The sequence below is a fragment of the Pseudomonas sp. DC3200b2 genome (genome assembly GCF_049895785.1).
GTDB lineage: Bacteria > Pseudomonadota > Gammaproteobacteria > Pseudomonadales > Pseudomonadaceae > Aquipseudomonas > Aquipseudomonas massiliensis.
This window is the reverse complement of record NZ_JAFCTA010000007.1, coordinates 1-56,747: the sequence shown is the minus strand read 5'-3', so window position 1 is coordinate 56,747 and position 56,747 is coordinate 1. Positions and strand designations below refer to the sequence as shown.

52 protein-coding genes, 1 tRNA gene and 2 pseudogenes (1 of these 55 running past the window's edge) are annotated in these 56,747 nt (G+C 62.2%); 37 read left to right on the top strand and 18 right to left on the bottom strand.

The genetic code is table 11. From position 1 onward, the window contains the following. The 4 genes in view from ACP691_RS18840 to ACP691_RS18825 are tightly spaced (at most 13 nt apart) and all read left to right on the top strand, a layout consistent with a single transcriptional unit that may run on beyond the window. Positions 1 to 823: the 3' portion of an FAD-dependent oxidoreductase gene (locus ACP691_RS18840; protein WP_426153225.1), read on the top strand. The gene continues 416 nt to the left of window position 1, outside the view; 823 of the gene's 1,239 nt are visible here — the last part of the coding sequence; its start codon lies off the left edge, out of view; its stop codon occupies positions 821 to 823. A gap of 13 nt (positions 824 to 836) precedes the next feature. Next, entirely contained in the window at positions 837 to 1,139 is a 303-nt protein-coding gene (locus ACP691_RS18835; protein WP_426153227.1) for a sarcosine oxidase subunit delta, read from the top strand. Then, positions 1,136 to 4,033, top strand: coding sequence for a 2Fe-2S iron-sulfur cluster-binding protein (locus ACP691_RS18830; RefSeq protein ID WP_426153229.1), 2,898 nt, complete (start codon positions 1,136 to 1,138; stop codon positions 4,031 to 4,033). The genes ACP691_RS18835 and ACP691_RS18830 overlap by 4 nt, the downstream gene beginning before the upstream one ends. Before the next feature lie 2 nt (positions 4,034 to 4,035). Beyond that, on the top strand, positions 4,036 to 4,626 hold the full coding sequence (locus ACP691_RS18825) for a sarcosine oxidase (protein WP_426153231.1): 591 nt from the start codon (positions 4,036 to 4,038) through the stop codon (positions 4,624 to 4,626). Positions 4,627 to 4,952: 326 nt separating this feature from the next. On the opposite strand, the gene ACP691_RS18820 is transcribed toward ACP691_RS18825, so the two are convergent. Next, positions 4,953 to 5,040: transfer RNA gene (locus ACP691_RS18820), tRNA-Ser, on the bottom strand. A gap of 179 nt (positions 5,041 to 5,219) precedes the next feature. On the opposite strand from ACP691_RS18820, the gene ACP691_RS18815 reads away from it, so the two are divergent. From ACP691_RS18815 to ACP691_RS18790, 6 genes are all read left to right on the top strand, one after another. Next, positions 5,220 to 5,891, top strand: coding sequence for a Bax inhibitor-1/YccA family protein (locus ACP691_RS18815; RefSeq protein ID WP_040263759.1), 672 nt, complete (start codon positions 5,220 to 5,222; stop codon positions 5,889 to 5,891). 85 nt (positions 5,892 to 5,976) lie between these two features. After that, positions 5,977 to 6,369 carry a sulfurtransferase complex subunit TusD gene (tusD, locus tag ACP691_RS18810; protein WP_426153233.1) on the top strand — a complete coding sequence of 131 codons (393 nt, stop codon included), beginning with the start codon at positions 5,977 to 5,979 and terminating at the stop codon, positions 6,367 to 6,369. Position 6,370: 1 nt separating this feature from the next. Continuing rightward, positions 6,371 to 6,730: a sulfurtransferase complex subunit TusC gene (gene tusC / locus ACP691_RS18805; protein ID WP_426153235.1), complete on the top strand. Its 360-nt coding sequence runs from the start codon at positions 6,371 to 6,373 to the stop codon at positions 6,728 to 6,730. After that, positions 6,730 to 7,023: a sulfurtransferase complex subunit TusB gene (tusB, locus tag ACP691_RS18800; RefSeq protein WP_426153237.1), complete on the top strand. Its 294-nt coding sequence runs from the start codon at positions 6,730 to 6,732 to the stop codon at positions 7,021 to 7,023. Before tusC ends, tusB begins: the two co-directional genes overlap by 1 nt. Next, positions 7,014 to 7,355 carry a TusE/DsrC/DsvC family sulfur relay protein gene (locus tag ACP691_RS18795; protein WP_426153239.1) on the top strand — a complete coding sequence of 114 codons (342 nt, stop codon included), beginning with the start codon at positions 7,014 to 7,016 and terminating at the stop codon, positions 7,353 to 7,355. Before tusB ends, ACP691_RS18795 begins: the two co-directional genes overlap by 10 nt. Continuing rightward, on the top strand, positions 7,352 to 8,353 hold the full coding sequence (locus tag ACP691_RS18790) for a glycosyl transferase family protein (protein ID WP_426153240.1): 1,002 nt from the start codon (positions 7,352 to 7,354) through the stop codon (positions 8,351 to 8,353). Before ACP691_RS18795 ends, ACP691_RS18790 begins: the two co-directional genes overlap by 4 nt. An 11-nt stretch (positions 8,354 to 8,364) precedes the next feature. On the opposite strand, the gene cysG is transcribed toward ACP691_RS18790, so the two are convergent. From cysG to ACP691_RS18760, 6 genes are read right to left on the bottom strand one after another with little or no spacing between them, the layout of a single operon-like run. Then, on the bottom strand, positions 8,365 to 9,756 hold the full coding sequence (gene cysG / locus ACP691_RS18785; RefSeq protein WP_426153242.1) for a siroheme synthase CysG: 1,392 nt from the start codon (positions 9,754 to 9,756) through the stop codon (positions 8,365 to 8,367). Continuing rightward, complete coding sequence (serS, locus tag ACP691_RS18780) at positions 9,757 to 11,037, bottom strand: serine--tRNA ligase (RefSeq protein ID WP_426153244.1); 1,281 nt, start codon at positions 11,035 to 11,037, stop codon at positions 9,757 to 9,759. It abuts the gene before it with no gap. A 16-nt stretch (positions 11,038 to 11,053) separates the two neighbouring features. Next, the gene (gene crcB / locus ACP691_RS18775) at positions 11,054 to 11,428 is read right to left on the bottom strand and encodes a fluoride efflux transporter CrcB (RefSeq protein ID WP_426153246.1); all 375 of its coding nucleotides are present in this window, start codon (positions 11,426 to 11,428) and stop codon (positions 11,054 to 11,056) included. Beyond that, positions 11,425 to 12,750, bottom strand: coding sequence for a replication-associated recombination protein A (locus ACP691_RS18770; protein WP_426153248.1), 1,326 nt, complete (start codon positions 12,748 to 12,750; stop codon positions 11,425 to 11,427). Before ACP691_RS18770 ends, crcB begins: the two co-directional genes overlap by 4 nt. A gap of 15 nt (positions 12,751 to 12,765) precedes the next feature. Next, a complete protein-coding gene (lolA, locus tag ACP691_RS18765) occupies positions 12,766 to 13,389 on the bottom strand; it encodes an outer membrane lipoprotein chaperone LolA (protein ID WP_426153250.1) in 624 nt (207 codons plus the stop codon). A 48-nt stretch (positions 13,390 to 13,437) separates the two neighbouring features. Beyond that, positions 13,438 to 16,071 carry a DNA translocase FtsK gene (locus ACP691_RS18760; protein ID WP_426153252.1) on the bottom strand — a complete coding sequence of 878 codons (2,634 nt, stop codon included), beginning with the start codon at positions 16,069 to 16,071 and terminating at the stop codon, positions 13,438 to 13,440. Between the two features lie 365 nt (positions 16,072 to 16,436). Here ACP691_RS18760 and aat point away from each other — a divergent pair, with 365 nt between their 5' ends. The 3 genes from aat to infA all read left to right on the top strand — a co-directional run bounded on the left by aat (position 16,437) and on the right by infA (position 18,199). Beyond that, entirely contained in the window at positions 16,437 to 17,117 is a 681-nt protein-coding gene (aat, locus tag ACP691_RS18755; RefSeq protein ID WP_426153320.1) for a leucyl/phenylalanyl-tRNA--protein transferase, read from the top strand. Positions 17,118 to 17,174: 57 nt separating this feature from the next. Then, complete coding sequence (locus tag ACP691_RS18750; RefSeq protein WP_426153254.1) at positions 17,175 to 17,882, top strand: arginyltransferase; 708 nt, start codon at positions 17,175 to 17,177, stop codon at positions 17,880 to 17,882. Between the two features lie 98 nt (positions 17,883 to 17,980). Continuing rightward, positions 17,981 to 18,199: a translation initiation factor IF-1 gene (gene infA, locus ACP691_RS18745; protein WP_002553999.1), complete on the top strand. Its 219-nt coding sequence runs from the start codon at positions 17,981 to 17,983 to the stop codon at positions 18,197 to 18,199. A 94-nt stretch (positions 18,200 to 18,293) separates the two neighbouring features. Here the strand turns inward: infA and clpA are convergent, their stop codons facing one another. After that, complete coding sequence (clpA, locus tag ACP691_RS18740) at positions 18,294 to 20,564, bottom strand: ATP-dependent Clp protease ATP-binding subunit ClpA (protein WP_426153256.1); 2,271 nt, start codon at positions 20,562 to 20,564, stop codon at positions 18,294 to 18,296. A gap of 31 nt (positions 20,565 to 20,595) precedes the next feature. Beyond that, on the bottom strand, positions 20,596 to 20,973 hold the full coding sequence (gene clpS / locus ACP691_RS18735) for an ATP-dependent Clp protease adapter ClpS (RefSeq protein ID WP_040264457.1): 378 nt from the start codon (positions 20,971 to 20,973) through the stop codon (positions 20,596 to 20,598). Between the two features lie 223 nt (positions 20,974 to 21,196). Here clpS and cspD point away from each other — a divergent pair, with 223 nt between their 5' ends. The 23 genes from cspD (at position 21,197) to nuoN (ending at position 47,590) form a co-directional block, all read left to right on the top strand. Further along, positions 21,197 to 21,454, top strand: a complete 258-nt coding sequence (gene cspD / locus ACP691_RS18730) for a cold shock domain-containing protein CspD (RefSeq protein WP_040264459.1) — start codon at positions 21,197 to 21,199, stop codon at positions 21,452 to 21,454. A 363-nt stretch (positions 21,455 to 21,817) separates the two neighbouring features. After that, on the top strand, positions 21,818 to 24,043 hold the full coding sequence (locus ACP691_RS18725) for an NADP-dependent isocitrate dehydrogenase (RefSeq protein WP_426153258.1): 2,226 nt from the start codon (positions 21,818 to 21,820) through the stop codon (positions 24,041 to 24,043). 59 nt (positions 24,044 to 24,102) lie between these two features. Next, positions 24,103 to 24,540: an NUDIX hydrolase gene (locus tag ACP691_RS18720; RefSeq protein ID WP_426153260.1), complete on the top strand. Its 438-nt coding sequence runs from the start codon at positions 24,103 to 24,105 to the stop codon at positions 24,538 to 24,540. A 69-nt stretch (positions 24,541 to 24,609) separates the two neighbouring features. Beyond that, a complete protein-coding gene (gene mnmA / locus ACP691_RS18715; protein ID WP_426153262.1) occupies positions 24,610 to 25,758 on the top strand; it encodes a tRNA 2-thiouridine(34) synthase MnmA in 1,149 nt (382 codons plus the stop codon). Then, positions 25,755 to 26,378: a high frequency lysogenization protein HflD gene (hflD, locus tag ACP691_RS18710; RefSeq protein ID WP_426153264.1), complete on the top strand. Its 624-nt coding sequence runs from the start codon at positions 25,755 to 25,757 to the stop codon at positions 26,376 to 26,378. The genes mnmA and hflD overlap by 4 nt, the downstream gene beginning before the upstream one ends. Before the next feature lie 90 nt (positions 26,379 to 26,468). Further along, positions 26,469 to 27,839 (top strand): adenylosuccinate lyase, encoded by a 1,371-nt coding sequence (gene purB, locus ACP691_RS18705; protein WP_426153266.1) that lies wholly within the window; start codon positions 26,469 to 26,471, stop codon positions 27,837 to 27,839. A gap of 75 nt (positions 27,840 to 27,914) precedes the next feature. Next, positions 27,915 to 29,081, top strand: a complete 1,167-nt coding sequence (locus tag ACP691_RS18700; protein ID WP_426153268.1) for a JmjC domain-containing protein — start codon at positions 27,915 to 27,917, stop codon at positions 29,079 to 29,081. Beyond that, entirely contained in the window at positions 29,074 to 29,511 is a 438-nt protein-coding gene (locus tag ACP691_RS18695; protein ID WP_426153270.1) for a GNAT family N-acetyltransferase, read from the top strand. The genes ACP691_RS18700 and ACP691_RS18695 overlap by 8 nt, the downstream gene beginning before the upstream one ends. 143 nt (positions 29,512 to 29,654) lie before the next feature. After that, positions 29,655 to 30,395, top strand: coding sequence for a secretin N-terminal domain-containing protein (locus ACP691_RS18690; RefSeq protein WP_426153272.1), 741 nt, complete (start codon positions 29,655 to 29,657; stop codon positions 30,393 to 30,395). 475 nt (positions 30,396 to 30,870) lie between these two features. Continuing rightward, the gene (gene aceA / locus ACP691_RS18685) at positions 30,871 to 32,196 is read left to right on the top strand and encodes an isocitrate lyase (protein WP_426153274.1); all 1,326 of its coding nucleotides are present in this window, start codon (positions 30,871 to 30,873) and stop codon (positions 32,194 to 32,196) included. Positions 32,197 to 32,642: 446 nt separating this feature from the next. Next, positions 32,643 to 33,056 carry an NADH-quinone oxidoreductase subunit A gene (locus tag ACP691_RS18680; RefSeq protein WP_426153276.1) on the top strand — a complete coding sequence of 138 codons (414 nt, stop codon included), beginning with the start codon at positions 32,643 to 32,645 and terminating at the stop codon, positions 33,054 to 33,056. 10 nt (positions 33,057 to 33,066) lie between these two features. Continuing rightward, positions 33,067 to 33,753: an NADH-quinone oxidoreductase subunit B gene (locus tag ACP691_RS18675; protein WP_040263806.1), complete on the top strand. Its 687-nt coding sequence runs from the start codon at positions 33,067 to 33,069 to the stop codon at positions 33,751 to 33,753. Positions 33,754 to 33,833: 80 nt separating this feature from the next. Next, positions 33,834 to 35,618, top strand: coding sequence for an NADH-quinone oxidoreductase subunit C/D (gene nuoC, locus ACP691_RS18670; RefSeq protein WP_426153279.1), 1,785 nt, complete (start codon positions 33,834 to 33,836; stop codon positions 35,616 to 35,618). Between the two features lie 2 nt (positions 35,619 to 35,620). Then, positions 35,621 to 36,118 carry an NADH-quinone oxidoreductase subunit NuoE gene (nuoE, locus tag ACP691_RS18665; RefSeq protein WP_040263809.1) on the top strand — a complete coding sequence of 166 codons (498 nt, stop codon included), beginning with the start codon at positions 35,621 to 35,623 and terminating at the stop codon, positions 36,116 to 36,118. Next, positions 36,115 to 37,482: an NADH-quinone oxidoreductase subunit NuoF gene (gene nuoF / locus ACP691_RS18660; RefSeq protein ID WP_040263811.1), complete on the top strand. Its 1,368-nt coding sequence runs from the start codon at positions 36,115 to 36,117 to the stop codon at positions 37,480 to 37,482. Before nuoE ends, nuoF begins: the two co-directional genes overlap by 4 nt. A 116-nt stretch (positions 37,483 to 37,598) precedes the next feature. Then, entirely contained in the window at positions 37,599 to 40,316 is a 2,718-nt protein-coding gene (gene nuoG / locus ACP691_RS18655; protein ID WP_426153282.1) for an NADH-quinone oxidoreductase subunit NuoG, read from the top strand. Then, positions 40,313 to 41,314 (top strand): NADH-quinone oxidoreductase subunit NuoH, encoded by a 1,002-nt coding sequence (gene nuoH / locus ACP691_RS18650; RefSeq protein ID WP_426153284.1) that lies wholly within the window; start codon positions 40,313 to 40,315, stop codon positions 41,312 to 41,314. Before nuoG ends, nuoH begins: the two co-directional genes overlap by 4 nt. A 9-nt stretch (positions 41,315 to 41,323) precedes the next feature. Then, the gene (gene nuoI, locus ACP691_RS18645; RefSeq protein WP_426153285.1) at positions 41,324 to 41,872 is read left to right on the top strand and encodes an NADH-quinone oxidoreductase subunit NuoI; all 549 of its coding nucleotides are present in this window, start codon (positions 41,324 to 41,326) and stop codon (positions 41,870 to 41,872) included. A gap of 9 nt (positions 41,873 to 41,881) precedes the next feature. Next, positions 41,882 to 42,382 carry an NADH-quinone oxidoreductase subunit J gene (nuoJ, locus tag ACP691_RS18640; protein ID WP_426153287.1) on the top strand — a complete coding sequence of 167 codons (501 nt, stop codon included), beginning with the start codon at positions 41,882 to 41,884 and terminating at the stop codon, positions 42,380 to 42,382. A gap of 3 nt (positions 42,383 to 42,385) precedes the next feature. Beyond that, positions 42,386 to 42,694, top strand: coding sequence for an NADH-quinone oxidoreductase subunit NuoK (gene nuoK / locus ACP691_RS18635; RefSeq protein WP_040263822.1), 309 nt, complete (start codon positions 42,386 to 42,388; stop codon positions 42,692 to 42,694). Next, complete coding sequence (gene nuoL, locus ACP691_RS18630) at positions 42,691 to 44,541, top strand: NADH-quinone oxidoreductase subunit L (protein ID WP_426153290.1); 1,851 nt, start codon at positions 42,691 to 42,693, stop codon at positions 44,539 to 44,541. Before nuoK ends, nuoL begins: the two co-directional genes overlap by 4 nt. Positions 44,542 to 44,581: 40 nt before the next feature. After that, positions 44,582 to 46,114 (top strand): NADH-quinone oxidoreductase subunit M, encoded by a 1,533-nt coding sequence (gene nuoM, locus ACP691_RS18625; RefSeq protein WP_426153292.1) that lies wholly within the window; start codon positions 44,582 to 44,584, stop codon positions 46,112 to 46,114. Positions 46,115 to 46,120: 6 nt separating this feature from the next. Next, a complete protein-coding gene (gene nuoN, locus ACP691_RS18620; protein WP_426153294.1) occupies positions 46,121 to 47,590 on the top strand; it encodes an NADH-quinone oxidoreductase subunit NuoN in 1,470 nt (489 codons plus the stop codon). A 73-nt stretch (positions 47,591 to 47,663) separates the two neighbouring features. Here the strand turns inward: nuoN and ACP691_RS18615 are convergent, their stop codons facing one another. From ACP691_RS18615 to ACP691_RS18575, 9 genes and pseudogenes are all read right to left on the bottom strand, one after another. Then, complete coding sequence (locus ACP691_RS18615) at positions 47,664 to 48,062, bottom strand: VOC family protein (protein WP_426153296.1); 399 nt, start codon at positions 48,060 to 48,062, stop codon at positions 47,664 to 47,666. Between the two features lie 25 nt (positions 48,063 to 48,087). Then, positions 48,088 to 48,687, bottom strand: a complete 600-nt coding sequence (gene wrbA / locus ACP691_RS18610) for an NAD(P)H:quinone oxidoreductase (RefSeq protein WP_426153298.1) — start codon at positions 48,685 to 48,687, stop codon at positions 48,088 to 48,090. Positions 48,688 to 48,824: 137 nt separating this feature from the next. Further along, entirely contained in the window at positions 48,825 to 50,717 is a 1,893-nt protein-coding gene (gene mrdA / locus ACP691_RS18605) for a penicillin-binding protein 2 (protein ID WP_426153300.1), read from the bottom strand. A 69-nt stretch (positions 50,718 to 50,786) separates the two neighbouring features. Continuing rightward, positions 50,787 to 51,863: an AI-2E family transporter gene (locus tag ACP691_RS18600; protein WP_426153302.1), complete on the bottom strand. Its 1,077-nt coding sequence runs from the start codon at positions 51,861 to 51,863 to the stop codon at positions 50,787 to 50,789. Between the two features lie 90 nt (positions 51,864 to 51,953). Beyond that, a pseudogene (locus tag ACP691_RS18595) lies at positions 51,954 to 52,466 on the bottom strand (methyl-accepting chemotaxis protein); the annotation flags it as partial. A 345-nt stretch (positions 52,467 to 52,811) separates the two neighbouring features. Continuing rightward, a pseudogene (locus ACP691_RS18590) lies at positions 52,812 to 53,633 on the bottom strand (cache domain-containing protein); the annotation flags it as partial. Positions 53,634 to 53,684: 51 nt separating this feature from the next. Beyond that, complete coding sequence (locus ACP691_RS18585) at positions 53,685 to 55,007, bottom strand: sensor histidine kinase (protein WP_426153304.1); 1,323 nt, start codon at positions 55,005 to 55,007, stop codon at positions 53,685 to 53,687. Then, positions 55,004 to 55,672, bottom strand: coding sequence for a response regulator transcription factor (locus tag ACP691_RS18580; RefSeq protein ID WP_426153306.1), 669 nt, complete (start codon positions 55,670 to 55,672; stop codon positions 55,004 to 55,006). Before ACP691_RS18580 ends, ACP691_RS18585 begins: the two co-directional genes overlap by 4 nt. Continuing rightward, a complete protein-coding gene (locus ACP691_RS18575; RefSeq protein WP_426153308.1) occupies positions 55,673 to 55,978 on the bottom strand; it encodes a PepSY domain-containing protein in 306 nt (101 codons plus the stop codon). It abuts the gene before it with no gap. Positions 55,979 to 56,159: 181 nt separating this feature from the next. Here ACP691_RS18575 and queD point away from each other — a divergent pair, with 181 nt between their 5' ends. Further along, positions 56,160 to 56,516 (top strand): 6-carboxytetrahydropterin synthase QueD, encoded by a 357-nt coding sequence (queD, locus tag ACP691_RS18570; protein ID WP_040263840.1) that lies wholly within the window; start codon positions 56,160 to 56,162, stop codon positions 56,514 to 56,516. Positions 56,517 to 56,747 lie beyond the last annotated feature (231 nt).

Here is a 56,747-nt window from a genome sequence, read left to right as displayed (position 1 = left end):
TGGCCGTACCGAGATGATCGACCGCCAACAGATCCGTGAGCTGGTGCCCTCTCTCAACCTCGACCCCGGCCACCTACCGGTACTCGCAGGGCTATGGCACATGAGCGGCGGCACTGCTCGTCATGACGCGGTTGCCTGGGGTTACGCCAAGGAAGCAGCCAAGCGCGGGGTCGAGATTCACCAGCTGACCGAGGTGCAAGACCTGGTAATCGAGCACGGCGCTATCGTGGCGGTGAAGACCAACCGTGGCACCATCAAATGCGGTTGCGCGGTGCAAGCCATCGCCGGGGCCAGTTCGCTGATGCTGAAGAAAGCCGGTATTCGCGCGCCCATTCACACCTACCCCCTGCAGGCCATGGTAACGCAGCCGTTCAAGCCATTCCTGGACCCACTGGTGAGCTCTTCGGCGCTGCACTGCTACGTGCAGCAGACCAGCCGTGGCGAAGTCGTGTTCGGGGGCGGGTCAGACCCCTACCCGCTGTACAACACCCGCTCTACCCTGGAGCTCAAAGAAAGCCTGCTGGCCCACGCCATCGAGATGTTCCCGTTCCTGGCCAACGCCAAGTTGATGCGCCAGTGGGCTGGTATCACTGATATGACGCCGGACTATAGCCCGATCATGGGTCTTTCCCCGGTGAAGAACTATTACCTGGACGCAGGCTGGGGTACCTGGGGGTTCAAGGCCACCCCCATCGTGGCCAAGACCATGGCCGAGCTCGTCGCCACCGGCACCCCGCCCAGCTTGATTGCCCCCTTTGCCCTGGAACGCTTCTCGCGGTTCATTCAAGTGAATGAAATGGGCGCCACGGCAGCCAGCCACTGACTCGGAGCAGACCATGAAAATCCTCACCTGCCCGCTAAACGGGCCCCGCAATATCAGCGAATTCACCTATGGTGGCGAGCTCAAACACATGCCTGACCCGGCCACCTGTACGGATGCCGAATGGGCCGATTACGTGTTCAACAGTGACAACGAAGCCGGCGTCGTGACCGAGTGGTGGATGCACACGCCCTCTAGCTACTGGTTCCTGGCGCAACGCCATACCGTCACGGATGAAGTGATCCGTACGTTCGACCCCAAGGAAGTGTTCAGCCAGCGTGTCGACTTCGCCGCCGCCACTTTGGAGGTCACAGGATGAGCCGCCTGCCCGCCCCGATGGGGCTGCTGATCGATCGTGATCAGCCGTTGCAGTTCAGTTTCGAAGGCCAAGTTTACAAGGGCGTGCAGGGCGATACCCTCGCCAGCGCGCTCGTAGCCAATGGACAATTCCTGCTGTCTCGCTCGTTCAAGTACCACCGGCCGCGCGGCCCGCTGACCATGGCCGGGCAGGACGCGAACACCCTGGTGCAACTGCCTCACGAGCCTAACGTACTGGCCGACGTTTACCCCCTCAGTGCCGGCCTGGCGGCTACGGCGCAAAACGTGAATGGCTCGCTGGAGCATGACAAGGATGCCTACCTGGGCAAGTTCTCCCGCTTCATGCCCGTAGGCTTCTACTACCGGGCGTTCTACAAGCCCAAGGGCATGTGGAAGCGCTGGGAGCCGATCATCCGCAAGAAGGCCGGACTGGGCGTGCTTGACCTGGCATTCAAGCCCGAGTACTACGACAAGGCCTACCTGTTCACCGACTTGGCGGTGATCGGCGCCGGGCCTGCCGGGCTGCAGGCTGCGCTCACGGCGGCCACCTCAGGCGCCAGGGTACTGTTGATCGAAGAACAGCCGATCCTTGGTGGCTCGCTCACCTATGCGCGCTTCGACATTGCCGGCACCCGCGCTGACACCTTGCGCCGTGCGCTGGTGTCGGCCGTGGAAGGCCACCCGAACATCACCGTGCTCACTCGTGCCACCTGCAACGCCTGGTTCGCGGACAATTACCTGCCGGTGATCCAGGGCAAGCGGATGTACAAGGTGCGCGCGCGCCAGTGCCTTGTAGCCAGCGGTGCCTTCGACCAGCCGGTGGTGTTCCGCAACAATGATCTTCCTGGGGTGATGCTCACCAGCGCTGCGCAGCGGTTGATGAAACTCTACGCGGTTAAGCCCGGTAACCGTGCCGTGGTATTGACGGGCAACGATGACGGCTACCTTGCCGCGCTCGACCTGCTGGAGCAGGGTTTGAAGGTGATGGCGGTGGTGGACATGCGTCCGAAGGCGCACGACCCCGCCCTGCCCCGCTTGCTCGCCGAACGCCAGGTGCTGTGCTATAGCGGTTGCACAGTGTACGAGGCGCTGCACGGCAAGGGCATGAAACACCTCACCGGCGTAGACATCCGCGCCATTACCGGGCAAGGCCAGGTGGCCGAAGAGCGTCAGCAGATCGACTGCGATCTGCTCTGTATGTCTGCTGGATACATGCCGGTGTATCAGCTGCTGTGCCAGGCCGGCGGCACCTTGTCCTATGACGAGCCCAGCGCCGGATTCACCCTTGGGCGCCTACCGTCGGCGCTACATGTTGCGGGGTCGGTGAACGGCTGGCATCAACTGGATAACGTACTGACCGATGCCTGCAATGCAGCGCTCGGGTGTGTACGAGCATTGGATCTCGAAACACCACTGCAGCCATCTGCCATGACACCGGAACCGATCGTCAATACGCCCTGGCCGATCTTCCCCCACCCTAAAGGCAAGGACTTCGTGGACTTCGACGAAGATCTCCAGGTGCGTGACATCATCAACGCCACCCGCAGCGGCTACCGGGATATCCAGCTGGTGAAACGCTTTTCGACCGTCGGCATGGGGCCGTCCCAGGGCCGGCATTCGGCCTTGCCTACCGCACGTTTGGTCGCCGCCGCGACCGGCCGCAGTGTCAGCGAAACCGGCGTGACCACGGCGCGGCCGCCCTACACCGCTGAAAAGCTGGCTCATGTGGCCGGCCGTGCGTTCGACCCTTACCGGCAAACCCCTATACACAAGCGGCATGTGGAACTGGGGGCGAAGATGATGCCGGCCGGGGTCTGGCAGCGGCCCGCCTACTATGGCAAACCGAACGCGCGTGAAGCCTGCATGCAGGCCGAAGCGCTGCACGTACGTACCAAGGTGGGGCTGATCGATGTGTCCACCCTCGGTGGGCTGGACGTACGGGGACCGGACGCTGCAGAGTTGCTGAACCGGATTTATACCTTCGCATTCATCAAGCAACCGGTGGGCCGGTCGCGCTATGCCCTGATGACTAACGAGCAAGGCGTGGTGATCGACGACGGCGTGTGCGCGCGCTTCGCCGACGAGCATTTTTATGTGACCGCCACCACCAGCGGTGTAGATCGGATCTATCAACAGATGCTGAAGTGGAACGCCCAATGGCGGCTGAATGTGGACGTGACCAACGTGACCGCTGCCCTCGCTGCGGTAAATCTCGCAGGGCCGGATGCGCGCAAGGTGCTGGAAACGCTGTGCACCGACCTGGACTTGTCGCCAGAAGGCTTCCCTTACCTGGCGGTGCGCGAAGGCACCGTGGCGGGGATCAAGGCACGGCTGTTGAGGGTGGGCTTCGTAGGCGAACTGGGCTATGAAATTCACGTTCCGGCGCGCCACGCTCTGGCGCTCTGGGATGCGCTGATGACGGCCGGCAAGCCCTTCGACATCAAGCCATTTGGTGTGGAAACCCAGCGACTGCTCCGGCTGGAAAAAGGCCACGTGATCATCAGCCAGGACACCGACGGCATGACCCATCCCATCGAGGTAGACATGGATTGGGCAGTGAGCCGAGCCAAACCGTTCTTTGTGGGCCGCCGCTCGGTGGACATCCTCAAGGCGCAGCCGCTCAAACGCAAATTGGTGGGGTTCAGCCTGCCCAAGGGTAGCGCGCAGCCGCTGGAAGGCCATCTGGTTTTGAGAGGACCGGACATCAGTGGCAACGTGACCTCGTGTGAATACTCCACCACGCTGGGCCAGATCATCGGCCTTGCCTACGCCGGTCCGGATCAAGCCGAGCCCGGCCAGCAGATCCCCATCCGCGTGGACGGTGGCGCCCTGGTATACGCCACCGTAGTGAAACTGCCTTTCTATGACCCGGCCAACAGCCGTCAGGAGCTATGAACATGAGCAGCGCAAGCGCCGAAGCGCGGGTTCAGCCCCTTATCGATACAACACTGTCCCTGGCTGACTGTACCGATGTGTCGCGAGTCGGGTTTCGGGGCGCACAGGCCGCCAGCTGGCTGGAAGGTCTTGGGCTGACCCTGCCCCAGCGGCCGAACAAGGCGGTGAAGCAGCAGGACGGTAGTCTGGTGGCGAGGCTGTCTCAAACCGAATACCTCTGGCTCGGAGCAATTGCAGACCAGGGAGCACGGGTCGGCCGGGAAGAAGCACGGTGGGAGCAGAACCAGACGGCTAACTATCTATTGCCTCGCCAGGATAGCCACGCCTGGCTGCAACTGAGCGGAGATCGTATCAGCGAGGTAATGGCCAAATTGTGTGGCGTGAACCTGCATCCGTCGGCGTTTTGCGAGGGTGACGTAGCGCAGACTTCGGTAGCCCGGCTGAGTTGTATCGTGATCAATGCCACCCGAGGCAAAGCGCCCTGCTTTTACTTACTGTTTGATCGGCCGTCACTGGCTTATCTCAAGGAAGTACTCGTAGACGCGATGGACGAATTCCAACGCTACAGGGGTCAGGCAAAAGCAGATCGCTAGCGCTTGCCGAAATCGCCAATCGCTGTTAGGGAAACGCCCGTCGGGCTTTGGCTAGCTGAAACGTTCTGGCCCAAGCTTGTGCAACAGCCGCCGGGCGTCGGCAACCATACTGCATTTCACCGAGGGAACGCGATTCAGGATCGTACCCACTGATTATGTAGATCTGGTGTGAATTGCGAAACCGACGTTCTGGGGAGGGGTGAAACCGACTCTTTAGCCACAGGTTGCGGCGCACCTTCCGGAGTTGCGAGAAAAATTGCCCGCGAAGCGAAAGCTCTTTAGGTGTCCCAAAAGCAAAAACCCCTGATTGCTCAGGGGTTTGAAGATGGCGGAGGCGTAGAGATTCGAACTCTAGGATAGTTGCCCATCGGCGGTTTTCAAGACCGCTGCCTTAAACCACTCGGCCACACCTCCTCGTATTGCGGGCGCCATCATACCGGAATGAAACAAGCTGTCAAACACTGACGCTGGCCTTGTTGCCTGGCTTTGGTATGCTCATTTGCGACCAAAGCTTTCAGGGGCGGATATGGCGCTTGCCCCCGGGCCGAAAGGCCTGTTCAATCGCCTCATCAACGACCTAAAGGAGTTTCGCCATGCGCGAACAGGATTACACCCTCAGCCAGAGCGCGAAAAGCGCCGAGCTGGAAGTCAGCCGAGTGCTGCGCAACACCTATGGCCTGCTTGCCCTTACCCTCGCGTTCAGCGCCCTGATGGCGTTCGCGGCGCAGCAGATGAACGTCCGCTACCCGAACGTGTTCGTGGTGCTGATCGGCTTCTATGGTTTGTTCTTCCTCACCAGCAAGCTGCAGGATTCGGTGTGGGGCATCGTCTCCACCTTCGCCCTCACCGGCTTCATGGGCTTCATCCTCGGCCCTATCCTCAACCGCTACCTGGGCATGGCCGGTGGCGCCGAGGTGGTGAGTTCCGCTTTCGCCATGACCGCGCTGGTGTTCGGTGGCCTGTCGGCCTATGTGCTGATCACCCGCAAGGACATGTCCTTCCTGTCCGGCTTCATCACCGCCGGCTTCTTCGTGCTGCTGGGCGCCACCGTGGCGGGCCTGTTCTTCCAGATCAGCGGCTTGCAACTGGCTATCAGCGCGGGCTTCGTGCTGTTCTCGTCGGTGTGCATCCTGTTCCAGACCAGCGCCATCATTCATGGCGGTGAGCGCAACTACATCATGGCAACGGTCAGCTTGTACGTGTCCATCTACAACCTGTTCGTGAGCCTGCTGCAACTGTTCGGCCTGATGGGCCGGGACGACTGATACGTTGCTTGCCCCTAGCCCGCTTCGGCGGGCTTTTTTATGCCTGAAGGATTAGAATCAGGCCATTCTGTTACCCGGAAGCGTCATGAAATTCGCTATCGCTGTAATGTCTCCGCCCCATGCCCCGGCCACGCGGCGCGCGCTTCGCTTCACCGAAGCGGCGTTGGCGGCCGGCCATGAGGTAGTGCGTGTGTTCTTTTATGGCGAGGGCGTGCATACGGCCTCGGCCAGCCTGGTAGTGCCTCAGGATGAAGTGGACGTTGGCGCGCAATGGCGCTCGCTGATTGCCGAGCGACAGCTGGACGCCGTTGTCTGTATCGCTGCCGGCTTGCGGCGCGGCGTTCTGAATGCCGAAGAGGCAGCACGCTGGGAACGTCCCGCTGCCGCGGTGCTGCCGCCGATCGAGCTCTCCGGCTTGGGACAACTGCACGAAGCCGCTCAGCATGCTGACCGTTTGATCTGTTTTGGAGGAGACTGAGATGGCCAAATCCTTGCTGATCATCAGCCGCAGCGCGCCTGGGCATGGTCTCTTCGCCCGGGAAGCCCTTGACATAGCACTCGCCGGGGGCGCCTACGATTTACCCCTGGGCATGCTGTTCCTGGATGACGGCGTGTTTCAACTGGCCCCGCAACAGCGCCCGGAGCTCCTCCAGCAGAAAAGCCTGGCCGCCAATCTGCAAGCCCTGTCGTTGTTCGGCGTTGATGAGCTTTTCGCTTGCTCCTTCAGCCTTGCCGAGCGCGGCCTGGCCCAGGAGGACTTGGCACTGGCTGTGCAGGTATTGCCAGTCGAGGCGATTTCGCCCTTTCTCAACCGATTCGACGAGGTGATCACGCTCTGATGGCGACTCTCCATGTACTTTCGGCTTCGCCTTTCACTGACGGCCGGTTGGGCAGCTGCCTTCGCGTGCTTGGCCCTGGTGACGGTCTACTGCTTTGCGGCGAAGCGGTGCAAGCCTTACGACCAGGAACGGAAATTTTCACGCGCCTGGCCAGGCTTTCCTCAGCGAAACTGTACGCCCTGATGGAAGATTGCCAGGCGCGAAGCTTAAAGACGGAAGCAGCCCAACAGTTGGATTATCCCGCGTTCGTTGAGCTGAGCCTGGCCTATGACAGGGTAAACACATGGCTGTAAGCACAATCGACGTCGAAGGCCGTGACGTCCAGCTGGACAAGGACGGCTTCCTGGTAAACCTGGCCGACTGGTCGCCCGCCGTGGCGGCAGTGCTGGCCGAACGCGAAGGCATGGTTCTCACCTCAGCCCACGCTGAGGTATTGAATGCGCTGCGTCAGTTCCACGCGCAGTTCCAGCTGTCGCCAGCCACGCGGCCGTTGGTCAAGTACATCGCCACGACTCTGGGCACAGACAAAGGCAACAGCGCCTACCTCAATCAACTGTTCAAGGGCACTCCCGCCAAGCTTGCCGCCAAGCTGGCCGGCCTGCCCAAACCGGCCAATTGCATATGACCCTACCTGAACCGCTTCGCCTGGACACTCCTGCTGAACATCCTTTCGCGGAATTCGTCCGCATCCTTGGCAAGGGAAAGCGTGGCGCCCGCGCCCTGACTCGGGAGGAAGCGTTCCGCGCCATGGGCATGGTATTGGACGGCGATGTGGAAGACACCCAATTGGGCGCCTTTCTGATGCTGTTGCGTCACAAGGAAGAAAGCGCCGAGGAACTGGCCGGATTCACCGAGGCCGTGCGCGCTCGGGTCAAGGCGCCTGCGCTGAATGTAGACCTGGACTGGCCTTCCTATGCTGGAAAAAAACGCCACCTGCCCTGGTACCTGCTGGCGGTGAAATGCCTGGGCCAGAATGGCCTGCGGGTATTCATTCATGGTGGCGGCGCGCATACGGCGGGACGACTGTACACCGAGCACTTGCTCGATGCTCTTGAGCTGCCGTTGTGTCGCGATTGGCAAGCGGTCGGCGCCGCGCTGGATACTACAGGGGTGGCTTTCGCTCCGCTGTCGGATTGGGCACCGGCATTGCAGCGCATGATCGACCTGCGTAATACCCTCGGCCTGCGCTCACCCATTCATTCCCTCGCCCGGGTACTCAACCCTCTGGGTGCCCGCTGCGGCCTGCAAAGCATCTTCCACCCTGGCTACCAGCCCGTGCACCGGGAGGCGGCTCGTCTGCTGGGGGACACTTCCATCGTGATCAAGGGTGATGGTGGAGAGCTGGAAGTCAATCCGGATGCGGCCTGCCACCTCTATGGCACCGCCGGTGGCGAAGCCTGGGATGAGGAATGGCCCCAGATGTCAGCGCAACGCCACCTGAAACCGGGCTATCTGGACCCGGCTCAGCTGAACGCTGTCTGGCGTGGGGAAGCCGAGGACCGCTATGGCGAGCTGGCGACTATCGCCACCATGGCATTGGCCCTGCGCGGCCTGGGCAAGCCCCAGGAAGAAGCCTTCGCCACTGCGCGCGCCTGGTGGGCGGCACGGAACCCGGCCCACTGACACAGGAAGCGTCAGGCTGAAGCGGCTCCTTCGAACCAGGCCAGTTTCTCCCGCAGTTGCACCACTTCACCGACGATCACCAGCGTCGGCGCATGTACCTCGTGGCGGGCCACCAGATCCGGTAGGTCGGCCAGGGTGCCGGTGAAGACGCGCTGCTGCGCGGTCGTGCCCTGTTGCACCAAGGCCGCTGGAGTGTCGGGCGCGCGGCCATGGCGAATCATGCCCGCGCAGATGGCCGGCAGGCCCACCAGCCCCATGTAAAACACCACCGTTTGCGCCGGCGCCACTAGGTCGTCCCAGGGCAAGTCACTGCTCCCGTCCTTGAGGTGACCGGTGACGAAGCGCACCGACTGAGCATAATCCCGATGGGTCAACGGAATGCCGGCATAAGCCGCGCAGCCGCTGGCCGCGGTGATACCCGGCACTACCTGGAAGGGAATGCCGTGGGCGGCGAGCTCTTCGATTTCCTCGCCGCCGCGCCCGAAGATGAAGGGGTCGCCACCCTTCAGCCGCACTACCCGCTTGCCTTCCTGGGCCAGGCGCACCAGTTGCTGGTTGATCTGGTCCTGGGGCACGGCGTGATCCGCGCGACGCTTGCCCACGTAGATGCGTTCAGCGTCCCGCCGGCACAGTTCGATGATGGCTGGCGCAACCAGCCGGTCATAGAGCACCACGTCCGCTTGCTGCATGAGGCGCAACGCCTTGAATGTCAGCAGGTCAGGGTCGCCTGGCCCCGCCCCGACCAGATAGACCTCTCCGGGGGCGTGGGGCGGCGCCCCTTCGACCCGCTCGGCCAGCATGCTGGCCGCTTCGCTGCTGCGGCCCGCCAACTGGCGATCCGCGATGGGACCCTGGAAAACTTCTTCCCAGAAGGCGCGACGCTGATTGACGTTGGGGAAGCGCTGCTTGACCCGGTCACGGAACCCAGCCGCCAACTTGGCCAGCTCCCCGTAGGCCGCGGGTATCCACGCCTCCAGACGAGCGCGAATCAGCCTAGCCAAGACCGGGGCGTCCCCACCGCTGGATACCGCCACCACCAAGGGCGAGCGGTCGACGATCGCCGGGAAGATCACCGTGCACAGGGCGGGCGCATCCACTACGTTCACTGGAACGCACCGCGCTTGTGCGTCGGCAGATACCTGGGCGTTCAATGGTGCATCATCGGTAGCGGCGATCACCACCGCGCAGCCGTCCAGGTCTGCCGCGGTATATCCGCGCTCGAAGACTTCACCGCCGCCATGCTCCACCAGGGCCGCCAGCTGGGCGTCCACCTGCGGCGCCACCACGCGAAGGCGTGCGCCTGCGTCCGTAAGCAGGCGACTCTTGCGCAGCGCGATCTCTCCGCCGCCCACTACAAGCACAGGACGCCCGGTGAGCTTATGAAACAGCGGCAGGAAATTCATTCAACCGATTACCTCAAGGCCAGCCATATAGGGTTTGAGCACCTCGGGCACACGGATGGAGCCGTCGGCCTGCTGGTAGTTTTCCAGAATGGCCACCAAGGTACGTCCCACCGCTAGACCGGAACCATTGAGGGTATGCACCAGTTCCGGCTTGCCCGTTTCCGGGTTGCGCCAGCGGGCTTGCATACGCCGTGCCTGGAAGTCGCCAGTGTTCGAACACGAGGAAATTTCCCGGTACTTGTCCTGGCTAGGCACCCAGACTTCCAGGTCATAGGTTTTGGTTGCGCTGAATCCCATGTCGCCGGTGCAAAGAGCCAATACCCGGTACGGCAGTTCCAAGGCCTGAAGCACGCGCTCCGCGTTGGCCGTCAGGCTTTCCAGGGCTTCCATGGATTTGCTCGGCTCAACGACCTGTACCATCTCGACCTTGTCGAACTGGTGCTGGCGGATCATGCCGCGGGTATCGCGCCCGGAGGCGCCCGCCTCGCTACGGAAGCAGGGCGTATGGGCCACCAGCTTGATCGGCAGTGCCTTCGGATCGAGAATCTGATCGGCGACCAGGTTGGTAAGGGACACTTCCGCGGTAGGGATCAGATAAAGATCGGCCTCGCCCTCCCGGGTGATCTTGAACAGGTCTTCCTCGAACTTGGGCAATTGGCCGGTGCCCTGCAGCGCCGGCGCTTGCACCAGGTAAGGCGTGTAGGCCTCCTCGTAGCCATGCTCGCTGACGTGCAGGTTGATCATGAACTGCGCCAGCGCGCGGTGCAGCCGAGCGATAGGGCCGCGCAACACGGCGAAGCGGGCACCGGACAGACGTGCGGCGCTTTCGAAGTCAAGCCAGCCGAAGCGCTCGCCGAGGGCGACGTGATCCTTGACCTCGAAGTCGAAGGTAGTGGGCGTGCCCCAGCGGCGCACTTCCACGTTGTCGTCTTCATCCTTGCCTGTGGGCACCGAGGCGTCCGGCAGGTTGGGCAGGCCGAGGAGGATGCTGTCGAGCTGCGCCTGGATATCGTCCAGCTCAGCCTTGCCCTGGGCCAGTTCTCCAGCCATGCGCTCGACATCCGCCATCAAGGGTGCGATGTCCTCGCCCTTGGCCTTGGCCTGGCCAATGGATTTGGAACGACTGTTGCGCTCGGCCTGCAGTTGTTCGGTGCGGGTCTGCACCACCTTGCGCTGGGCCTCCAGGGCTTCGATGCGGGCGACGTCGAGCGTGAAGCCACGGGTGGCCAGGCGCTCGGCAACGTCTTGCAGTTGGCCGCGTAACAGTTTCGAATCGAGCATTGGGTTCTCTCGTTGTTCAGAGTTTGGTCAAGTACAGGCCCGCCCAGGTTGCGAGCAGGCCGCCTAGGACACTGGCAGCGGCATAGCCGAAGGCCAAGGGTGCCTGGCCGCTTTCCAGCAGCCGCAGGGTGTCCAGGGAAAAGGATGAAAAGGTTGTCAGCCCGCCGACGAAGCCGACGATCAGGCCAGCCTTGAGGTACAGCGGCGCGTCCGGACGCGCCAGAAAAGCCCCGTAAAGATAGCCAATGATCAGACAGCCTACGAGGTTCACCGCCAGGGTCGCCAGGTAATAATGTCGCGGGTAGTTCGCGGTTACCCAGGTGCCCGTGGCGAACCGGAGCAATCCGCCAAGAATGCCGAACATGGCCACCGATACCACTGTGGGAATCACGGTTTCCTCCGCTGCAAGGGGCTGGCCCGGTCCAGTTCCGCCAAGTGCTTGAGTTTTTCGCCGATCTTCAGTTCCAGACCGCGCGGCACGGGCTGATAATAATGCCGTGGTGCCATACCTTCGGGGAAGTAGTCTTCACCGGCGGCATAAGCGTCTGGCTCATCATGGGCATAGCGGTATTCGTCGCCATAGCCCAGGTTCTTCATCAGCTTGGTAGGCGCGTTGCGCAGGTGAAGCGGCACTTCCAGTGAACCCAGGCCCGCGGCATCGGCCTTGGCGGCCTTGAACGCGGTGTAGACGGCGTTGCTCTTGGGCGCGCAAGCCAGATAGACAAGTGCCTGGGCCACCGCCAATTCGCCCTCCGGGCTGCCGAGCCGTTCCTGTACATCCCAGGCGGAAAGGCAAAGCGCCAGGGCCCGAGGGTCCGCGTTGCCTATGTCTTCGCTGGCCATGCGTACCACGCGCCGCGCAATGTAAAGCGGGTCGCAACCGCCATCGAGCATCCGCGCGTACCAATAGAGCGCGCCGTCCGGGTTGGAGCCGCGCACGGATTTGTGCAAGGCGGAGATCTGATCGTAGAAAGCCTCCCCGCCCTTGTCGAATCGGCGGCGGGTGTCGCCGAGCAGGCTTTGCAGCAGCTCCACGGTGATAGCCTGTCCATCCTCGACCAGATCGGAGGCGTTCTCCAGCAGGTTCAACAAGCGACGGCCGTCACCGTCGGCGGCCGCCATGAGCATGGCGAAAGCGCCCTCCTCCAGACTCAGCCGACGCTCCCCCAGGCCACGGGGTTCATTCAGGGCACGCTGCACCAGTTGGCGCATGGCGGCTTCGTCGAGACTCTTGAGCACATACACTCGGGCCCGTGACAGCAGAGCATTATTGAGTTCAAAGGAGGGGTTTTCAGTGGTAGCGCCCACGAAGATCAGGGTGCCGTCTTCGACGAAGGGCAGGAAGGCATCCTGCTGAGATTTGTTGAATCGATGAACCTCATCCACGAACAGCAAGGTGCGCCGGCCGTATTGCGCGGCCTGCTGACGGGCGACCTCCACCGCCTGGCGGATCTCCTTCACCCCGGCCAGTACCGCGGAGACTGTGACGAAATGGGCATCGGAAACCTTGGCCAACAACTGGGCCAGGGTGGTCTTGCCCACCCCGGGCGGGCCCCAGAAGATCATTGAATGCAGCGCGCCCTGTTCCAGCGCCTCGCGCAGGGGCTTGCCGCGGGCCAGGAGGTGATCCTGGCCCACGTATTCATCAAGCGTGCTCGCGCGCAGCCTCGCCGCCAGGGGCTGCGCGGGCGGGACGGAACTGAACAGGTCCATCAGGGCGGCGAGGCCTTATTCCTGGATGACGTCGGCACCCTTGGGGATGGCGAACGTAAACTTGCTGGCCGATACCGGCTCGTTGGCCTTCACGCCCATGAACAGGATATTGGTGCGCTGGCCGACGCTGTCGATCAACTGCATGTCATTGATCAAGCCCCGCCGGAATGACAAGCGCAGGGAGTCGAAGAGCGTGTCCTTGGTTTTCGGCTTGAGCACGAAGTCCATCACATCGCCCGCCTGCTTGGCGGTAATGTCGAAGCTCTGGCTGATCTTGGACACGTCACCGGAGAGCAGCAAGGCAGGCGTCTGGGTCAGGCGCTGGTCCAGCTTCTTGACGGTCACCTGTTCCAGGTCCGGGTCCCAGAGGGATACCTTCTGGCCGTCGGACACCATCAACTGCTCCTGTGGCGCATCGGTGTGCCAGTTGAAGAGCCCAGGGCGCTGCAAGGTCATCTCGCCGCTGGTTTCCTGCAATTGAGTACCGCCTGCGTCCAGGGTGAGCTGGGAGAAGCGCCCGGTCAGGGTCTGCGACTTCTCCAGCAGCTGGGTCAGGGACTTCACCGCCTGCTCATCGGCCACCACGGAAGCGCTGGCCAAGGCCAGCGCGGACACCAACAACATGCGAATCAGGCGCATGATAATCCTCTAGTCAGAAAGCCAGCCGGCGCCATCGGACGCCAGCGTTTAGTCCCGCGCCGGGCCAGGCGCGATCACGTCGCGGCTGCCATTGCTGTTCATCGGCGTAACCACACCCGCCATTTCCATGGCCTCGATCATGCGCGCCGCTCGGTTGTAGCCAATCTTCAATTTTCTCTGCACCGAAGAGATGGAGGCCCTGCGGCTCTCCAATACGAAAGCCACGGCTTCGTCATAGAGCGCATCGCTTTCGCTGTCTTCGCCGTCGCCGCCACCGCCGCCTTCGTAGGTGCCGCCGCTGCCTTCCTCTACCCCGTTGAGAATATCGTCGTTGTAGTCAGGCGAGCCACGCATCTTCCAGGCTTCCACCACGCGGTGCACTTCGTCATCGGAAACGAACGCGCCGTGAACACGAATCGGCAGACTGGTACCGGGCGGCATGTACAGCATGTCACCGTGGCCTAGCAACTGCTCGGCGCCGCCCTGGTCGATGATGGTCCGCGAGTCGATCTTGCTGGACACCTGGAACGCCATGCGGGTGGGAATGTTCGCCTTGATCAGGCCGGTGATCACGTCCACCGACGGGCGCTGGGTGGCCAGGATCAGGTGAATGCCGGCGGCACGAGCCTTCTGGGCGATACGGGCGATAAGCTCTTCGACCTTCTTGCCCACGATCATCATCATGTCGGCGAATTCATCGACCACAACCACGATGGTGGGCAGGGTATTGAGCAGCGGCGCTTCGTCTTCCATGCTCTCGCGACGGTAGAGCGGGTCCCCAAGCGGATGGCCCGCTTCCTGCGCCTCCTTGACCTTGCGGTTGAAGCCGGCCAGGTTGCGCACGCCCATGGCCGCCATCAGCTTGTAGCGGCGCTCCATCTCCGCCACGCTCCAGCGCAGGGCGTTGGCCGCGTCCTTCATGTCCGTCACCACGGGGCACAGCAGGTGCGGGATGCCTTCGTAGATGGACAGCTCCAGCATCTTCGGGTCGATCATGATCAACCGCGCATCCTGTGGCGTGGACTTGAACAGGATCGACAGGATCATTGCGTTCACCCCCACGGACTTGCCGGAGCCGGTGGTACCGGCGACCAGCAGGTGAGGCATCTTGGCCAGGTCGGTGATCACCGGCTTGCCGCCGATGTCGTGACCAAGGGCAAGGGCCACCGGCGACTGCGCCTCTTCGTACTGCGGCGTGGATAGCACCTCGGAGAAACGGACGATCTGGCGGTCTTCGTTGGGAATCTCGATACCCACCGTGGTCTTGCCCGGAATCACTTCCACCACGCGAACGCTGGTGACAGCGAGCGAGCGCGCCAGGTCCTTGGCCAGATTGGAAATCCGGCTGACCTTGACCCCCGCGGCGGGCTGTATCTCATAGCGGGTAATGACAGGCCCTGGGTGGATGGAGTCTACCGTAACCTCGACGCCGAATTCCTTGAGCTTGATTTCGAGCAGCTGGCCGACACCCGCCAGGGATTCGGGCGAATACTGGACCTGCTTCTTTTGCACCGGATCGAGGATCGATAACGGGGGGATGGTGCCTTCCAGCGCCGCGTCCACCATGGGTGGCTCCGGCTTTTCCGGAAACAGGCGCCGCACGGGTTCAGCTTTCGGAGCCGGAACCGGCACAGCCGGAGCTTGCGCGGCAGGCGCGATGATAGGTGGCATCGCTGGCGCGGACACCTGGGCAACAGGGCGCACGGCCGCCAGTCGGGGCGCCTCGCTGGGCGCTTCCGCGTCCAGGGCGGAGAAGCTTTCCAGCTCCTCCTCGTCGTCCCATGGCATGCGCAGAGCCACCTCGGGCACCCTGGCCCGCGCGGTCGCCGGGGCGCCTGCCATGGCGACCGCCGGCGTGGACACCGCGGCCGCTGGCGCCACAACCTCACCGCCGAACACCGGTTCCTGCCGCACCGCTACCGGTTGCGGCCGGGCCTCGCTGCGAGGTTCCACACGGGTTTCCTTGCGGGGTGTGGGGGCTTCCACATGCACGGGTTCGTCGTCTCGCAGGCGCGCCACCAGGCGTCGCTGCTCGCTACGCGCCGCCCACCAGCGGCTGGCCGCGCCCGTGACCAGTTCGAAGAGGTCCAGAGTGATCTTGCCCGTGGTGTCCATGACCGCAAACCAGGAAAGATCCGTGAATACGGTGAGGCCGAACAGGAAAAGCGCGATGAACAGCAACGTACTGCCCTGGACGTTAAGGGCGTTGCGGGCCAGGTCCCCAAGGCTTTCGCCCAGGGCGCCGCCGGCGGAGGCCGGCAGGCTGGCGGCAGAATGGAAGTGCAGATGTGCCAGCGCCGCGCCGGATAGCACCAGGAACACCAGGCCGATCAGCCGCCAGGAGAACAGCCAGCCGCTCCACTGCCATGGCTGATGGCGCTCGCGGAAGATCTGCCAGGCCTTGACGCCCAGCAACAATGGGAAGATGTAGGCAAAGTACCCCAGTACCATGAACAGGATGTCCGCGGCGTAGGCACCGGCGCGCCCAGCGGCGTTCTGCACCTGGCCGACGCTGGTGCCCGTGTGGCTCCAGCCCGGATCGGCCTGGTCGTAGCTCAGCAAGGCCATCCAGAGGTAAAGGCACAGCGCCGCCATGGCAATGAGGGCGCCCTCCTTCAAGCGGTAGTGCAGCTGTTGCCGCCAGAGAGGGACGGGGACGGGTTTAGCGGTAGACTTCTTCAAAACGCGTTCTTTCCTGCGCGGTACGCGCGACCCAGGGACTGTATCGCGGCCGGTTCCGTTCATGGCTGACCATTGTACGGATTTACAGTACCGATGTCATAGGGTGGCGCTAGGCCAGTGTTCAGGCGAGCACGGGCGGACGACTGATAAAATGATTCCGATTTGACCATGGTTTTCTTGACCTGACAAAGGGTTAAAGCCTTTATTTGCTTATCTGCGTGAAGCTTCATGGACCAGCAGGCCGACAGGGGGTTCCGGGCCCCTTGGCTCGCTGGCCATCGGCCAAGCATGCGCATACGGACTCGACGACAGTGACCACCGAGGGCGATACTCTCCCCTCCCCTTTCGCTCGACCTGTCATTCCGATGCTGACCTGGCTGACCCGCAACGACCTGTGCTTCCCACCCCTGGAGCGAGCCCTGCGCAACCCTAACGGTCTGCTGGCCGCTGGCGGGGACCTGACCCCGGAACGCCTGATCGCGGCCTATAGACATGGCTGTTTTCCATGGTATGAACAAGGCCAGCCTGTAATGTGGTGGTCTCCCGACCCACGCATGGTAGTGGCGCCAACCGATGTCAGAGTATCGCGCAGCTTGCGCAAGACCCTACGCCAAGGCCACTTCCAGATCACTCTGGACAAGGCATTCACCCAGGTCATACAGGCCTGCGCCGCGCCTCGCGCCTATGCCCGGGGCACCTGGATCACCCCTGCCGTCGAACGGGCCTATACCGAGCTGCATCGGCGCGGCATCGCCCACAGTGTCGAGACCTGGCGAGACGGCCAACTCGTTGGCGGGCTCTACGGTATCGCCATGGGCCGGTTGTTCTTCGGTGAATCCATGTTCAGCCGAGCAACCGATGCATCCAAGGTCGCGTTCGCCTATCTGGCCGAGTACCTGAACAGTCATGGTTTCGTACTGATCGACTGCCAGATGCATACCCGTCATCTGGAAAGCTTCGGCGCAAGGGAAATCGCGCGCGCCGAATTCGTCCAATACCTTGAGCGCCACCTGGATGCGAGCAGCACGGCTACCTGGGGTCGCTAGGCGAGTCGCGCCACGCTGGCATACACTCATTGAGTAAGCTTCGATCGAGGGTTGATCATGACCGAGTTGGCGCGCCTGAAGTTCTATGCCACTCAACCCCATGCCTGCAGCTACCTGCCGGACGAGCAGGCCACCACGCTGTTCCTGGACCCAAGCCAGCCGATGGACCCGAGCGTTTACGCCGACCTTTCAGAGCTGGGCTTTCGTCGCAGTGGTGACCACCTTTACCGCCCTCATTGCCAGCGCTGCAATGCCTGCGTGCCGGCCCGCATCCCGGCGGCGCGCTTCCTGCCCAGCCGACAGCAAAAGCGTATCCTCAAGCGCAACGCCGATATCCAGGTACAAGCGACCCGTCCGCGCTTCACCGAAGAATATTTCGACCTTTACAGGCGCTATATCGAACAGCGCCACAATGATGGTGACATGTACCCGCCCAGTCGCGATCAGTTTTCAACTTTCCTGGTACGGGACCTGCCGTTTTCCCGCTTCTACGAGTTCCGCCTCGAGGGCCGGCTCGTAGCCGTAGCGGTCACAGACCTGCTGCCCAACGGCCTGTCTGCCGTTTACACGTTCTACGAACCCGAGGAAGAGCGACGCAGCCTGGGCCGCTTTGCCATTCTGTGGCAGATCAGGGAAAGCTTACGGCTGAACCTTGGGGCTGTGTATCTTGGCTACTGGATCAAGAACTGCAAGAAGATGAACTACAAGACCCAGTACCGCCCAATCGAATTGCTGATCAACCAGCGGTGGGTAACACTGAACTGAGCCCTTGGCGCGTGGTCCCTTTTTCGGGCACAATATGCGCCGCTTTTGCCTGGCGCAGTTGCACCGGGCCACTTTCTGGATACCGAGGGCTTTACTGCATGTCGAAAGAAGACAGCTTCGAAATGGAAGGCACTGTCGTCGACACCCTGCCCAACACCATGTTCCGCGTGGAGTTGGAAAACGGGCACGTCGTTACCGCGCATATTTCTGGAAAGATGCGCAAGAACTACATCCGAATCCTGACCGGCGACAAGGTCCGCGTCGAGCTGACCCCTTACGACCTCAGCAAGGGCCGCATCACCTACCGCGCTCGCTGATAGCTCGAAACGACAAAGCCCGGCTTCCAAGCCGGGCTTTTCGTATGCGTGTGACTGACAGGGCGCGGCGAGAGCGAACCCTCGCCACATGCCTTCAGGCCATTTCGGCGGCGGTTTCGAAGTCGAACGTAAGCTCGCCATCCTTGATATCGATGTGCACCACCCCGCCGTGTTCCGACAGCTCGCCGAACAGGATCTCTTCGGCCAGGGGCCGCTTGATCTTGTCCTGAATGAGTCGAGCCATGGGCCGGGCACCCATTTGCGCATCGTAGCCACTTGCCGCCAACCAGCTGCGGGCAGCATCGGTGACTTCGAGTTGCACACGCTTGTCTTCCAGTTGCGCCTGCAGTTCGGTAAGGAACTTGTCGACCACGCTCTTGATGACTTCATGGCTGAGGCGACCGAACTGGATGATGGTATCCAACCGATTGCGGAATTCCGGCGTGAAGCTCTTCTTGATCACTTCCATGGCATCGGAGGAATGATCCTGCTGAGTGAAGCCGATGGAGGCCCGCGCAGCGGTTTCCGCACCTGCGTTGGTGGTCATGATCAGGATCACGTTGCGGAAGTCGGCCTTGCGCCCGTTGTTATCGGTCAGGGTGCCGTGGTCCATGACCTGCAGCAGCAGGTTGAAGACTTCCGGATGCGCCTTTTCGATTTCGTCGAGCAACAGCACGCAATGTGGCTGCTTGGTGATCGCCTCGGTGAGCAGCCCGCCCTGGTCGAAGCCCACATACCCGGGAGGCGCGCCTATCAGCCGGGACACGGTATGCCGCTCCATGTACTCGGACATGTCGAAGCGTACCAGCTCGATACCCAGCGCCTTGGCCAGCTGGCGGGCGGCTTCGGTCTTGCCGACCCCGGTCGGGCCGGCGAAGAGGAAGGAACCCACAGGTTTGTCGGGCGCCTTGAGGCCGGCGCGTGAGAGCTTGATCGCCGTCGACAGCGAGTCGATGGCCGCGTCCTGACCGAACACCGTCAACTTCAGGTCGCGCTCCAGGTTACGCAGCAGTTCCTTGTCGGAGCTGTTGACGTGCTTCGGAGGGATGCGCGCGATCTTGGCGATGATGTCCTCGACCTGAGGCACCTCGATGCGCTTGACCCGAGCCTCGGCCGGCTGTAAGCGCTGGTAGGCGCCGGCTTCGTCGATCACGTCGATGGCCTTGTCCGGCATGTGGCGGTCGTTGATGTAGCGAGACGCCAGTTCAGCCGCGGCACGCAGGGCTTCGTCACTGTATTCGATGCTGTGATGCTGTTCGAAACGGTTCTTCAAGCCACGCAGGATGCCAATGGTGTCTTCGACCGATGGCTCGCTGACATCCACCTTCTGGAAGCGACGCGCCAGGGCACGGTCCTTCTCGAAGATGCCACGGAATTCCTGGAAGGTGGTGGACCCGATGCAGCGGATTTCACCAGAGGACAGCAACGGCTTGAGCAGATTGGACGCGTCCATCACCCCGCCGGACGCAGCGCCCGCACCGATGATGGTGTGAATCTCGTCGATGAAGAGAATCGCCTGGGGCCGCTTGCGCAGCTCGCCGAGCAGGGCCTTGAAGCGCTTCTCGAAGTCGCCCCGGTACTTGGTGCCGGCCAGCAGCGCGCCCAGGTCCAGGGAGTAGACGACACTGTTGGCGAGCAGGTCAGGCACCTGGCTGTCGACGATGCGCTTGGCCAGGCCCTCGGCGATGGCGGTCTTGCCGACGCCCGCCTCGCCCACCAGCAGTGGGTTGTTCTTGCGCCGGCGCGCCAGGATCTGCGCGACGCGCTCGACTTCGCTCTCGCGCCCGACCAGCGGGTCGATACGCCCTTGACGCGCCAGCTCGTTCAGGTTGCTGGCATAGGCATCCAGGGGGTTCCCGGAGGATGAAGACTCGCCGCCCTCGTCGTCCTGCATTTCCTGCTCACCCTCGGAGTGCTCGCCATGCCCCGGCACCTTGGAAATACCATGGGCGATGTAGTTGACCACGTCGATGCGCGCCACGCTCTGTTGCTTGAGGAGGAAAACAGCCTGGCTTTCCTGCTCGCTGAAGATGGCCACCAGTACGTTGGCACCGGTGACTTCGCGCTTGCCGGAGCTCTGCACATGGAAGACGGCGCGCTGCAGCACTCGCTGGAAACCGAGCGTGGGCTGGGTTTCGCGGTCTTCGTCGTGGACCGGAATCAGTGGGGTGGTGGAGTCGATGAACTCCTGGAGGTCGTGCTTGAGTTTGTCGAGGTTGGCACCGCACGCCCGTAGCACGGTAGCGGCTGCCTCGTTATCCAATAAGGCCAGCAAGAGATGCTCGACGGTCATGAATTCATGCCGTTTGGACCGAGCCTCCTTGAAGGCCAGATTGAGAGTGACTTCGAGCTCGCGGTTTAACATAGCTTCACCTCATAACCCAAGTGGCCGGATTTCAACCGTCCTTCTCGATTTCACAGAGTAGCGGATGCTGGCTTTCCCTGGCGTACTGATTCACCTGCATGGCTTTGGTTTCGGCGATGTCCCGGGTGTACAGCCCACAGACCGCACGCCCTTCCGTATGCACCGCCAGCATCACCTTGGTCGCCAGCTCGCGATTCAGGTTGAAGAACAGCTCCAGCACCTCTACCACGAAATCCATCGGGGTGTAGTCATCGTTGAACAGCACCACCTTGTACATCGGCGGCGCCTGTAGCGTCGGCTTGGACTCCTGCACCGCCACGCCGGCGGAATCGTCCTCGTGAGGCGCGGGGCTGTCCGGGCCGAGCCGGCCCTGTTGGAAGGTTAGACGAATATGGTTGGTTGAATGCATTTCGGAAGTGTTCATCGTTGAGCGATCGAAGGTTGTGGTGAGACGTGTGTCCAGATTGATACTCGGCCGCCGCATGACCTTGACTATCGGCAAAACGGTGTTACAAACAGTAGAACCCACATTGGGGAGGAAAGGTCCGCGCAGTCAAATAAATTTTTCGGCCGGCGCGCGGGCTTGGTGGATGATACTCCAGAGATGGGGTCCTTTGCAGAGGGATATGAGCATGCCAAGCGGTAAAGTCAAGTGGTTCAACAATGCCAAGGGCTACGGGTTCATCAACGAGGACGGAAAAAGCGAAGATCTGTTCGCGCATTTTTCGGCCATTGAAATGGAAGGTTACAAAACGCTCAAGGCAGGGCAACCCGTAAAATTCAACATTATCCAAGGCCCTAAAGGCATGCATGCCGTGGGGATTTCACCGGTAACCGACTCTGTCAACGTTGCCGTTTCACAGTACGCGTCTTCTACCGAACACGCCTGACGCAGCCCAACTCCCGATGGCTGGGCCCGCTTACCGAGGCGGCCCAGTCATATTTCGCCCTTCCCGCCTTTCCATCGCCATTGCCGCCACCTCCGGCGAACTTTCGTGCGCCCGGCCATGGGTTTGATATACTCCGCCCGGTGACCAGTGAGTCATAGTGGCGCACCCCCATGCAAGGTACGCCCAGCGGTAACCGTGAACCCGTCCAGGCCCGCACCTCGGCCCGGCCGTTTGACGCTCGACTGATGCACCCAACATCACCGCGAGGCCTCTCGACTTTCGACGCGCGCCGCTGCGCCGAAAGCGCCTACCCTGCGCAACGAGATGCTTAGCATGCTCAGCAAAACAGAGAGTTAACTCGACATGCCCACCCGATCCAAGATCATCTACACCTTCACCGACGAAGCCCCCGCCCTCGCCACCTACTCCCTCCTGCCCATCATCGAGGCGTTCACCAAGACCGCCGACATCGCCGTCGAAACCCGCGACATTTCCCTGGCCGGCCGCATCCTCGCCGCCTTCCCGGAACGTCTAGGCGAGCGTGCCGTATCCGATGACCTGGCGGAGCTGGGCGAACTGGCGACCACGCCCGAGGCCAACATCATCAAGCTGCCGAACATCAGCGCTTCGGTGCCGCAGCTGAAGGCAGCGATCAAGGAACTGCAGGCCAAGGGCTTCGACGTCCCGGACTACCCCGACACCGCTGACAGCGACGAGGCCAGGGACGTACGCGGCCGCTATGACAAGATCAAGGGCAGCGCCGTGAACCCGGTACTGCGCGAAGGCAATTCCGACCGCCGCGCGCCCCTGTCGGTCAAGAACTACGCGCGCAAGCACCCCCACAAGATGGGCGCCTGGGCAGCGGACTCCAAGGCCCACGTCGCGCACATGGACAACGGTGACTTCTACGGCAGCGAGAAAGCCGCCGTCATCGCCGCCGACGGCACCGTGCGCATCGAGCTCGCGGGCAAGGATGGCAACACCACCGTGCTCAAGGAAAAGACCAAGGTCCAGGCCGGCGAGATCATCGACAGTGCCGTGATGAGCCGCAAGGCCCTGCGCGCATTCGTCGCGGCGCAGATCGAAGACGCCAAGGCCCAGGGCGTGCTGTTCTCGGTACACCTGAAGGCGACCATGATGAAGGTCTCGGACCCGATCATGTTCGGCCAGTTCGTCGAAGAGTACTACAAGGACGCCCTGGCCAAGCATGAGGCCACCCTGGCCGAGGCTGGCTTCAACAGCAACAATGGCATCGGTGATCTCTACGCGCGCATCAAATCGCTGCCGGCCGACAAGCAGGCTGAAATCGAAGCGGACATACAGGCGGTGTACCAGGCTCGCGCCGCCGTGGCCATGGTCAACTCCGACAAGGGAATCACCAACCTGCACGTGCCCAGCGATGTGATCGTCGACGCCTCCATGCCGGCGATGATTCGTGATTCGGGCAAGATGTGGAACGCCAAGGGCGAACTGCAGGATGCCAAGGCAGTGATCCCTGACCGCTGCTACGCCACCATCTACCAGGCCGTGATCGACGACTGCAAGCGCAATGGTGCCTTCGACCCCACCACCATGGGCAGCGTGCCGAACGTTGGCCTGATGGCCCAGAAGGCCGAGGAATACGGCTCCCATGACAAGACCTTCCAGGTCAAGGCCGACGGCGTGGTCCGCGTGCTGGACGCCGACGGCAAGGTACTGATGGAGCAAGCCGTGGAAGCCGGCGACATCTTCCGCATGTGCCAGACCAAGGACGCGCCCATCCGTGACTGGGTCAAGCTGGCGGTCAACCGCGCCCGCGCCAGCAACACCCCGGCCATCTTCTGGCTGGACGCCAACCGCGCCCACGACGCCGCGCTGATCGAAAAGGTGCAGCGCTACCTGAAAGACCACGACACCGCAGGCCTGGACATCAGCGTCCGCTCGCCAGTGGAAGCCATGAAAGTGTCCCTGGAGCGCATTCGCGCCGGCAAGGACACCATCTCGGTCACCGGCAACGTACTGCGCGACTACCTGACCGACCTGTTCCCGATCATGGAACTGGGCACCAGCGCCAAGATGCTGTCCATTGTCCCTCTGATGAACGGCGGCGGCCTGTTCGAGACCGGTGCCGGCGGTTCCGCGCCCAAGCACGTTCAGCAATTCAACGAGGAAGGCTTCCTGCGCTGGGACTCCCTCGGCGAATTCCTCGCCCTGGCCGCTTCCCTGGAACACCTGGCGACCGCCTATGGCAACCCCAAGGCCCAGGTCCTGGCTGACACCCTCGACCAGGCCACCGGCAAGTTCCTGGACACGAACAAGTCCCCTTCCCGCAAGGTGGGCGGCATCGACAACCGCGGCAGCCACTACTACCTGGCCACCTACTGGGCTCAGGCGCTGGCCGAGCAAACCCAGGATACCGACCTGCAGGCGCGCTTCAAGCCGTTGGCCGAGGCCCTGACCAGCAAGGAAGACACCATCGTTTCCGAACTCAACGGCGCCCAGGGCAAGCCTGTGGACATTGGCGGTTACTACTTCGCCACTGCGGAACTGGCAAGCAAGGCCATGCGCCCCAGCGCAACCCTCAACGAAGCCATCGCTTCATTGCAGTAACGAGCGACACAGCCCCGGCCCAGGCCGGGGTTTTTTATTTTCTGGACTTGGACATTTGTATGAGCTGGCAACCCCATATCACTGTCGCCACCGTCATCGAAGATGATGGCCGCTTCCTGTTCGTCGAGGAGCACAAAGGCGGCCGCCTGGTGCTCAACCAGCCAGCGGGCCATCTTGAACAGGGCGAGACGCTGCGCCAGGCCGCCTTGCGTGAGACACGTGAAGAAACAGCCTGGGAGGTGGAGCTCACGGGCGTAGTCGGCATTTACCTTTACGTCGCGCCTTCCAACGGCGTCACCTACCAGCGGATCTGCTTCGCGGCTCGCCCTGTGCGTCGGCATGATCACCCACTGGACCAGGACATCACCGCGACTCACTGGCTTACCCGCGAGGAACTGCTCGCCGCCCCCCACCGCTGGCGCAGCGAGCTGGTGCCACGCTGTATCGAAGACTACCTCGCCGGCCCGACGCACAGTCTCGATGTCATCCGCGAGTGAGGCGGCTTTTCACTGTGGGCGTCTGGCCTGATAGAATGCTTCGTTTTCACCAGAGCCTTATCCAAGCCCATGCGTGAGCCTCTCTCTCACGATCCCTATCGGGATCCCCGTAATACGCGCGTGATCGTCGGCATGTCCGGCGGCGTCGACTCTTCCGTGTCTGCCCTCCTCCTGCTGCAGCAAGGCTTCCAGGTCGAAGGGCTGTTCATGAAGAACTGGGAGGAAGACGACGGCACCGAGTACTGCACCGCACGGGAAGACCTCGCCGACGCCCAGGCAGTGTGCGACCGCATCGGCATCAAGCTGCACACGGCCAATTTCGCCGCCGAGTACTGGGACAACGTGTTCGAGCATTTCCTTGACGAATACAAGGCCGGACGCACGCCGAACCCGGACATCCTCTGCAACCGCGAGATCAAGTTCAAGGCTTTCCTCGACTATGCCCTCGGCCTGGGCGCCGACCTGATCGCCACCGGGCACTACGTGCGCCGCCGGGACCGGGATGGCGTTACCGAGCTGCTCAAGGGCCTGGACCCGAACAAGGACCAGAGCTACTTCCTGCATGCGGTGGGCGGCGAACAGATCGCCCGCACCCTGTTCCCCGTGGGCGAGCTGGAAAAGCCCGAAGTGCGCGCCATCGCGGACCTGCATGGCCTGGCCACGGCCAAGAAAAAGGATTCCACGGGCATATGCTTCATCGGCGAGCGGCGCTTCAGCGACTTCCTCAAGCAATACCTGCCGGCCCAACCGGGTGAGATCAAGACCACCGAGGGCCTGGTCATCGGGCGCCATCATGGCCTGATGTACCACACCATCGGCCAGCGCCAGGGCCTGGGCATCGGCGGTCTCCAGGGTGCCGGCGATGAGCCCTGGTATGTACTGGCCAAGGACCTGACCCGCAACGAACTCATCGTCGGCCAGGGCAACGATCATCCATGGCTGTTCGCCAAGGCCTTGCTGGCGTCGGAAATCTTTTGGGTGAACCCCCTGGACCTTTCCAGCCCGCGCCGGCTGACCGCCAAGGTCCGCTACCGTCAGGCCGATCAGCCGTGCACCCTGGAGCGTACCGCGGAGGGCTACCGGGTCGTCTTCGACGAGCCCCAGCGCGCTGTGACTGCGGGGCAATCAGTGGTGTTCTACGATGGCGATGTCTGCCTTGGTGGTGGCGTGATCGAAAGCGCCGAGCCGGCGACACCACGCGAGGCAGCAACCGCATGAACCGGATGCAGGAACAATTGATCGCGCTCGGCGGCGTCTTCCAGGCTGCCGCGCTGGTGGACCGGATAGCCAAGACCGGGCAGATCACCGAAGTGGAACTGGAGACCATGCTGGGCACCCTGCTGGTGGTAGACCCGAAAGACACCCTGGAGGTCTTTGGCGGCAGCCACCAGTCGCTGCGCGAGGGCTTCCAGGCCCTGGCCGCCGCCCTTGAGCGCGACCCGGTCAGCCTGCAGCGCGAGCCCTTGCGCTATGCCTTGTCCATGGTCACGCTGGAGCGCCAGTTGGAAAAGCGCCCCGCCATGCTGGAAACCATTGGCAAGCGATTGCCGCAGATCCAGGCCCAGGTCGAACACTTCGGGCCGGCCCACGAGAACGTGATCGCCGCTTGCGGGGGCCTCTATCAGGACACCCTGAGCACCCTGCGCCAACGCATTCAGGTCCACGGCGACATGCGCTTCCTGCAGCAACCAAGCAATGCCTCGAAGATCCGCGCACTGTTGTTGGCCGGCATCCGCTGCGCCCGCCTGTGGCGACAGCTCGGCGGCCATCGCTGGCAACTGCTGCTTGGCCGGCGCAAGCTGTTGCGCGAGCTCTACCCGTTGATGCGTAGCGAATGACCCGGGCGCTGGCCGATAGGCCAGCGAGCCCGACGCCTTTTCGTGTATCATACGCGCCCTTTTCGTTGCCCGACTGTCCGAGAACACCCTATGCAGCTCTCTTCGCTCACTGCGGTTTCCCCTGTAGACGGCCGCTACGCCGGCAAAACCGAGGCCCTGCGCCCTATCTTCAGCGAGTACGGCCTGATCCGCTTCCGCGCGATGGTCGAGGTCCGCTGGCTGCAGCGCCTGGCGGCCCACCCTCAGATCACCGAAGTGCCGCCGTTCTCGGAAGGCGCCAACGCATTGCTCGATGAACTGGCCACCGGTTTCGCTCTCGAACACGCCGAGCGCGTGAAAGAGATCGAACGCACCACCAACCACGACGTCAAGGCCATCGAATACCTGCTCAAGGAGCAGGCGGCGCGCCTTCCGGAACTGGCCAAGGTCAGCGAATTCATCCACTTTGCCTGCACCAGCGAAGACATCAACAACCTGTCCCACGCGCTCATGCTGCGCGAAGGCCGCGACAACGTCCTGCTGCCCCTGATGCGGCAGATCGCCCAGGCCATTCGCGAACTGGCCATCCGCTTCGCTGACGTGCCGATGCTTTCCCGCACCCACGGCCAGCCCGCCTCCCCGACCACCCTGGGCAAGGAACTGGCGAACGTGGTCTATCGCCTGGAACGCCAGATCAATCAGGTGGCGGCCGTACCGCTGCTGGGCAAGATCAATGGCGCGGTGGGCAATTACAACGCACATCTGTCGGCCTACCCGGATGTGGACTGGGAAGCCAATGCCCGGGCCTTCATCGAAGATGAGCTGGGCCTGGTATTCAACCCCTACACGACCCAGATCGAGCCTCACGATTACATTGCCGAGCTGTTCGATGCCATTGCCCGCTTCAATACCATCCTGATCGACTTCGACCGGGACATCTGGGGCTATATCTCCCTGGGCTACTTCAAGCAGCGCACCGTGGCCGGGGAGATCGGTTCCTCCACCATGCCGCACAAGGTCAACCCCATCGACTTCGAGAACTCCGAAGGCAACCTGGGGATCGCCAATGCCCTGTTCCAGCATCTGGCCAGCAAGCTGCCCATTTCCCGCTGGCAGCGCGACCTCACCGATTCCACCGTCCTGCGCAACCTGGGCGTAGGCTTCGCTCACAGCGTGATCGCCTATGAAGCCAGCCTCAAGGGCATCGGCAAGCTGGAAATCAACGCCCAGCGCATCGCGGCGGACCTGGACGCGTGCTGGGAGGTCCTCGCCGAGCCCATCCAGACCGTCATGCGTCGCTACAACGTCGAGAACCCCTACGAGAAACTCAAGGAGCTGACCCGCGGCAAGGGCATCAGCGCCCAGGTCTTGCAGGAGTTCATCGAGGCGTTGGAAATCCCGCAAGGTGCCAAGGCCGAACTGGCCCGGCTGACACCTGCCAGCTATATCGGCAATGCTGCCGAGCAGGCCCGTCGCATCTAAGGGCCCATCCTGCGAACGCCCGGCCTGGCCGGGCGTTTTTCTTTCTATATGGTCATAACATTCAAAGAGTTAGCGATGTCTTCCGATAAACCTCTTCAACTACTCGGCGGCCTGACAGCTCGAGAATTCCTGCGCGATTACTGGCAGAAGAAACCTCTTCTGGTACGCGAGGCATTCGCTGATTTCGAAAATCCCATCAGCCCGGACGAGCTTGCCGGGCTGGCCCTGGAAGACGAAATCGAATCACGCATTGTTCTGGAACACGGCGATCACCCTTGGGAGTTGCGCCGCGGCCCCTTCGGCGAAGACACCTTTTCGAGCCTGCCCGCCAAGGACTGGACCCTTCTGGTACAGGCAGTGGATCAGTTCGTTCCGGAAGTGAGCGCCCTGCTCGAGCCCTTCCGCTTCCTGCCCACCTGGCGCATCGATGACGTGATGATCAGCTATGCCGCCCCTGGCGGTGGCGTGGGCCCTCATTTCGATCACTACGACGTATTCCTGCTGCAGGGGCACGGCAAGCGCACTTGGCGAGTGGGCCAGATGTGCGACGCTGAAAGTCCTCTGCTCGAACACGCCGACCTGCGTATTCTGGCGGATTTCCAGGAAAGCGACGCCTGGACGCTGGAGCCGGGCGACATGCTCTACCTGCCGCCTCGCCTGGCGCACTTTGGCACCGCCGTAGACGACTGCATGACCTACAGCATTGGCTTCCGCGCACCCAGCGCGAGCGAAGTGCTGACCCATTTCACCGACTTCCTCAGCCAGTTCATTCCCGATGATGAGCGCTATGGCGACCCGGATATCCAGCCAGCCACGGACCCGAGCCAGATCCAGCATGACGCGCTGGCGCGCCTCAAGGATCTGCTGGCGCGCCACATGAGCGATGACCGCTTGCTGCTGACCTGGTTCGGCCAGTTCATGACCGAGCCTCGTTATGCCGAGCGGGTCGCCGGGAGCGAGTTGAGCGAAGAAGACCTGCTCGAGGCCCTGGCCCAGGGCGCGGTTATCATCCGCAACCCCAGCGCTCGGCTGGCCTGGTCGGAAATGGGCGCCGAATTGATGCTGTTTGCCAGCGGGCAGAGCCGCCTGCTACCTGGCAACCTGCGCCCGCTGCTGCAGCTGGTCTGCTCGGCGGACGCCCTGCACCAGACCAACCTCGGTCCCTGGCTGGAAGACGAAGAGGCAGTCACCCTGCTCAGTCAGTTGGTCATGCAAGGTAGCCTGGGGTTCGCCGATGAATGAGCTGAGCATCCGCCTGGCCGACTGGCATCGGGACTATTCGAGCATCCATCGGATTCGAGAAAGCGTGTTCGTCGCTGAACAGGCTGTACCGCCTGAACAGGAGTGGGACTCCGAAGATGAAACCGCGGTGCACTTTCTGGCCGAACAAGGGGACTTCGCCATCGGTACGGCCCGGCTGCTGCCGGACGGCTACCTCGGACGGTTGTCGGTCCTCAAGGACTGGCGCGGACAGAAAGTTGGGGACGCACTGCTACAGGCTGTGATCGAGCAAGCCCGACAGCGAGGGCTCACCGAGCTCAAGCTCACCGCCCAGGTACATGCCACTGCCTTCTATGAGCGCTTCGGTTTCAAGGTGGTGAGCGAGGAATTCATCGAGGCCGGTCTGCCGCATGTAGACATGGTGCTCGATGTGCATCCAGGCGAACGCTAGCGGTCAAGCTCATCGAACCGCAGCGCCAGGACGGCGTTGTTTCGGACTCACGGACCGAACCTGTGAACCGCGTCTACTTGCGTGCCGCCATGCAAGCGAGCCCTGAGTCATACTTGGGGCTCGACCTCGCGGAGTAACCTGCCATGCCGCTGCGCCCCTTCTTCCTGCTTGTCCTGCTGACCCTCGCCCCGCTTACCCAGGCGGCTACCCAAGTACTGGAGCTGCACTACCGTAGCAGCGAAGAAATATTGCCCTTGGTGAGATCATTCCTGGGTAATCAAGGCAGCGTCAGCGCGCTGGGCAATCAGCTGGTCGTCAATGCCGAGCCAGGCAAGCTCGATGAACTTGGCACCGTGCTGGAACGGCTCGACGTGCCGGCGCGCCGCTTGCTCATCAGCGTGGATACCAGTGACAGCAATCGCAGCGCTGGCAGCGGCGCGGGCAGTGGTCGCGTCATTCACTACGGCACTGCCAACCGTACCGGCGGATTGCAGCAAGTGCAGGCCAGCGAGGGGGCTGCGGCCCTCATCCAGGTTGGCCAGAGCGTGCCGCTGACGACCGCGCAGACCGACGCCTACGGGCGGCTGCAAACCCAGACCGAATACCGCAACGTAACCCAGGGTTTCTATGTCACCGCCACGGTAAGCGGTGAAACCGTACACTTGGCGATCAGCACCAACAACGATCGAATGAGCCAGGAACGTCCTGACGTCGTGAACGTGCAGAGCACTGACACCCGTGTCAGCGGCCCCTTGGGCCAGTGGATCACCGTCGCTGGTATCAACGGCCAAAGCCAGGCCGAACGCAACGCCGGCACCCGCTATTACGGTACTGCCGGCCGAGACGACATGACGCTTCGGGTCCGGGTCGATGCCCTGCCCTGAGAGCCCGACCCCAGGGCCTTTCCGTGACCGATGAGTCGTATTCCTGAAAGTATGTAGTGACCTGAAATAAACACTACAAAGTGTTTGACGGCGTTCCTGCCCGAAGGCATGATGGCCTCGCTCCCGCTAATCAGGGGCCCTCATACGGGGCCTCCGGCGCGCGTTCTCGCTACCTAGGGAACCGCTCTGGTGTCAGCACGGCCCACAAGGCGGTTTGACGGGGTTGCGACTGGAACGAAGTTGTCCCGAGGGACGGAAGCGCCGAAGGCCTGTCAGCCAGATGTGCGATCTTGGAGTGGCCTGAGCCCCACACTACACGCAGCTCAGCCATGCCGGTTCGCCAGCCCTTTCGTTCGCCCGCGCAATGGGTTCCAGCCCTCCCCTCAAGCCTTCCTCTGCCGCCGCGCCCTGATGAATGGATGCCCTTCGGGCGGAGCACGACATCCCAAGAGACCTATGCGACGAGGCTTACCCAATGGCACTGACACGCGAACAACAAATAGCGGCCCTGGAGAAAGACTGGGCGGAGAACCCGCGCTGGAAGGGGGTCACCCGTACCTATACCGCCGCCGATGTGGTCCGCCTGCGTGGCTCCGTTCAGCCTGAGCACACCTTTGCCAGACAGGGCGCGGAAAAACTCTGGAAGCTGGTCACCCAGGGGGCCCGCCCCTCCTTCCGCCCGGACAAAGACTTCGTCAACTGCATGGGGGCGCTTACCGGCGGCCAGGCTGTACAACAGGTCAAGGCAGGCATTCAAGCCATCTACCTTTCGGGCTGGCAGGTCGCCGCTGACAACAACAGCGCTGAGTCCATGTACCCGGACCAGTCGCTGTATCCGGTGGATTCGGTTCCAACGGTTGTGAAGCGTATCAACAATGCTTTCCGCCGCGCTGACCAGATTCAGTGGAAAGCGGGCAAGAACCCGGGCGACGATGGCTATATCGACTACTTCGCGCCCATAGTCGCGGACGCCGAAGCGGGTTTCGGCGGCGTACTCAATGCCTATGAACTGATGAAAAGCATGATCGAAGCCGGTGCCGCCGGGGTGCACTTCGAAGACCAGCTGGCATCGGTAAAGAAATGCGGCCATATGGGTGGCAAGGTACTGGTCCCCACCCAGGAAGCCGTGCAGAAACTGGTCGCCGCCCGCCTGGCGGCGGACGTGGCCGGTGTGCCTACCATCATCCTGGCCCGCACCGACGCAAATGCGGCGGACTTGCTCACTTCGGACTGCGATCCTTACGATCAGCCATTCGTAACCGGCACGCGCACTCCTGAGGGCTTCTATAAGGTTCGTGCCGGTCTGGATCAGGCCATCGCACGCGGCCTGGCCTATGCGCCTTACGCGGACCTGATCTGGTGCGAAACGGCGAAGCCAGACCTGGACGAAGCGCGCCGCTTCGCCGAAGCCATCAAGAAGGAATACCCGGACCAGCTGCTTTCGTACAACTGCTCCCCTTCCTTCAATTGGAAAAAGAACCTGGACGACGCCACCATCGCCAAATTCCAGCGCGAGCTGTCGGCCATGGGCTACAAGCACCAGTTCATTACCCTGGCGGGCATCCACAACATGTGGCATGGAATGTTCTCCCTGGCCCACGACTACGCCCGCAACGACATGACCGCCTATGTGAAGCTGCAGGAGCAGGAATTTGCCGATGCCGCCAAGGGTTACACCTTCGTCGCGCATCAGCAGGAGGTGGGCACTGGGTACTTCGATGACATGACGACGGTCATCCAGGGTGGAGTGTCGTCGGTCACGGCACTGACCGGCTCTACCGAGGAAGAGCAGTTCCACTGACCGCTTTGATCTTACGAGCCGCCTACGGGCGGCTTTTTTGTTGCCAGCGATCTCGCCGCCGCCGTGTTTCGACCGCTGTACCACACAAACCTTGACCTGTGTCCATATGACGAAATGAAACCGGCATAAACTCAAGACGGGACTATAGTGACTTCATGGCACGACACCACCGAAGTGTACTAAGTGAGACTTATTATCATTTACCTAAGTTTATTGCGCAGCGGAGGAAACAGCGTTGAGTGAAAGCGGTCGAATCCCCGGCTGATGGGGCTTTGAAGCAGGGAGCGCTTACTAGGCCAATGAATTGAATGAATTAATTTGATGCAGCAAATTTACTTGCCGCGGGTTTGCCCATAAAATCCCGCCGATCTAATGGCTGCGACATTTCGTCACTGCTTTACCCTTCTTCATTACAGAGAGCTGCCGCTCTGTTAAGGATTGCCAGCATGACCCCAACAGCAGGACTCATTGCCCACAACTGGGGCTTTGCCATCTTCCTCCTGGGTGTAGTGGGGCTTTGCGCCTTCATGTTGGGCCTGTCGAGCCTCTTGGGCGGCAAGGCCTGGGGGCGCAGCAAGAATGATCCGTTCGAGTCCGGCATGCTGCCCGTCGGCAGTGCCCGGTTGCGCCTTTCCGCGAAATTCTATCTGGTCGCGATGCTGTTCGTGATCTTCGATATCGAAGCCCTTTTCCTGTTCGCCTGGTCGGTATCGGTACGCGAGAGCGGCTGGGCCGGCTTCGTCGAAGCGCTCATTTTCATAGCAATTCTGTTGGCAGGCCTTGTCTACCTTTGGCGAGTGGGGGCGCTCGATTGGGCACCCGAAGGTCGTCGTAAGCGGCAAGCGAAGCTGAAACAATGAGGCTTTGGCAATGCAATACAATCTCACCAAGATCGACCCGGATGCTCCACAGGATCCGGAACAGCGTTATCCCCTGGGCAAACAGGGCATCGTCGACGACAAGATGCTCGAAGACCAGGTCCACCGCAGCGTCTTCATGGGCAAGCTCGAGGATGTGCTGAGCGGCGCGGTCAACTGGGGCCGCAAGAACTCCTTGTGGCCGTACAACTTCGGGCTGTCCTGCTGCTATGTGGAGATGACCACGGCGTTTACCGCGCCTCATGATATCGCCCGCTTCGGGGCTGAAGTCATTCGGGCCTCGCCTCGACAGGCGGATTTCATGGTGATCGCCGGCACCCCCTTCATCAAGATGGCGCCGATCATCCAGCGGCTCTACGAGCAGATGCTCGAGCCCAAGTGGGTCATTTCCATGGGTGCCTGCGCCAACTCGGGCGGCATGTATGACATCTATTCCGTAGTGCAGGGCGTGGACAAGTTCCTGCCTGTGGACGTTTACGTGCCCGGCTGCCCGCCGCGCCCCGAAGCATTCCTGCAGGGCCTGATGCTGCTGCAGGAATCCATCGGCAAGGAGCGGCGGCCATTGTCGTGGGTGGTCGGCGATCAGGGCGTTTACCGCGCCGAGATGCCGTCCCAGAAAGACCTGCGTCGCGAACAGCGCATCCAGGTCACCAACCTGCGCAGCCCAGACGAAGTGTGAGCCGGCGCCCTGCCCATCGCGGACAGGGCGTTATTGGCACTCACTCTTGACGTTGACCGAAAGCGAAAGCGACCGACACCATGACAACAGCGGACACCGCTCTGTATATCCCGCCCTACAAGGCTGACGACCAGGATGTGGTCGTCGAACTGACCAACCGCTTCGGCCCGGAAAGCTTCCACGCCCAGAACACCCGCACCGGCATGCCGGTGCTGTGGGTGGCCCGTGCGCAGATCAAGGACGTGTTGACCTTCCTGCGCAACCTGCCCAAGCCCTATGCCATGCTCTACGACCTGCATGGCGTGGACGAGCGCCTGCGCACCCAGCGCCGCGGCCTGCCGGAATCGGACTTCACGGTGTTCTACCACCTGATGTCCATCGAGCGGAACAGCGACGTGATGCTCAAGGTAGCCTTGAGCGAGGGCGACCTGAACCTGCCCAGTGTCACCGGTATCTGGCCCAACGCCAACTGGTACGAGCGTGAAGTCTGGGACATGTACGGCATCACCTTCACCGGGCACCCGAACCTGAGCCGCATCCTGATGCCGCCCACTTGGGAGGGTCATCCACTGCGCAAGGACTACCCGGCGCGGGCGACCGAATTCGACCCGTACAGCCTGAGCCTGGCCAAGCAGGCCCATGAAGAGGAAGCGGCACGCTTCCGGCCCGAAGACTGGGGCATGAAACGCGGTACTGCCAACGAGGACTTCATGTTCCTCAACCTGGGCCCGAACCACCCTTCGGCCCACGGTGCCTTCCGCATCATCCTGCAGCTCGATGGCGAAGAGATCGTCGACTGCGTGCCCGACATCGGCTACCACCACCGCGGTGCCGAGAAAATGGGCGAACGCCAGTCCTGGCATAGCTACATCCCCTATACCGACCGTATCGACTACCTCGGTGGGGTGATGAACAACCTGCCTTACGTGCTGGCGGTGGAGAAACTGGCCGGCATCACGGTGCCGGACCGGGTCAACACCATCCGCATCATGATGGCCGAGTTCTTCCGCATCACCAGCCACCTGCTGTTCCTGGGCACCTACATCCAGGACGTGGGCGCCATGACGCCGGTATTCTTCACCTTCACCGACCGCCAACGGGCCTACTCGGTGATCGAGGCGGTCACCGGATTCCGCCTGCATCCGGCCTGGTACCGGATTGGTGGCGTGGCGCACGACCTGCCGCGCGGCTGGGAAAAGCTGGTCAAGGACTTTGTCGACTGGATGCCCAAGCGCCTGGACGAATACACCAAGGCGGCATTGCACAACAGCATCCTCAAGGGCCGTACCATAGGCGTGGCGCAGTACAACACCCGGGAAGCGCTGGAATGGGGCACCACCGGCCCCAGCCTGCGCGCCACCGGCTGCGACTTCGACCTGCGCAAGGCTCGCCCCTATTCAGGCTACGAGCACTTCGACTTCGAAGTGCCGCTGGCCCACAACGGCGACGCCTATGACCGCTGCATGGTGCGCGTCGAGGAAATGCGCCAGAGCCTGCGGATCATTGACCAGTGCATGCGCAACATGCCGGAAGGCCCATACAAGGCGGACCACCCGCTGACCACGCCGCCGCCGAAAGAGCGCACCCTGCAGCATATCGAGACCCTGATCACCCATTTCCTGCAAGTTTCCTGGGGCCCGGTGATGCCGGCCAATGAAAGCTTCCAGATGATCGAGGCAACCAAGGGCATCAACAGTTATTACCTGACGAGCGATGGCGGCACCATGAGCTACCGCACCCGTATCCGTACCCCCAGCTATCCGCACCTGCAGCAGATCCCATCGGTGATCCGCGGCGAAATGGTTGCCGACCTGATCGCGTACCTGGGCAGTATCGACTTCGTCATGGCCGACGTGGACCGCTAAGCATGAACACTACGCTTATCCAGACTGACCGTTTCGTCCTCAGCGAAACCGAGCGCTCGGCCATCGAGCACGAGATGCACCACTATGAAGACCCGCGCGCCGCGTCCATCGAAGCGCTCAAGATCGTTCAGAAGGCCCGTGGCTGGGTGCCTGACGGCGCCCTGTATGCCATCGGCGAGATCCTCGGCATCCCCGCCAGCGATGTCGAAGGGGTAGCCACCTTCTACAGCCAGATCTTCCGCCAGCCGGTGGGGCGCCACATCATTCGCGTCTGCGACAGCATGGTCTGCTACATCGGCGGGCACGAATCCGTGGTCGCGCAGATCCAACGGGAACTGGGCATCGGCCTGGGGCAGACCACCGCCGACGGCCGCTTCACCTTGCTGCCAGTGTGCTGCCTGGGCAACTGCGACAAGGCGCCGGCCCTGATGATCGATGACGACACTTTCGGCGACGTCAAGCCAGACGGCGTCAGCCGCCTGCTGGAGGCCTACGTATGACCCTGACCTCGTTCGGCCCGGCCAACCGCATTGCCCGCGCACCGGAAACCCATCCCCTCACCTGGCGCCTGCGCGACGACGCCGAGCCAGTGTGGCTGGAAGAATACCAGCGCAAGGACGGTTACACGGCCGCGCGCAAGGCCCTGGCGCAGATGTCGCAAGAAGATATCGTGCAGACCGTCAAGGATTCGGGCCTCAAGGGCCGTGGCGGCGCCGGCTTCCCTACCGGGGTGAAGTGGGGCCTGATGCCCAAGGATGAATCCATGAACATCCGCTACCTGCTATGCAACGCGGATGAGATGGAGCCCAACACCTGGAAAGACCGCATGCTCATGGAGCAGCAGCCTCACCTGCTGATCGAAGGCATGCTGATCAGCGCCCGGGCCCTGAAGGCCTATCGGGGCTACATCTTCCTGCGCGGCGAATACACCACCGCGGCCCGCCACCTGAACCGCGCGGTGGAGGAAGCCAAGGCGGCCGGCCTGCTGGGCAAGAATATTCTTGGCAGCGGTTTCGACTTCGAGCTGTTCGTGCATACCGGTGCCGGACGCTACATCTGTGGCGAAGAAACGGCGCTGATCAACTCCCTGGAAGGCCGCCGCGCCAACCCGCGCTCCAAGCCGCCCTTCCCCGCGGCCGTGGGCGTCTGGGGCAAGCCGACCTGCGTGAACAACGTGGAAACCCTGTGCAACGTACCGGCCATCGTCGGCAACGGCATCGATTGGTACAAGGGCCTGGCTCGCGAGGGCAGCGAGGACCATGGCACCAAGCTCATGGGTTTCTCCGGCAAGGTGAAAAACCCCGGCCTATGGGAGCTGCCCTTCGGCGTCACCGCCCGGGAGCTGTTCGAGGACTACGCTGGCGGCATGCGCGACGGCTACACCCTCAAGTGCTGGCAGCCAGGCGGCGCGGGCACCGGCTTCCTCCTGCCAGAGCACCTGGAAGCGCAAATGTACGCTGGCGGCATCGCCAAGGTAGGCACTCGCATGGGTACCGGCCTGGCCATGGCCGTGGACAATACCGTGAACATGGTATCCCTGCTGCGCAACATGGAAGAGTTCTTTGCGCGGGAATCCTGTGGCTTCTGCACGCCCTGCCGCGATGGCCTGCCGTGGTCGGTGAAGCTGCTGCGTGCGCTGGAGAAAGGCCAGGGCGCCCAGGGCGATATCGAGACCCTGCTCGGCCTGGTCGGCTTCCTCGGCCCCGGCAAGACCTTCTGCGCCCACGCGCCTGGCGCGGTGGAACCGCTGGGCAGCGCCATCAAGTATTTCCGGGATGAATTCGAGGCCGGCATCGCCCCCGTGAGCGTGGCCAACGCCGCCCTTGGCTTCGGCCAGCCACGACCTGTACCGACGGGAGCCTGATTTGATCCGGGCGGTGCCCTGCCCCGCCCGCTGCCTGTGAACGCCAAGCGCCAGGCATAGAACAAGATTTCCATTAGCCAAGCCCGGGCGACCGGGCCAACGAAGAACCTTGAACCATGGCCACTATCCACGTAGACGGCAAAGCCCTCGAAGTCGATGGCGCGGACAACCTGCTACAGGCTTGTCTGTCCCTCGGCCTCGATATTCCCTATTTCTGCTGGCACCCGGCGCTGGGGAGCGTCGGTGCCTGCCGCCAGTGCGCGGTAAAGCAGTACAACGATGAAAACGACAAGCGCGGCCGCATCGTGATGTCGTGCATGACCCCGGCCGCGGACAACACCTGGATCTCCATCGATGACGAGGAATCCAAGGCCTTCCGCGCCAGCGTGGTGGAATGGTTGATGACCAACCATCCCCATGACTGCCCGGTCTGCGAGGAAGGTGGCCACTGCCACCTCCAGGATATGACCGTGATGACCGGCCACAACGAGCGCCGGTACCGCTTCACCAAGCGCACCCACCAGAACCAGGACCTCGGCCCTTTCATCGCCCATGAAATGAACCGCTGCATCGCCTGTTACCGCTGCGTGCGCTTCTACAAGGACTATGCCGGCGGCACGGACCTGGGCGTCTACGGTGCCCACGACAACGTTTATTTCGGCCGGGTCGAAGATGGCGTGCTGGAGAGTGAATTCTCCGGCAACCTCACCGAGGTCTGCCCTACCGGGGTATTCACCGACAAGACCCACTCCGAGCGCTACAACCGCAAGTGGGACATGCAGTTCGCGCCGAGCATCTGCCACGGCTGCTCCAGCGGTTGCAACATCAGCCCCGGCGAGCGCTACGGCGAGCTGCGCCGGATCGAGAACCGTTACAACGGCTCGGTGAACCATTATTTCCTGTGTGATCGTGGCCGCTTCGGCTACGGCTACGTCAACCGCAAGGATCGCCCCAAGCACCCGATGCTGGGTCAGGAGCGCACCATGCTTGGCGTGGATGCCGCACTGGACAAGGCCGCGCAGTTGCTCAGTGGCCGCACCATCGTCGGGATAGGCTCGCCACGCGCCAGCCTGGAAAGCAACTTCGCGCTGCGTGAACTGGTGGGTGCCGAGTGGTACCACACCGGTATCGAAGCCGGCGAGCTGAGCCGTATTCGCCTGGCGCTGGACGTGCTCAACAACAGCCCGCTTCCGATTCCGAGCCTGCGCGAAGTGGAAGACCACGATGCCGTCTTCGTGCTGGGCGAGGACCTGACCCAGACGGCCGCCCGCATGGCCCTGGCCCTGCGCCAGTCCGTCAAGGGCAAGGCCGAGGCCATGGCCGAAGCGATGCGCGTGCAGCCATGGCTCAACGCCGCCGTGAACAATATTGGCCAGCATGAACTGTATCCCCTGTTCATCGCCAGCCTGAGCGAAACCCGTCTCGATGACGTGGCCGAGGAATGCGTGCACGCCGCGCCCGAGGACCTGGCGCGCATCGGCTTCGCCGTCGCCCATGCCATCGATGCCAGCGCCCCGGCCGTGGCTGGCCTGGATAACGAAGCCCTGGGCCTGGCGCAGCGTATCGCCGAGGCGCTGCTCGCCGCCAAGCGTCCACTGGTGGTCGCCGGCACTTCCCTGGCCTGCCCGGCACTGATCGAAGCGGCCGCCAACATTGCCAAGGCGCTGGCCCTGCGCGCCAAGGCCGGCTCCTTGAGCCTGATCGTGCCCGAGGCCAACAGCCTGGGCCTGGCCATGCTCGGTGGCGGCTCTCTGGACGCCGCCCTGGATGCCGTGATCGAAGGCCGCGCCGACGCCATGGTGGTCCTGGAAAACGACCTCTACAGCCGTCTTCCAAAGGCCAAGGTCGATGCCGCCCTGGCCGCGGCCAAGGTAGTGATCGTCGCCGATCACCAGCAGACCGCGACCACCGACCGGGCGCACCTGATTCTTCCCGCAGCCAGTTTTGCCGAGGGTGACGGTACCCTGGTCAGCCAGGAAGGGCGCGCCCAGCGTTTCTTCCAGGTATTCGACCCACATTACCTGGACCCGCAGAACTTCGTCCACGAAGGCTGGCGCTGGCTTCATGCCCTGCGCTCGACGCTACTGGAGCGCAAGGTGGATTGGACCCAGCTGGACCAGGTCACCGCCGCCTGCGCTGCCGCCGCGCCTCAGTTGGCAGGCATCGTCGACGCGGCACCCTCGGCGGCCTTCCGCATCAAGGGTCAGAAAATGGCTCGCGAGCCGCTGCGCTATTCGGGCCGCACCGCCATGCGCGCCAATATCAGCGTGCATGAACCGCGCACCAGCCAGGACGTGGACTCCCCCTTCGCCTTTTCCATGGAAGGGTACTCGGGCAGCGCCGTGCCCCGTCAGCAGGTGCCCTTCGCCTGGTCCCCGGGCTGGAACTCCCCGCAAGCCTGGAACAAGTTTCAGGATGAGGTCGGCGGCCACCTACGCGCGGGCGATCCGGGCGTGCGCCTGATCGAGAGCCGTGGCGATAACCTGGCCTGGTTCGATCGCATTCCGGCAGCCTTCGCCCCGGCCCGTGGTACCTGGACCGCCGTTCCTTACTTCCATCTGTTCGGCAGCGAGGAAACCTCCTCGCGCGCGGCGCCTGTGCAATCCCGCATCCCGGCGGCCTATGTGGCTGTCGCAAAGGCGGAAGCCGATCGCCTTGGTGTCAACGAAGGTGCGTTGGTCAGCCTGAACCTGGGCGGCACGTCCCTGCGTTTGCCGCTGCGGATCGACGAACAGCTGGCCGCCGGCCTGGTAGCCTTGCCAAAGGGCCTGGCAGGCATTCCGCCCGCCTTCGCCGGGCAAGCCGTGGATAGCCTGCAGGAGGCAGCGCAATGACCTGGTTCACACCGGAAGTGATCGATGTGCTGGTGTCGGTGGTGAAATCCATCGTCATTCTGCTCGCCGTCGTGGTTTGCGGCGCCTTGCTCAGCTTCGTCGAGCGGCGCCTGCTGGGCTGGTGGCAGGACCGCTACGGTCCGAACCGCGTCGGCCCCTTCGGCATGTTCCAGATCGCCGCCGACATGCTGAAGATGTTTTTCAAGGAGGACTGGAACCCGCCCTTCGTCGACAGGGTGATCTTCACGCTGGCGCCAGTGGTGGCCATGAGCGCCTTGCTGATCGCCTTCTCGGTGATACCGATCACTCCGACCTGGGGCGTCGCGGATCTGAACATCGGCGTGCTCTTCTTCTTCGCCATGGCGGGCCTCTCGGTGTACGCGGTGCTGTTCGCCGGCTGGTCGAGCAACAACAAGTACGCGCTGCTCGGAAGCTTGCGCGCCTCCGCCCAGACCGTCTCGTACGAGGTGTTCATGGGCCTGGCGCTGATGGGCGTGATCGTGCAGGCCGGCTCGTTCAACATGCGCGATATCGTCGAATACCAGGCTCAGAACCTGTGGTTCATCATTCCGCAGTTCTTCGGCTTCTGCACCTTCTTCATCGCTGGCGTGGCCGTGACGCACCGTCACCCCTTCGACCAGCCGGAAGCGGAGCAGGAACTGGCCGACGGTTACCACATCGAGTATGCCGGCATGAAATGGGGCATGTTCTTCGTAGGCGAATACATCGGCATCGTGTTGATCTCCGCCCTGCTCGTCACGCTGTTCTTCGGCGGCTGGCACGGCCCGTTCGACATTCTGCCGCAGGTGCCTTTCCTGTGGTTCGCCCTCAAGACCTGTTTCTTCATCATGCTGTTCATTCTGCTGCGGGCATCGATTCCACGCCCACGCTATGACCAGGTGATGGACTTCAGCTGGAAGTTCTGCCTTCCGCTGACCCTGATCAATTTGCTGGTGACGGCCGCCATCGTGTTGTTGAACACGCCGGCCGGTGCTTGAGGACGAGACATGTTCAAATATATCGGCCATGTGGTCCATGGCACCTACACCCAGCTGCGCAGCCTGATCATGATTTTCGGTCATGGCTTCCGCAAGCGTGACACGCTTCAATACCCCGAGGAGCCGGTGTATCTCACGCCTCGCTACCGGGGCCGCATCGTGCTGACCCGTGACCCTGACGGCGAAGAGCGCTGCGTGGCTTGCAACCTGTGCGCGGTCGCCTGCCCGGTGGGTTGCATCTCGCTGCAGAAGGCTGAGACGGACGACGGCCGCTGGTACCCCGAGTTCTTCCGCATCAACTTCTCCCGCTGCATCTTCTGTGGCCTGTGCGAGGAAGCCTGCCCGACCACGGCGATCCAGCTGACGCCTGACTTCGAAATGGCGGACTACAAGCGCCAGGACCTGGTCTACGAGAAGCATGACCTGCTGATTTCCGGCCCCGGCAAGAATCCGGACTATAACTTCTATCGCGTCGCGGGCATGGCCGTGGCCGGCAAGCCGAAAGGCGCCGCGCAGAACGAAGCCGAGCCGATCAACGTGAAAAGCCTGCTGCCTTAAGGAAGAAAGATGGAATTCGCGTTCTATTTCGCCTCCGGCGTTGCGGTGCTGGCGACCCTCAGGGTCATTACCGGCACTAACCCGGTGCACGCCCTGCTCTACCTGATCATCTCCCTGATCGCCGTGGCCATGACCTTCTTCGCCCTGGGCGCACCCTTCGCCGGGGTACTGGAAGTGATCGCCTACGCCGGCGCCATCATGGTGTTGTTCGTGTTCGTGGTGATGATGCTCAACCTGGGCACGGCCTCGGCGCACCAGGAGCGGGAATGGTTCAAGCCGGGCATCTGGGCGGGCCCCATGCTGCTGGCCGCGCTCCTGCTGCTCGAGCTGATGTACGTGCTGTTCTCCGGCCCGGGCGATATCCCGGTCGGTGAAACCACCATCGGTCCCAAGGCCGTCGGCATCAGCCTGTTCGGCCCCTACCTGCTGGCGGTGGAACTGGCCTCGATGCTGCTGCTCGCCGCAGCCATCACCGCCTTCCACATTGGCCGCAACGAGGCGAAGGAGTAACCCATGCCAGCCATTCCTCTCGAACACGGGCTGGCCGTCGCCGGGGTACTCTTCGTCCTCGGCCTGGTCGGCCTGCTGGTTCGCCGCAACATTCTTTTCGTGCTGATGAGCCTGGAAATCATGATGAATGCCTCTGCGCTGGCCTTCATCGTGGCGGGCAGCCGCTGGGCCCAACCGGATGGGCAGATCATGTTCATCCTGGTGATCACCCTCGCGGCCGCCGAGGCCAGCATTGGCCTGGCGATCCTGATCCAGCTGTATCGCCGCTTCCATACGCTCGATATCGACGCTGCCAGTGAGATGCGCGGATGAACCTACTCTTCCTGACTTTCGTCTTCCCCCTGATCGGCTACCTGCTGCTGTCGTTTTCCCGCGGTCGCCTATCGGAAAATACCTCCGCGCTCATCGGCGTCGGCTCCATCGGCCTTTCCGCCCTGGTGGCGGCCTATGTGATCTGGCAGTTCAACATGGTGCCCCCGCCGGGCGGTGTCTTCACCCAGGTGCTCTGGACCTGGATTTCCGTCGGCACCTTCAAGCCGAGCTTCACCCTTTACCTGGACGGCCTCTCGCTGACCATGCTGGGTGTGGTGGTGGGCGTGGGCTTCCTGATCCACCTGTTCGCTTCCTGGTACATGCGCGGCGAAGAAGGCTACTCGCGCTTCTTCTCCTACACCAACCTGTTCATTGCCAGCATGCTGTTCCTGATCCTGGGCGACAACCTGCTGTTCATTTACTTCGGTTGGGAAGGCGTGGGCCTGTGCAGCTATCTGCTGATCGGCTTCTACTACGGTAACCGCAACAACGGCAACGCCGCCCTCAAGGCCTTCATCGTCACCCGCATCGGCGACGTGTTCATGGCCATCGGCATGTTCATTCTGTTCCACCAGCTGGGCACCCTGAACATCCAGGAGTTGCTGGTACGCGCGCCTGAGCATTTCAAGGTCGGTGATTTCTGGATCGTTCTGGCGACCCTCATGCTGCTCGGTGGCGCAGTGGGCAAATCCGCCCAGTTGCCCCTGCAGACCTGGCTGGCGGACGCCATGGCTGGCCCAACGCCGGTTTCGGCGCTGATCCACGCCGCGACCATGGTGACCGCGGGCGTCTACCTGATCGCCCGTACCCACGGCCTGTTCACCCTGGCGCCGGATATCCTGCACCTGGTAGGCATCGTCGGCGGCGTCACTCTGGTGCTGGCTGGCTTTGCCGCGCTGGTGCAGACGGACATCAAGCGCATCCTGGCCTATTCGACCATGAGCCAGATCGGCTACATGTTCCTTGCCCTGGGCGTGGGTGCCTGGGAAGGCGCCATCTTCCACCTGATGACTCACGCCTTCTTCAAGGCACTGCTGTTCCTGGCATCGGGTGCGGTGATCGTTGCCTGCCATCACGAGCAAAACATCTTCAAGATGGGCGGGCTCTGGAAGAAGCTGCCACTGGCCTACGCGAGCTTCATCGTCGGTGGCGCGGCCCTTGCGGCCTTGCCTATCCTGACGGCCGGCTTCTATTCCAAGGACGAGATCCTCTGGGAAGCCTTCGCCAGTGGCCATACCGGCTTGCTGTACGCTGGCCTGGTAGGCGCGTTCATGACGTCGCTCTATACCTTCCGCCTGATCTTCATCGCCTTCCACGGCGAAGCGAAGACCGAGGCGCATGCCGGTCATGGCATTTCCCACTGGTTGCCGCTAGGCGTGCTGCTGGTACTTTCCACCTTCGTCGGCGCCTGGATTCACCCACCGCTGGCCGGTGTGTTGCCGGAAAGCGCCGGCCACGCCGGGGGTGAAGCCAAGCACAGCCTGGAGATCGCCTCGGGCGCCATCGCCCTGGCAGGCATCCTGCTGTCGGCGTTGCTCTTCCTGGGCAAGCGCCGTGTCGCCACCGCCATCGCCAACAGCGGCCCCGGCCGTCTGCTCTCGGCCTGGTGGTTCGCGGCCTGGGGCTTCGACTGGATCTACGACAAGCTGTTCGTCAAACCCTATCTGTGGATCAGCCACGTGTTGCGCAGGGATCCAATGGACCGCGGCATTGGCCTGGTTCCTCGGCTGGTCAAGGGCGGGCACTCCGTCATGAGCCGTACCGAGAACGGCCAGCTGCGCTGGTATGCCGCTTCCCTCGCCTTCGGCGCCGTCGTGGTGCTGGGTGCTGTAGTGATGGCTGCCTGACTATGAACCTTGCGACTTTGCGAAAGGAAACGACCTCGTCATGATTCTGCCTTGGCTGATCCTGATTCCCTTCATCGGCGGCCTTCTGTGCTGGATGGCTGAGCGCTCGAGCGCCACCCTCCCCCGCTGGATCGCGCTGCTGACCATGTCCCTGGAGCTGGCACTGGGGCTTTGGCTCTGGACCCAAGGGGACTACTCCCTGGCGCCGGCGCCAGGCGCCGACCCGGTCTGGGCTGTCGAATTCAAGTGGGCGTGGATTCCGCGTTTCGGCATCAGCGTGCACCTGGCCCTGGACGGCCTGTCGTTGCTGATGATCCTGCTGACCGGCCTGCTCGGTGTGCTCTCGGTGCTCTGCTCCTGGAAAGAAATCCAGCGCCATGTGGGCTTTTTCCACCTGAACCTGATGTGGATCCTGGGAGGGGTCATCGGCGTGTTCCTGGCGCTGGACCTGTTCCTGTTCTTCTTCTTCTGGGAAATGATGCTGGTGCCGATGTACTTCCTCATCGCGCTCTGGGGCCATAGCTCGGCAGATGGCAAACGTACCCGGATCTACGCGGCCACCAAGTTCTTCATCTTCACCCAGGCCAGCGGCCTGATCATGTTGGTGGCGATCCTGGCGCTGGTGCTGGTGAACTACAACCATACCGGTGTCATCACCTTCAACTATTCGGACCTGCTCAAGGCGCACCTGCCCGCCGGCACCGAGTATCTGTTGATGCTGGGCTTCTTCATCGCGTTCGCGGTCAAGCTGCCCGTGGTTCCGGTGCACTCCTGGCTGCCAGACGCTCATGCCCAGGCGCCGACCGCCGGTTCCGTGGACCTGGCCGGTATCCTGCTGAAAACCGCGGCTTATGGCCTGCTACGCTTCGCCTTGCCATTGTTCCCCAATGCCTCGGCCGAATTCGCGCCCATCGCCATGGGCCTGGGCTTGGTCGGTATCTTCTACGGTGCCTTCCTCGCCTTCGCCCAGACCGATATCAAGCGTCTGATCGCCTATTCCAGCGTGTCGCACATGGGCTTCGTGTTGATCGGCATCTATTCCGGCAGCGTCGAAGCACTCCAGGGCGCCGTGGTGCAGATGGTTGCGCACGGCTTGTCCGCCGCCGCGCTGTTCATCCTCAGTGGCCAACTGTACGAGCGCCTGCACACTCGGGACATGCGGGAAATGGGTGGCCTGTGGTCACGTATCGCCTACCTTCCCGCAATCAGCCTGTTCTTCGCGGCCGCGTCCCTGGGGCTGCCCGGTACGGGCAACTTCGTGGGCGAATTCCTGATCCTGCTGGGCAGCTTCGCCGTGGCGCCCTGGGTTACCACCATCGCGACCTTTGGCCTGGTGGTAGGCTCGGTCTACGCGCTGATCATGATTCACCGCGCCTATTTCGGGCCGGCCAAGTCCGATACCGTGCTACACGGCATGGATGGCCGCGAACTCGCCATGATCCTGCTGCTGGCGGTGCTGCTGGTGCTGCTGGGTGTGTATCCGCAACCCATTCTGGACACCTCGGCCGCGACCATGGCGGGCGTCCAGCACTGGTTCGGCTCGGCTTTCTCTCAACTTGCATCGGCCCGGTAACCTGCAATGGAACTGACCTCTCAACACTTTCTGGCATTGGCGCCGCTGCTGATCACCAGCGTCACCATCGTGGTGGTGATGCTGGCCATCGCCTGGCGCCGCAACCACTCCCAAACCTTCCTGTTGTCCTGCGCAGGGTTGAACCTGGCGTTGCTGTCGATTCTGCCAGTGCTCAAGGTGACTCCCCTTAGCGTCACCAGCCTGTTGCAAGTGGATGACTTCGCTTGCCTGTACATGGCGCTGATCCTCATCGCCACTCTGGCCTGCGTCACCCTCGCCCACGCTTACCTGGGCGACGCCGGGGCCGGTTATCCGGGTAACCGCGAAGAGCTGTACCTGCTCATCCTACTGGCCGCGGCAGGCGGGATGGTTCTGGTGTGCGCCCAGCAGCTGGCCTCGCTGTTCATCGGGCTGGAGCTGCTGTCTGTGCCGGTATACGGCCTGGTGGCCTATGCCTACTTCAACAAGCGCTCCCTGGAAGCAGGCATCAAGTACATGGTGCTATCGGCGGCCGGCTCGGCGTTTCTCCTGTTCGGCATGGCGCTGCTGTATGCCGATGCCGGTACGTTGAGCTTCAGCGGAATCGGCGCGGCCCTGGCCGCCACCGGCATGCCGAGCATGATGGCGCAGCTGGGCCTGGGCATGATGCTGGTAGGCCTGGCGTTCAAGCTGTCCCTGGTGCCCTTCCACCTGTGGACTCCGGACGTCTACGAAGGTGCTCCCGCTCCGGTAGCTGCCTTCCTGGCGACCGCCAGCAAGGTGGCCGTCTTTGCCGTGATCGTGCGTCTGTTCCAGCTCTCGCCCGCCGCGAGCAGTGGCGTGTTGAACAATATCCTGAGCCTGATCGCCATCGCCTCCATTGTGGTGGGTAACTTGCTCGCCCTGAACCAGAGCAACCTCAAGCGGCTGCTGGGTTACTCTTCCATCGCCCACTTCGGCTACCTTCTGATTGCCCTGGTGGCAAGCAAGGGCCTGGCCCTGGAAGCCATCGGTGTCTACTTGGCCACCTATGTCATCACCAGCCTGGGCGCCTTCGGCGTGATCACGCTGATGTCCTCGCCCTTCAAGGGGCGCGACGCCGACGCACTCTTCGAATACCGCGGGCTGTTCTGGCGACGCCCCTACCTCACCGCCGTGCTGACCGTGATGATGCTTTCCCTGGCCGGCATCCCGCTCACCGCAGGTTTCATCGGCAAGTTCTACATCATGGCTGCAGGCGTGGAATCCGGCCTGTGGTGGCAAGTCGGCGCATTGGTCCTTGGGAGCGCCATCGGCCTGTTCTACTACCTGCGTGTCATGGTCACCATGTACCTGCGCGAATCGAGCATTCCGCGCCAAGACGCGCCGCTCAACTGGGAACAGCGTACGGGTGGCGTCATGTTGCTTGCCATCGCCATTCTGGCATTCGTGCTCGGTGTCTATCCACAGCCGCTGGTGGACCTGGTGCAGCATGCGGGCCTGCATCTGATGGGCTGATACCTTGGCCATAAAAAAACCCGCTCACGCGGGTTTTTTTATGGGGGCAGTGGTCAGGGACCATACAAGAGGGTCATAGCCCATCCGCATGCACGAAACAAAGCTTGTTACCCTCAGGGTCCCGGCAGTAGGCGCCGTAGTAGTCGGGCGCATAGCGAGCGCGCAGGCCGGGCGCCCCCTCGTCACTGGCCCCATTGGCCAGAGCCACGGCCCAGGCGGCATCGACCTGCTCGCGGGTGCCACAGGCGAAGCTGACCTGGTGACCGTTACCGGGAGACGCCGGCTGGCCATTGAACGGCTCCTGCACGAAAAACTGTGGCCAACGCTTGCCCGGTAGCTGCCAGCCCTTTCCAGCCGGACCACCGTCTTGTTCCTCGGGCATGGGGACCAGGCCTATTCGAGGCAACACTTGGTCGTAAAACGCGACCAGGCGCTTCAGGTCACGAGCCCCCACAATGATGTGTGAATACATGCTCAAGCCCCTGGCTGCTGGCCGTTTAGCTGAAAAGCTTGGCCGCGGTCCGGGCGACCAGTTCCCCTTGATGACGGGCACCGGCCAGCTCGATTTCGCTCGGCTGCCGGCTGCCATCGCCGCTGGCGATAGTCGTGGCGCCGTAGGGCGCGCCGCCGACGATCTCGTCCATGGTCATTTGGCCTTGGTGGCTATAAGGCAGTCCCACAATGACCATGCCGAAGTGCAACAGGTTCGTGATGAGCGAAAACAGCGTGGTTTCCTGGCCGCCATGCTGGCTGGCTGTGGAGGTGAAGGCCGCGCCGACTTTCCCATTCAGAACGCCCTTTGCCCAGAGCCCCCCGGCCTGGTCGAGAAAGGCTGCCATCTGGCTGCTGACCCGGCCGAACCGCGTCGGGCTGCCGAGAATGATCGCGTCATAGTTGGCCAGATCTTGGACCGTAGCGATGGGGGCCGCCTGGTCAAGCTTGAAATGGGCGGCCTTTGCCACTTCCTCCGGAGCGGTCTCCGGTACCCGCTTCACATCGACGCTGGCGCCAGCAGCGCGCGCACCTTCAGCGATGGCGTTGGCCATGGTTTCGATATGCCCATAGGAGGAGTAATACAGAACAAGAACTTTAGCCACGATGATGCTCCCTTGTGTCGCCGCGTCGACATGACACGGCTCATCAACTTCGCATAGCCTGGGACAGGTTAAAAACAAGTTGATTCGAAGGGTTTGATCGAAGCACTGGATCTACCCGCCCGGACCGCCGGCCAGGTTCAGGTCGCTGGCGGCCTGGCTGGCGGTGTGGGGCTCGCGTACTGAGGCTTTAGATGACCGTTTTGATCGAGCAGCCAGGCGTCCAGAACCTCACGTACCACCGGGCCTGCCACGCGCCCGCCGGCTTCACCGTTTTCGATCATTACAGCCACGACTATCTTGGGGTTTTCCGCCGGGGCGAAGCCAACGAATAAGGCGTTGTCGCGGTTTCGCTCCAAGGTTTTCTCCCGGTTATAGCGCTCCCCCTGGCGTATCGCTACCACCTGTGCGGTACCGCTCTTGCCAGCAATGCGATATTGCGCGCCGACGGCGGACTGCCGTGCGATGCCGCGAGGGTCGTGCAGTACCGCCTGCATGCCTCGGTTCACTTGCTCCCACTCGCCTGGGTCACGGAGCACGATATTGGGCATGGGATTGCTATCGACGGGCGGCTCGCCGCCTACACTTTCGGCCAGGTGCGGGCGATGCCATACCCCCTTGCTGGCGATCAGGGACGTGGCCTGGGCCAGTTGCAAGGGCGTGACCTGCATGTACCCCTGCCCAATGCCAAGAATGAGGGTTTCTCCCGGGAACCAGGGCTGCCGCCGCGTGGCACGCTTCCATTGCTCAGACGGCATCAAGCCTGGCGCTTCCTCGAACATGTCCAAGGATACTTTCTGCCCAATGCCGAAGCGGCTGAGATAATCGTGCAACCGGTCGATGCCAAGACGATGTGCCGTTTCGTAGAAATAGGTGTCGTTCGAGCGCATGATGGCCGCGTACAGATCGACCCAACCGTCACCGCTGCGGTTCCAGTTGCGGTATTTGTGGTCGTAGTTTGGCAATTCATAGTAGCCGGGGTCGAATACGCGGGTGCCTGGGGTGATCACTCCGCTGTCCAGGCCAGCGATGGCGACCTCCGGTTTTATGGTGGAGCCTGGCGCATAGAGCCCCCGTAAAACGCGATTGAATAAGGGCCGGTCGATGGAGTCGCGCAGGGCCGTGTATTCTTTGTAGCTGATCCCCGTCACGAACAGGTTGGGGTCAAAGCTCGGCTCGCTGACCATGGCCAAGACATCCCCATTCTGCGGATCCAGCGCCACTATCGCGCCCCGCCGCCCGTTCAGGGCTTTCTCGGCCGCCAGTTGCAGGTTCGCATCCAGGGTCAGGGTAATGTTCTTGCCGGCTACCGGGTCGGTATGGCGCAAAACGCGCATTACTCTGCCTTGCGCGTTGGTTTCTACTTCCTCGAAGCCGACATGCCCATGCAATACGCTTTCATAGAAGCGTTCCACCCCCGTTTTGCCCACCGACTGCGTGCCCCGGTATTCCACCGGGTCCAATACCTTGGCTTCCTTCTCGTTGATGCGGCCTACGTAGCCGAGCGAATGCGCGAACTCTTCGCCCAAGGGATATTCACGAACGAACTGTGCCTCTACGTCGATGCCGGGTAGCAGGAACTGATTGACCGCGATCAGCGCGATCTGATCCTCGGTCAGCTCATACATGAGGGTGACCGGTTCGAAGGGATGCCTCGCACGGCGTAGGTCTTTATCGAACTCGTGGCGTTGCTCTTCAGGCAGGTGCAGGATTTTAGCGAGTTGATCCAGCACCGCTGGTGTATCGCCGGCCCGCTCGCGGGTCAATGTGAGGTTGAAGCTGGGACGGTTGTTGGCCAGCACCACGCCGTTGCGATCGTAGATCAGGCCGCGCTCAGGCGGGATCGGCAGCACATGCACTCGGTTGTTTTCGGAAATGGTCGAGTGATAGTCGTATTGGACTACCTGAAGGAAATACAGACGGGCGATCAGCGCAAGGGCCAACCCAAGTATCAGTACAGCGCAGGCGACCAGCCGCCCGTTGACCAGGCGCTGTTCTTTGTCGTGGTCCTTCAGGGGTATGGGATCTGGCATCGGTAACGCTCGTGTGAACCTATCGAAACATCCGCCCGCGGCGGGGCGTTCGATAGGCTCTTAACGCAATTACCGAGGCAGGTCGGGGGGCAACTGTACAGCGGGGCGGTCGCCGACGAAGATGCTCCAGGTGGAGACGAACAATGCAGCGATCAGCGGGCCGATCACAAAGCCGTTGAGCCCGAAAACGGCCAAGCCTCCCAGGGTGGAGATCAGCACCAGGTAATCCGGGAGCTTGGTGTCCTTGCCGACCAGGATAGGGCGCAGCACGTTGTCCACCAGACCAATGACGAACACCCCGTAGAGGGTGAGCACCACGCCGCGCCACATCTCGCCGTCGAGCATGAAGTAGGCCGCTACCGGCGCCCATACTACCCCAGCACCTACGGCCGGCAATAATGAAAGAAATGCCATCAACACTGCCCACAGCAGGGCGCTGGGGATATCGAGAATCCAGAAGATCAACCCGCCCAGGGCGCCTTGAGACACGGCAACCAGCATGTTGCCCTTGACTGTGGCGCGTACCACCCGGGTGAACTTGAGCTGCAGGCGGCGCTTCTGCGGCTCGGCCAATGGCACCGCCAGGCGCATCTTGCGCACCAGTTCGGGCCCATCGCGCAGAAAGAAAAACACAAGGTAAAGCATCACCCCGAAACTGACGATGAAATCGAGCGTGCCCTGCCCGAAGCTGAAGGCCTGCGAGGTCAGCGCCTCGCTACCTTGCATGGCCCTGGCTGCCACTTTTTCCCGCAGGCTGTCCAGGTTACCCATGCCCATGCGGTCAAGCAGGCTCTGAGCGCCGCTGGGCAAGGCATGCTTGAAATGGGTGACATAGCTGGCAACGTCGATCTCTCCGTTCTGGACGGCTTTGTATAGCGCGGTACCCTCCTGTACCAACAGCGCGCTGATGATGATCACTGGCAACACGGCGACCACCACACAGATGGCCAGGGTGATCACGGAGGTAACATTGCGAGGCCACTTGTACCTTTGGATCAGTTTGCGCTGCAGTGGCGCGAAAAGAATACCCAGGATGATGGCCCAGAAGACCGCCCCGTAATACGGCAGGAGGATCCAGATGAAAGCGAGGGTGACCAATACAAGCAAAACCAGCAGCGTCTTGTATTGCAGTGTGTTTTCGTTCATGCGCGTTCCGTCGTGGCAAGCAGGGCGCCCCGTCTGGAGCGCCTGCTGCTTAGGCCCGCAACGGCACGGTAAGTGCCGTGGAACTCGCTGTCAGATGCGGAATTGCGAGACCAGTCGACCCAAGCCTTGGCCCAGCGCCGCCAGCTGACGCGCGGTTTCAGCACCCTGGCGGGTTTCGTCAGCCACCTGATCCACCGCGCCGGCGATCTGATGCACGCTGCGGTTGATCTCCTCGACGACCGCGGTCTGCTCTTCGGCGGCGGTGGCGATCTGGGCATTCATGTTGCTGATGGTTGCAATAAGATGCCCCATCGCGTCCAGTGAACGACCGGCCTCGTTGGCGCGGGTGCTGGTACCCTCCCCGGCTTCGCTGGAACGCCGCATAGCTTCCACCGCATCGCGGGTGCCTTTTTCCAGGCGGTCGATCATGCCCTGGATTTCCTGGGTGCTTTGCTGGGTCCGGCTCGCCAGAGCGCGCACTTCGTCAGCCACTACGGCAAAGCCGCGGCCTGCCTCGCCAGCGCGCGCCGCCTCGATGGCCGCGTTCAAAGCCAGCAGGTTGGTTTGCTCGGCAATGGAGCGGATCACCCCTAGCACACTGACGATGGAACGAACTTCGTTCTGCAAGGTGTCCAGCGAGTTGCCGCTGAGCTGGATGTCCGCGATCAGCGAATGGATCTGCGCAACGCTGCTATCGACCACCACCTTGGCCTGGCGGCCTTCCTCATCGGTCTCCAGGGCGGCGGTCGCCGCGCCCTGGGCACTGCGGGCCACTTCCTGGGCCGCGCCGGACATTTCATTCACCGCGGTGGCCACCTGGTCGGTTTCCTGCCGCTGGCGCTCCATGGCGCGCTCCGAACGCTGAGCCTGGTCCGCTACATCGCTGACCAAACCGGTCAGTTGGCCGGTCATGTCAGCGATCTGGCGTACCAGCCCATGGATTTTCTCGGCGAAACGGTTGAATGAGCCTGCCAGGGCGCCGAGTTCATCCTGGCTGGTAACCGGCAGCCGACGCGTAAGGTCACCTTCACCGGCGGCGATGTCATCCAGGCTTTGCTTCATCAACAACAGAGGACGAAGAATATTGCGTGCCAGCAGCAAGCCGACCACCGCGATGATGGCCAGCAGCACTACGGCGATGCCGACGATGCTCATCAGCAGGTCGAGGGTACGAAGGTGTACCGCCTCGCGCACCTGCTCGAGCTGGGCGTCGATTCCATCAAGATTCACCGCGGTGCCAATGACCATGTCCCACTTGGGCAAATATTCGGAGTAGGCCAGCTTGGGCACCAGCTGCTGAGTACCGGGCAGGGTCGAGGAGTAATTCACGAAGTGAGTACCGCTCTTGCCGACATTGACCAGTTCGCGGTTGACGTAGACACCGTTGGGGTCTTTGGCGTCGATGAAGCTTTTGCCGACACCTTCGCTGCTGTTGCCTTTGAACAGCCGTACCGCCTGGCCGTCGTAACCGAAGAAATAGCCATCGGTGCCATAGGTGACCTGGGACAGCATCTGGATGACCTGAGCACGCGGGGCGGGATCGCCTGGCATCGCGGCGTCGTACACAGGCTTGACCGTCCCCAGTGCAATGGCAACGAAGTTCTGCAGCGAGGTACGCGCATCTTGCAAGTACCGCTCTCGGGTTTCCTGCACTTCCTGCGCCGCTTGCTGGCGAAGGATGTAGAGGGTGAACAGGCTGATGATCAGGGCGAACAGGAGCACGGGAACGATGGCGACGGACAGGACCTTGCCTTTCAAGCTAAGGCGCATGGCGAATCTCACGGGCAGAGAATGAATATCTGCCTTATCGGCCGGTGGCGTTCAAAGTTGAGCCCTGTAACGGTTCGGTAGGGTCACGCTTACTCGCAGGCCTCCTGAGGCGCTGCTGCCCAGAACGAGGCGCCCATGGCAGGCATCGACGATATCGCGCACGATGCCCAGGCCCAGACCATGCCCCATGGCGGCTTCATCCAGACGCTCTCCTCGAGCCAACACCTGCTCCCGTGCCGCTGGAGCGATACCTGGCCCGTCGTCTTCGACCTCGATACTGTAGCCCTCGGGATTGGCTGAAAGCGTCAGGCAGACCTGGCTATCACCCCATTTGCAGGCATTGTCCAACAGGTTACCCAGCATCTCCAGGACATCTTCCCTGTCCCAGGGCAATACCAACGCGGGTGGACTTATCCATTTCATGCTCAGGTGGTTGCCATGAATGGCCTGCAATGTGGCGAACAGCCCTGGTAATTCGGCGTCGCAATCGAAAGGTACCCCAGGTAGCGCCTCCCCAGCCAGGCGCGCGCGACTCAACTCCTTGTCGAGCCGCGCTTGTACCTGGCCAAGTTGTTCGAGCAAGACGGCACGCAAATCGGGGTGGGCCTCCAGACGCGGCCCATTGACCTGGCTGAAGAGCACGGCTAATGGGGTCTTCAGGGCATGCCCCATGTTACCCAGGGCCGTACGGGCTTTATGCAGGCTATCTTCGGTATGGGCCTGTAGATGATTGATCTGGTCGATCAAGGGGGCCAATTCCGAAGGGGCGGCAAGCTGCAACTGATTACGCTCCCCGCGCTGAAGCTGCGCCAGCTGGATACGCGTCATCTCGAGCGGCCGCAACGCGCGCTTGAGCATCCAGCGCTGCAAGCCAAGCAACAGGACCAGCAACGTCACACCCACGGCGCCCCCCCAATAGCGCACACGGTCGAAGCTTTCATGTATCGGAGTGTAATCCTGGCCCACCGTGATAGAGATGGAAGATCCGAGTCGTCGGTAGTCCGAGCGCAGCAGGATCAACTCTTGATTGTCAGGACCAGGCGCCCGTGAAAGCCCGGGCTGGGCAAGCGCGGGAAACTGGGCATCCCAAAGCGAACGCGAACGCAATTGGTGTCCCGGCAGGTTTATTTCGTAGTAGTAACCGGAAAACGCGCGCTGATAGGCCGGCAGGGCGCGCTCTTCCAGCAGCCCTATCTCGCCTTGCTGCCGTACCAGGGCAAGCAGCAAGGTTTCGCTCTGGCTACGCAGATTGTTCGCCAGGTAGCCCTCGATCCCTTTCTCGAAGAGCCATAATCCCGCCTGGGCGAAAGCCAGCCCCCCAAGCGCTAGCACGCCAAGCAACCCGATACTGAGCCGTGCCTGTAACGACCTCATTCTCTCGGGCAGCCAAAGCAGTAGCCTTGCCCGCGCCGGGTTTCGATGATCTCTCGCCCTAGCTTGGCGCGCAGATGGTTGACGTGGACTTCTAGCACGTTGGAATTGCGCTCGGTCTCTCCATCATACAAGTGATCGGCCAGGCGGCTTTTGGAAAGTATCTGCCCCGGATGCAGCATGAAGTAGCGCAGCAGCCGAAACTCGGCGGCCTTCAGGTTGACCGGGCCGCTGGGGGTCGAAACCGACTGCGTGGCTTCGTCCAGCGTCAGGCCACCGGCTTGCAATCGGGGCTGATTCGCTACCCCTTTGGAGCGTCGAACCAGAGACTGCAACCGCAGCAGAAGCTCTTCGGGATGGAAGGGTTTATTGAGGTAATCATCTGCGCCGGCCTTTAGCCCCTCGATCCGTTCCGCCCAGGAACCTCGGGCTGTCAGTACGAGCACAGGCAGGGTCGAGCCGTGGGCCCGCCAGCCTGAAAGGACTTGCAAGCCCGGTATCCCAGGCAAGCCCAAGTCCAGGATCGCGCAATCATAAGGTTCGGTCTGGCCTTGCGCCAGGGCATCTCGGCCGTCGCTCAGCCAGTCCACCGCATACCCTTGCTTCTTCAGGAGTGCAAGCAACTCATCAGCCAAGGGGACCGAATCTTCCACCAATAGCAACCGCATTCAGTCATCGTCCTTATCTTCAAGCAGGTCACCGGTCACCGCGTTGAATTCAAGCTCCCGGACTCGCCCGTCCGGCAGCAGGATCTCGAATTCATATCGATACCCAGCGTGCTCCTGCTCCAGTTCCGCCTCGAGCAGGACACCACCAGGGTACCCCGCCAAGGCTTTATCCAGCAGTGACTCCAAGGGCAGGATGGCACCTGACTGGCGTAATTGAAGTGCTTCATCCTGGTTCAAGTCTCGAGCCACAAGGCCGGTCGAGGCGAACATCGCCAACATCCAACCTGCTGCACGCAGCACAGACATCTTCACTCCTCCAAGGGTTCGCCTCGGCTGCTTAAGGGGAGCCGGATCGCTGCCTGGATGGCAGCGTGCTTCCCCTGACTTTAGGACATCGCCCTTAAACCAGGCTGAATCCAGCAGCCTGCGCCGGAGTATCTGGATACTGGTAAGATGGCGCATTGTCTTTTTGCTGGGTGTCTAGCGCGTGGAAATTTTTAAAGAGTTCACCTTCGAATCGGCGCATAAGTTGCCGAACGTCCCTGAAGGCCATAAGTGCGGGCGCCTGCACGGCCACTCATTCAAGGTCGGCATTCATCTATCCGGGCCTGTTGACCCTCATACAGGCTGGATTCGTGACTTCTCCGAGATCAAGGCGATTTTCAAACCCATCTACGACCGTCTCGACCATAACTACCTGAACGAGATTCCTGGTCTGGAAAACCCAACCAGCGAGAATCTCGCAGTATGGATCTGGGACGAACTCAAGCCTCTTCTACCTGAGTTGAGCAAGGTTCGCATACACGAGACCTGCACCAGCGGCTGCGAGTACAGTGGCAACTGAACTGTGACTTGAGCACGAACTGCCTCACCAAGGGCTGGTTGGCTCTTGGTCAAGGCTTCGAGCAATACGCGCGGGACCTGAGACTGTTTCCTTGAAGCCTGCGGCTCGACGCGTGCCGTTTCAGACCCGCAAAAGACAAAACCCCTGATCGCAGGGCGACCAGGGGTTTTGGGAATGAATCTTGACGATGACCTACTCTCACATGGGGAAGCCCCACACTACCATCGGCGA

Excerpts from the sequence above, each read along its gene's own strand:
- ACP691_RS18835 (WP_426153227.1), top strand. The coding sequence starts at position 837 with ATGAAAATCCTCACCTGCCCGCTAAACGGGCCCCGCAATATCAGCGAA.
- ACP691_RS18830 (WP_426153229.1), top strand. The coding sequence starts at position 1,136 with ATGAGCCGCCTGCCCGCCCCGATGGGGCTGCTGATCGATCGTGATCAG.
- ACP691_RS18825 (WP_426153231.1), top strand. The coding sequence starts at position 4,036 with ATGAGCAGCGCAAGCGCCGAAGCGCGGGTTCAGCCCCTTATCGATACA.
- ACP691_RS18815 (WP_040263759.1), top strand. The coding sequence starts at position 5,220 with ATGCGCGAACAGGATTACACCCTCAGCCAGAGCGCGAAAAGCGCCGAG.
- tusD (WP_426153233.1), top strand. The coding sequence starts at position 5,977 with ATGAAATTCGCTATCGCTGTAATGTCTCCGCCCCATGCCCCGGCCACG.
- tusC (WP_426153235.1), top strand. The coding sequence starts at position 6,371 with ATGGCCAAATCCTTGCTGATCATCAGCCGCAGCGCGCCTGGGCATGGT.
- tusB (WP_426153237.1), top strand. The coding sequence starts at position 6,730 with ATGGCGACTCTCCATGTACTTTCGGCTTCGCCTTTCACTGACGGCCGG.
- ACP691_RS18795 (WP_426153239.1), top strand. The coding sequence starts at position 7,014 with ATGGCTGTAAGCACAATCGACGTCGAAGGCCGTGACGTCCAGCTGGAC.
- ACP691_RS18790 (WP_426153240.1), top strand. The coding sequence starts at position 7,352 with ATGACCCTACCTGAACCGCTTCGCCTGGACACTCCTGCTGAACATCCT.
- cysG (WP_426153242.1), bottom strand. The coding sequence starts at position 9,756 with ATGAATTTCCTGCCGCTGTTTCATAAGCTCACCGGGCGTCCTGTGCTT.
- serS (WP_426153244.1), bottom strand. The coding sequence starts at position 11,037 with ATGCTCGATTCGAAACTGTTACGCGGCCAACTGCAAGACGTTGCCGAG.
- ACP691_RS18770 (WP_426153248.1), bottom strand. The coding sequence starts at position 12,750 with ATGGACCTGTTCAGTTCCGTCCCGCCCGCGCAGCCCCTGGCGGCGAGG.
- lolA (WP_426153250.1), bottom strand. The coding sequence starts at position 13,389 with ATGCGCCTGATTCGCATGTTGTTGGTGTCCGCGCTGGCCTTGGCCAGC.
- aat (WP_426153320.1), top strand. The coding sequence starts at position 16,437 with ATGCTGACCTGGCTGACCCGCAACGACCTGTGCTTCCCACCCCTGGAG.
- ACP691_RS18750 (WP_426153254.1), top strand. The coding sequence starts at position 17,175 with ATGACCGAGTTGGCGCGCCTGAAGTTCTATGCCACTCAACCCCATGCC.
- infA (WP_002553999.1), top strand. The coding sequence starts at position 17,981 with ATGTCGAAAGAAGACAGCTTCGAAATGGAAGGCACTGTCGTCGACACC.
- clpA (WP_426153256.1), bottom strand. The coding sequence starts at position 20,564 with ATGTTAAACCGCGAGCTCGAAGTCACTCTCAATCTGGCCTTCAAGGAG.
- clpS (WP_040264457.1), bottom strand. The coding sequence starts at position 20,973 with ATGCATTCAACCAACCATATTCGTCTAACCTTCCAACAGGGCCGGCTC.
- cspD (WP_040264459.1), top strand. The coding sequence starts at position 21,197 with ATGCCAAGCGGTAAAGTCAAGTGGTTCAACAATGCCAAGGGCTACGGG.
- ACP691_RS18725 (WP_426153258.1), top strand. The coding sequence starts at position 21,818 with ATGCCCACCCGATCCAAGATCATCTACACCTTCACCGACGAAGCCCCC.
- ACP691_RS18720 (WP_426153260.1), top strand. The coding sequence starts at position 24,103 with ATGAGCTGGCAACCCCATATCACTGTCGCCACCGTCATCGAAGATGAT.
- mnmA (WP_426153262.1), top strand. The coding sequence starts at position 24,610 with ATGCGTGAGCCTCTCTCTCACGATCCCTATCGGGATCCCCGTAATACG.
- hflD (WP_426153264.1), top strand. The coding sequence starts at position 25,755 with ATGAACCGGATGCAGGAACAATTGATCGCGCTCGGCGGCGTCTTCCAG.
- purB (WP_426153266.1), top strand. The coding sequence starts at position 26,469 with ATGCAGCTCTCTTCGCTCACTGCGGTTTCCCCTGTAGACGGCCGCTAC.
- ACP691_RS18700 (WP_426153268.1), top strand. The coding sequence starts at position 27,915 with ATGTCTTCCGATAAACCTCTTCAACTACTCGGCGGCCTGACAGCTCGA.
- ACP691_RS18695 (WP_426153270.1), top strand. The coding sequence starts at position 29,074 with ATGAATGAGCTGAGCATCCGCCTGGCCGACTGGCATCGGGACTATTCG.
- ACP691_RS18690 (WP_426153272.1), top strand. The coding sequence starts at position 29,655 with ATGCCGCTGCGCCCCTTCTTCCTGCTTGTCCTGCTGACCCTCGCCCCG.
- aceA (WP_426153274.1), top strand. The coding sequence starts at position 30,871 with ATGGCACTGACACGCGAACAACAAATAGCGGCCCTGGAGAAAGACTGG.
- ACP691_RS18680 (WP_426153276.1), top strand. The coding sequence starts at position 32,643 with ATGACCCCAACAGCAGGACTCATTGCCCACAACTGGGGCTTTGCCATC.
- ACP691_RS18675 (WP_040263806.1), top strand. The coding sequence starts at position 33,067 with ATGCAATACAATCTCACCAAGATCGACCCGGATGCTCCACAGGATCCG.
- nuoC (WP_426153279.1), top strand. The coding sequence starts at position 33,834 with ATGACAACAGCGGACACCGCTCTGTATATCCCGCCCTACAAGGCTGAC.
- nuoE (WP_040263809.1), top strand. The coding sequence starts at position 35,621 with ATGAACACTACGCTTATCCAGACTGACCGTTTCGTCCTCAGCGAAACC.
- nuoF (WP_040263811.1), top strand. The coding sequence starts at position 36,115 with ATGACCCTGACCTCGTTCGGCCCGGCCAACCGCATTGCCCGCGCACCG.
- nuoG (WP_426153282.1), top strand. The coding sequence starts at position 37,599 with ATGGCCACTATCCACGTAGACGGCAAAGCCCTCGAAGTCGATGGCGCG.
- nuoH (WP_426153284.1), top strand. The coding sequence starts at position 40,313 with ATGACCTGGTTCACACCGGAAGTGATCGATGTGCTGGTGTCGGTGGTG.
- nuoI (WP_426153285.1), top strand. The coding sequence starts at position 41,324 with ATGTTCAAATATATCGGCCATGTGGTCCATGGCACCTACACCCAGCTG.
- nuoJ (WP_426153287.1), top strand. The coding sequence starts at position 41,882 with ATGGAATTCGCGTTCTATTTCGCCTCCGGCGTTGCGGTGCTGGCGACC.
- nuoK (WP_040263822.1), top strand. The coding sequence starts at position 42,386 with ATGCCAGCCATTCCTCTCGAACACGGGCTGGCCGTCGCCGGGGTACTC.
- nuoL (WP_426153290.1), top strand. The coding sequence starts at position 42,691 with ATGAACCTACTCTTCCTGACTTTCGTCTTCCCCCTGATCGGCTACCTG.
- nuoM (WP_426153292.1), top strand. The coding sequence starts at position 44,582 with ATGATTCTGCCTTGGCTGATCCTGATTCCCTTCATCGGCGGCCTTCTG.
- nuoN (WP_426153294.1), top strand. The coding sequence starts at position 46,121 with ATGGAACTGACCTCTCAACACTTTCTGGCATTGGCGCCGCTGCTGATC.
- ACP691_RS18615 (WP_426153296.1), bottom strand. The coding sequence starts at position 48,062 with ATGTATTCACACATCATTGTGGGGGCTCGTGACCTGAAGCGCCTGGTC.
- mrdA (WP_426153300.1), bottom strand. The coding sequence starts at position 50,717 with ATGCCAGATCCCATACCCCTGAAGGACCACGACAAAGAACAGCGCCTG.
- ACP691_RS18600 (WP_426153302.1), bottom strand. The coding sequence starts at position 51,863 with ATGAACGAAAACACACTGCAATACAAGACGCTGCTGGTTTTGCTTGTA.
- ACP691_RS18585 (WP_426153304.1), bottom strand. The coding sequence starts at position 55,007 with ATGAGGTCGTTACAGGCACGGCTCAGTATCGGGTTGCTTGGCGTGCTA.
- ACP691_RS18580 (WP_426153306.1), bottom strand. The coding sequence starts at position 55,672 with ATGCGGTTGCTATTGGTGGAAGATTCGGTCCCCTTGGCTGATGAGTTG.
- ACP691_RS18575 (WP_426153308.1), bottom strand. The coding sequence starts at position 55,978 with ATGTCTGTGCTGCGTGCAGCAGGTTGGATGTTGGCGATGTTCGCCTCG.